We start from the raw sequence: 56971 nt of genomic DNA, 5'->3' as shown, positions 1-56971 counted from the left end.
CTGCTGCGCGCGGGCGTCTGGCGCTTTGCCGACATGCCAACTGCCGATGCCGCAGGAGTCTATCTCGACCTCATCGGCCAACCCTGCTCGCTCAAGAGCACGACGAAAAACACCTTCGGCGGTCGGTGAACGGCAAATATTGCCTAAACATACAAATAATACTTTCACGATAGCTCCTTAAAAACTGAGCTGCCCAAGCAAGCGCCCGCCCCTGCGCTAAACCGGCAACGCCCGAACCCGCGCTAGGCCAGCAGCGCCCGAATCCGCGCTAGATCCTCGGCCGTATCAACACCGGCAGGGTTTACTTCGCAGGCCAATGCCACTTGAATAGCGTGACCATTCTGCAGCGCACGCAACTGTTCAAGCTGTTCAAGCTGTTCGAGGCTTGAGGCTGGCCAGTCTCGGTAGGCAGCTAGAAAACCGGCACGATACGCATAGAGACCGATATGGCGCAGCCAGGCATCGGTTGCCAGCATGGTCGGTGGCGCTTTGAACTGCTCACGATCCCAGGGGATAGGGGCCCGTGAGAAATACAGCGCGCGGCCTTGTAGCGTTCGCACCACCTTGACCACGTTGGGATTAAACAGCGTGTCCACGTCATTGATAGGCTCCGCCAGCGTGGCTATCGACGCTCCGGGATCGTCGGCTAGGCGCAGAGCCACCTGGTCGATCAGCGCGGGAGGAATCAGCGGCTCATCGCCCTGCACATTCACCAGCAGCGCATCATCCGTCAATGCCAATATACCAGCCACCTCGGCTAATCGGTCGGTGCCCGAGGGGTGATCGTCGCGGGTCATGATCACTTCGGCGCCGTAGGGCAGCATGGCATCACGAATACGGCTATCGTCTGTTGCCACGACCACTCGGCTGGCGTGGCTTTGGCAAGCACGGCGCCATACGTGAGCGACCATCGGTTCCCCGGCAATATCAAGCAGTGGCTTGCCGGGCAGCCGGGTAGAGCCGTAGCGAGCAGGTACGACGACGGTAAAATCAGGCACCTTGAAATCAACCATGTCATCAAAGACAGCCATTAAGCGTCTCCTAAACGCTCTTGGGAACGTCCTGGAGAGCGTCCTGGAGAAGTAGGCAGCTTTTCATCAGCATCCATCACGCGAGCCTCTTCCGGCAACATCACCGGAATCCCCTCTTTGATCGGATAGGCAAGGCCATCGTAGTGGCAGCGCAGCTCTTGAGCATCGCGATCATACTTCAGCTTACCGTTACACAACGGGCAGACCAGCATTGCCAGCAGTTCCTTATCCATGCGCTTATCTCCTTTAGGAAAGTGCCGACAGCCGCGCTGCCAGCCAGTGCTCAAATTCGGGTGGAAGGGATGCCTCCACATCTAATACCCAACTGTTAGGCGGGGCCAGGGCGTAACACTTAACGGCGTCTTTAGCGGTCATAATCACTGGGCGGGTATCTGCAAAGCTTAGCGCGCCCGCACTAAAGTGCTGGTGGTCGGCCAACGGGTGCCACTCGCCCTCAACACCCAACGCGGAGAGTGTACGAAAAAAGCGCTCGGGATGCCCGATACCTGCCACCGCGTGCACCGGCAGCGTAAACGGCAGCGGCGCAAGCGGAAAACGTGCGCCGTCATCAAGGCGGCGCCAGCGCAGCGGCGCCAGCTGCATAGTAGTGGCTGCCTGCATAATAGACGGAGTAAGCGACAAAGAGGGCTGTGAGTCGCCGTTAATGATCACCGCGTCAACACGCTGCAACCGGCTGGGCGACTCGCGCAGCGGCCCGGCGGGCAGGCAGCGCCCGTTGCCCAATCCACGGTCACCATCCACAACCACCAACTCAATATCTCGATCCAGTGCCAAGTGCTGTAAACCGTCGTCGCTCAAGATAATATCGCAGCCCTTCTCGATCAGTGCCTGAACACCGCGCACGCGATTGGGGTCTGCGGCCACTGGCAGTCCCGTCTGCTGTGCCAGCATCAGCGGCTCATCACCGCTTTCGACAACGTTCGTGTCGGCGGTGACCAGCAGCGGGTAACTGGGCGCATTTCCGCCATAGCCGCGGCTAACGATACCTGGCGACCAGCCTTGGGCCACCAGCCAGCCAGCTAGCCACGCCACCAGCGGCGATTTACCCGTCCCCCCCAAGGTGATATTGCCTACCACGATAACCGGCACCGGCGCCTTCCAAGTAGCTTTTTGGCCGCTAGAGTATTCCCGCTCCCGCCGCGCCATGGCCCACTGATAAAGCGCCCCTAAAGGCCTCAACGGCGATAGCCAGCGGCTGCCCTGGTAAGCGCCTTGCAGCCAGCGCTCCGCCAGCGTTCTCTTGGCAAAGCTCATAACGATAGGCTCATATCAAAAGGCTCATATCGATAGCCTCATGGCGCTTCTTGAAACTGCAGTTGATGCAGCGCCGCGTAGGCGCCATCGGCATCAAGCAGCGACTGATGCGACCCCTCTTCGATAATGCGCCCCTGATCCATCACCACAATCCGGTCAGCCCGCTCTATGGTAGAGAGGCGGTGGGCGATGACCAGCGTGGTGCGCCCTTCACAGACTCGCTCAAGGGCTTTTTGAATATAGCGCTCGGATTCTGTATCCAACGCAGAAGTGGCCTCATCCAGCACCAGTAGCGGCGCGTCCTTGAAGATCGCCCGGGCAATCGCCAGCCGCTGGCGTTGGCCGCCCGAGAGCATCACGCCATTTTCACCCACGGTGGTGGCATAACCATTGGGAAGCTTATCGATAAACTCATGGGCATAGGCGGCTTCAGCCGCAGCCTGAACAGCCTGGGGATCAGGATTGGCCACCCCGTAAGCAATATTATCGGCAATCGAGGCGTTAAATAGCGTCACCTGCTGCGACACCAGAGCAATCTGCTGGCGCAGTGGGCCAAGCGCGTATTCATCAACATTAATGCCATCGATAGTAATACTGCCTTGAGTGGGGCAGTAAAAACGCGGCAGCAAGCTGACCAGAGTGGACTTGCCGCTCCCCGAACGCCCGACTATCGCCACCAGTTCGCCCGGTGCTATGCGTAGATTAATATCGTGCAGGACTTCGGGCTGGTCGTCGGCATAGCGGAAGCTAACATGATCGATCACGACATCGCCGTTTAAACGGCTGGCAATATGTTTGCCACTATCCTCTTCAGGGGTCATATCCAGCAATCCGAAAAGCTCTGACGCGGCCGCCAGGCCTTTCTGAATTTCACCGTTAATCTCGGTCAGTTGACGTACCGGCTTGATCATCAGGGCAGCCGCGGTAATAAAGGCCACAAACTCACCAGGCGTCATGTTCTCCATCAGCGAGGGTGCCATGGCCAGCCAGACCAGTAGCGCCATGGAGATGGCCACCAACATCAGAATCACAGGGGAACTGACCGCACGGGTCATGGCTTCTTTCATACTTTGGCGGCGATTCTCTTCACTGACCCGCTCAAAGCGCTGCTTTTCATACGGCTCTGCGCCGTGGGTGCGCACTACCCGATAGCCCGACAGCGCTTCCGAGGCAATATGGGTGACATCGCCCATGGAGTGCTGAATGCGTTTTGAAATGCGTCTAAAGCGCTTGCTGACGTAGCTTACCACCACGGCAATGATCGGCGTCACGCCCAAAAACAGCAGCGTTAGCATCCAGTTAGTCCAGAGTAGATAGAGCACCAAGCCGACGACGAACAGGCCTTCCCGAAGAATAATCGTCACCGCTTTGGTGGCCGCCCCCGCGACTTGCTCAACGTGGTAGGTCACCCGTGATACCAGTTGACCGCTGGAGTGATGGTCAAAAAACCAGCCCGGCAGATGGAGTAGATGGGCAAACACGTCGCAACGCAGGGTATGAATCACGTAGCGGCCCACATAGGCCATGAAGTAGGTGCTTAAAAAAGTACCTAACCCCCGGGCGGAAAACATAATAATTACAAACAGCGGTAGAAAGAACCGAAACGCCGCATCTGGGTTTTGAATGCCATCAATTAATCGCTTCATCATTTCCGCCAGCGCGGTACTCGACGCGGCGTAAACCACAAAGCCCACTATCGCTAGCGCAAAAGCTCGCCAATGCGGCTTCACATAGCCCAACAACCGCTTATAAATACCCCAACCTGAATCAGTCACACGCGCTCCTGGCCATAGTGTGCAATCGGAGAATTCTACCTGATGGCGACGCGCTTCAACACTGGTTGCGTCGCCCTGGCAATGGTCGCGTTGTTTCAACCTGGATGGGCTGGGCCGCTTTTAGCCAAAAACGCAGTGCGCCGTCATGCGCCGTGTTCCATAGACAGCTGCCCTGCTGGCGAAAACGGCGCACGACAGAATCTACCGGATGTTGAAACGCATTACTCCGCCCGGCGCTAAATATCACATGCTCAGGAGCGATGGAACGTACGAACTGGATACCCGAGCTGGTGCCGCTGCCATGGTGCCCTGCCACCAATACACTAACAGGCGGCTCCACCTCTCGCAGAAAGCGACGCTCTACCTCAGTGCTCACATCCCCCGTAATCAGCAGTCTCTGCTCACCAGCGCTCACCTCAAGTACGCAGGAGCGATCGTTGGCAGATAAATCGTTATCACCCGCGGGCGGCCAGAGAATACGGTAACTCACCCCATCACGCTGCCATGTTTGACCACGCTGACAATCAATACCGGAAATTGGCAGCGCCTCACCTGCAGGAGCCATCCACTGTTTGACCCGATGATCGGCTAACAATGCGCTGATACCGCCCGCATGGTCATTATCAGCGTGGCTGACTAACACTTGATCAAACAACTGCCCCGGTGACCAAAGCGCCTCCAGAGGCATAAAACCACTACGAAAGCGAGGGCCGGTGTCGTAGAGCAGGCGATAATGCGCGCTGCGCAGTTCTATCAACTGCCCCTGCCCCACATCATGGACGCTGACTCTGAGCGCATTGGGGGGAATCGATGACGGAAGCGACCACCAGGGCAGCGCAACGATCAGCGCTGAGGCTGCCAGCCGTAAGCTTGGCAGCACGGCAGGTAGCCCCCAGCATAACGACAGTAGCAACAGTGCGAGGGAGAGCGGATACGTTAACGACCGATCAGGTTCCCATAGTGGCCAGTGCTGCACCACCAGCGTCAGCAACAGGTGGAAAACGCTTAGCGCCTGCTCAAACAGCCACCATACCGTCTCTCCCACCATGGGCAGAGGTGACAGCAGCCACCCCAGCAGTGCGGTCGGCACCATCACCGAGCTTACCCAGGGTACGGCGACTAAATTGATCAATGGAGCAGCGGGTGCCACTCGCCCAAAGGCCACCAATACGGCGGCGGCCATTAGCGGGGCTAGCAGCAGTTGCGATCTCACCAGCGCCCAGCACCAGCCCTTTATCCCTTGAGGGCGCCGCCGCCCCTGCCAAATAATAATCAGCCACGCCACTGCCACAAACGATAGCCACATCCCTGGACGCCATAGCGCTAGCGGATCGACAATAAGTACCAGCGCGAGTGCCAGCCACCAGCCCTGCCAAGCTCCCGGCGCATGCCGACCACTCAGCACCCACAGCCCGATCAATGTCATCACCATCGCCCGCATAGCCGGTGGCGCCATTCCGGCAAGGGTGGCGTAACTGACACAAGCTAGCACTGCCAACCACCACGGCCAGGTGCGCATACGCCAGTTGGTGGGCGTTGCAAACCGAGCGACTGATTTGGCTAGCAGCAGTACAAATGAGGCCACCAGCCCGACATGCAAGCCTGAAATCACCACCAGATGCGTGGTTCCGGTAGCATTCAGCAGCGACCAGTCGTCTTGGGTAAGCTGTTCGCTATCGCCTAACGTCAACGCTGCCAGCCAACGTTTGGTTCGATCGTCGAGAGGCTGGCGGGCTAAAAAATCCAGCGCTAGCTGGCGCAACGAAGGGCCCGCAGAAGAAAGCCGAACCGGCGCTGGCTCCTGGCGCAAGTAGCCGGTGGCGTGGATTCCCTCACGCCACAGCCACTGCTCATAATTGAAGGCATCAGGATTGGCAAAGCCACTTGGGGGACGCAAACGAAGCGTCATTTGCCACTGCTCGCCGGGCCTAAAGCGAACATCGCTATAAGCGGTAATGCGCACCTTGGTGAGCGCGGAACAGCTGGGCCGTTGTGCCAGGCTAGTCGAAGAGCTTTGACACTGATCAACGCTTAACAGCAGGCGCGTGGCATTACCCACCGGTTGGGCGGTCAACACGGTTGCCTCAACAGCAAGATCTTCTCCGCTTAGCCCCGTCGGTAAGCGACTCCCCCACTCTTCTTGTACGCCAGTGAAGACCCAGGCGCCGATCAGCAGCCATATACCAAATCGCGGGCACCGCCCCACTACCAGCAACGCGGCTACCAACACCCAGCCAAACGCATTTGAAGTCACCTCTGCGGTGTGGAAATACCAGGCAAAAATACCTCCTGCAAGTGCTGCAAGCGCCGCGGGCATGGCAACACCTAACCGCATAGAGCCCTCCAGCGAATGTTCATTAATGGCCTAGCATAGCCGAAGAGTGGCTCTATATGGATAATGAGCCACATCGATAGGCAAGAGTATCCGCCATGCCGCGCAGATTCCTGCAGCGCTACATGCCCAAACCCGACACTATCAGGAAACAGCGCTCGCTACGCTTTATTGCACCGCTGATTGCAGACCCGGGGTTGTGGCTTCTAACTCGCCGAAGCGTTGCCAATGCGTTTAGCGTGGGCGTGTTTTGCGCGATGCTGCCCATCCCCTTTCAGATGGTCGTTGCCGCGCTAGGCGCGCGCCTAACACGCTGCAATTTAGCCCTCTCGGTAGGCTTGGTATGGATTACTAATCCATTAACGATGCCGCTGATTTTTTACGGCAACTACTGGATTGGCACCTTTATCCTCGGCGCGCCCGTGCGGGAGGCCCCTTCGCGTATTTCAACGCACTGGATCGCCGAACAGATGCACGACATTATGCCGCCACTGATCGTCGGCTCGTTGGTAACAGCGATCATATTAGCCATCGTGGTCAATATTGGCATTCGCTTGATCTGGCGCTGGCACGTCTCCCATAACTGGAAACGCCGCCGCCAGATACGTCGGCAGCGGCGTGCGCAGATAGAAGCAGAATTTGACGATAAGGTTTAATGATTGAACCCGACGGTTAAAGCGCCGGCGCCTGCTCGACCAACTTACCCGCATCCAGTTTAAGCACGCGGTCTTGATGGGCCGCCAGGCTAACGTCATGGGTCACAATCACGAATGCACAGGCGCTCTCTTTGGCCAGTTCATCCATTAGTGCCAAAATAGTCGCCGCCGTGGTTTGATCCAGATTGCCCGTGGGCTCATCCATCAGCACCAAACTAGGATCGGTGACCAACGCACGGGCAATCGCCACGCGTTGGCGCTCCCCGCCGGAAAGCTCACCCGGCTTATGATCCGCCCGCGGCTGCATGCCTACCCGCTCGAGTATCTGCATGGCACGCTTCTCGGCCGCCTTTTTCGACTGACCGCGAATAATCAGCGGTAACGCCGCATTTTCGAGTGCAGTGAATTCCGCCAATAGATGGTGGAATTGATACACAAACCCGATGTAGCGGTTACGAAAGCTGCCAAGCGCCGCTTCATTCAGCCCTGATAGAGGCTCACCGGCGATAACGACGCTGCCTTCACTAGGGCGGTCAAGACCGCCCAGCAGGTTTAACAGCGTTGTCTTACCTGACCCCGAGCTGCCGACGATGGCCACCCGTTCCCCGGCGCGCACCTGCAAATTGAGCTTATCCAGTACCGTCAGATCCTGGGGGCCTTCGCTGTAGGTTCGTGTCAGCGTCTGGCAATCGAGCATGACGGCAGCTTCTTGCCCTGTATTTATCGACATCGTGTCATCCTTATTCCTGAAGCCATTATTCATAGCGCAACACATCCGCCGGCTGAACTTTTGCCGCCCGCCAAGCGGGATAAAGTGTCGACAGGAACGTCAGACCAAAGGCGGCCAATACGATACGACTGACATCATTCCACTGCAGGCGTGAAGGCAGGTCGCTAATGAAATAGACCCCAGCATCCAGGAACTGAATCCCCAGCGTTCCTTCCACCCAGCCAATCAGATCCGCAATGGTCAGCGCCAGCAGCACACCCACGGCCACCCCAACAGCGATACCAATCAGCCCGATGGCCATGCCCTGAACAATAAAAATCCCCATAATCGAGCTCGGTTTAGCACCGATCGTCCGCAGAATGGCGATATCCGCGCGCTTATCGGTCACCACCATAACCAGCGTAGAGACGATGTTGAAAGCTGCCACGGCGATAATCACGGTTAACAGCAGCGCGATCATGCGCTTTTCCATCTGTATCGCCTGGAAAAGATTGCCTTGAGAGAACGTCCAGTCGCTGCCCCGATACTCCGGGCCAAGCTCATTGAGAATCGCTTGGGTCTCGCTACTGGCGGCAAACAGATCATCCAGCTGTAGACGCAGCCCGCCAACCGCATCACCCAGGCGCGCAAGGGTCTGCATATCTTCAATATTGGCGTAGGCCAAATTAGCGTCTAGTTCGGCACCGACGCTAAAAATACCGCTAACGGTAAAGCGTTTTAAGCGAGGAAAAACACCGGCGGGCGTGATTGATGCTTCGGGCACCAGCAGCGTTACTCGATCGCCCACGCCAACGCCCAGGTTGCGTGCCAGCATTGAGCCCAGCACCACGTGCCACTCACCGGGCACCAGATCGGTCAATTCACCTTGGCGCATATGCTCACCAATGATCGACACTCGGTCTTCCCATTCCGGGTTGATACCGTTGACCATGGCTCCCTGATTACGCCCGCCCACGGAGAACATACCTTGTTGCTCAACGTAGGGCGCCGCACCAATGACCCGCTCCCTTTGCATAAGCTCTTCAGCCAGAGCCTGCCATTCAACCATGCCCTCCCGGGACTCAATTTTAGCGTGGGGCACCATGCCTAAAATACGTGTGCGCAGCTCATGGTCGAAGCCGTTCATCACCGACAGCACCAAAATAAGTACGGCGACCCCCAGCATTAGCCCCAACATCGAGGTGAGCGAAATAAACGAAATAAAGTGGTTCCGGCGTTTAGCGCGCACGTAGCGCAGCCCCACCAGAAAAGGCAAACGATCAAGCATGGCGTCATTCCTTATCAATAAGCGCTCATGGTACGGTTTTTTTAGTCTCTCTGCATGTTCAAACGGCCATTAGAGCGGCCTTCGCCGTGAGCGTTCATAATAAAAACGTTACGCTTGCAACTTGCCCCGCCACACCCTACATTGCGCCGATTTACTGCTGACAGTGGGCTGCGCTTTTATGACGTATCGTTTGCTACCCGAATGGTATCCCCAAGATGGGATACAACTGACCTGGCCACGCCCAGACGGCGATTGGGCGCCTCTGCTTGCGCGCATCGAAGCCACCCTCGAACGTATCGTGATGGCCACCGCACGCTATCAGCGCGTGCTTATTTGCGTACCAGACGAACTAACCAAACAGCGCCTGGCCGATACTTTTCACGCCTACGCTGTGCCCGCTGAACGCCTGCAGCTTATTGTCGCACCCACCGACGATACCTGGGCGCGGGATCATGGCCCGATCAGCGTGGTCGATGAAGATGGCCAATGTGTCTTGCTCGACTACACGTTCACCGGCTGGGGTGGAAAATTTCCCGCCGAACGCGATAACTTGCTCACCCAGTGGCTTGCCGATGCGGGCGCCTGGGCCTGCCCGGTGGCCTCGCGGAATCTGGTACTGGAAGGCGGCGGTATAGAAACTGACGGCGAAGGCACCCTGCTCACCACCGAAGCATGCCTGCTTAACCCCAACCGTAACCCCACGCTATCCCGAGCAGAGGTAGAAGCGCAGCTTGGCGAAGACTTCGGCGTTGACCGTGTGCTGTGGCTGGCCAACGGCCATTTAGAAGGCGACGATACCGACAGCCATATTGATACCCTGGCACGCTTCTGCAACCCAACCACCATCGCCTATGTGCGTTGTGACGATCCCCACGACCCGCACTACGCGGCCTTGGCGGCGATGGAGCAAGAACTGCAGTCTTTCCGGCAACGCAATGGTGAACCCTACCGGCTTGTTCCACTGCCCTGGCCCCAAGCCTGCTTTGACCCGGAAGATGGCCACCGCCTGCCCGCCACCTACGCGAATTTCCTGATCATCAATCAGGCCGTACTGGTGCCTACCTACGGCGACCCGGCGGATGTCACTGCACTGAACGCGCTAGCGGTTGCTTTTCCTGAGCACACGCTAATTCCGATTGAGTGCGTAAGCGTTATTCGCCAACATGGCAGCCTGCACTGTTTAACCATGCAGCTTCCACAAGGCACGCTTGCCCGGGGCACGCCTGCCACGACCGCTATTTGCTAAAGGAGTCACCATGTCGACAACGCTAACCGTCGCTGTTGTGCAGCAACCCGCGTGGCCGGACAAAGCCCAAAGCCTGTCAGCAAGCGAAGAAGGTATCCGTAGCGCCGCTAAACAAGGCGCGCAGTTGGTACTGCTACAAGAACTGCACGCCACCCACTACTTCTGCCAATTTGAAGACCCTGCCCTGTTTGATCTAGCGGAACCGCTGGATGGCCCTACCGGCCAGCGCCTGGCGGCGCTCGCTAAAGAGTTGAATATTGTGCTGGTTGGGTCGCTATTTGAACGCCGCGCTCCAGGGCTATACCACAATACTGCGGTGGTCTATGACCGCGCCAAGGGCCGGGTAGGTCAGTATCGTAAAATGCACATTCCCGATGATCCCGGGTTTTATGAGAAGTTTTACTTCACGCCGGGTGATCATGACAGCACCCGCGGAGAAGGCTTTACTCCGATCGAAACATCCGTGGGCCGTCTCGGCGTCTTGGTCTGCTGGGATCAGTGGTACCCCGAAGCCGCCCGTCTTATGGCGCTAGCCGGTGCCGATTTACTGCTCTACCCCACGGCGATCGGCTGGGATCCCAATGACGACGGGGAAGAAAAGAGCCGCCAAAAAGATGCCTGGACACTGATTCAGCGCGCCCACGGTGTCGCCAACGGCTTGCCGGTTCTAGTCGCCAACCGGGTTGGCTTTGAGGCGGATCATTCTGGGGTGGGAGACGGCATTCAGTTCTGGGGCGGCAGCTTCGTCTGCGGACCACAAGGTGAACTATTGACCCATGCGGGGGAAGAGACTGAACAGTTAGTCGTTCAGCTGGATATGGCGCGCAGTGAAAATACCCGCCGCATCTGGCCCTATCTGCGCGATCGTCGTGTGGACGCTTATGGGGATCTGACTCGCCGCTACCGCGACTAGTAGGCTTGGCCTTAGTCTTAAAGATGAAAACGTAAAAACGCCTGCCTTGGCTAAATACCGAGGCAGGCGTTTTTCATTATATAACGCTCTTTTTATGCGTTCTGGCTTGGCGTGTTATTTCCAGAAATCGCGGATCGATGCGATTCCTTGAGCGCCCACGGCACGGGCATGATTGGCATCAAAGCGCGTCATACCACCCAGTGCGAATACCGGCATGCCTGCGCGCTCTACCAACTGCTGGAAATCATGCCAGCCGAGCGGGAATACTTCCGGGTGTGACGGTGTGGTGCGCAGCGGCGATAAGCTAACAAAGTCGCAGCCTAACACCGCCGCCTGGGTAAGCTGCGTTTGGTTGTGTGTTGATGCGGACAGCCACTTGCTTTCGGCAATCGGACGACGCTCGAGCTGCATCAAACGCTCGCTGGTCAAATGAATGCCATCGGCGTCAATGTGATCAAGCAGCGTCGGCTCACCATTGAGCAGCAGTCGCGCGCCGTGCTCACGACACAGGCTCAAGGCACGCTGGGCACGAGCCAGATAAGCCGCTTCATCCAACTGCTTGGCGCGCAGTTGTACCAGGCGAATTTTGTCTTCACGCAGCGCGCGTTCCAAAAACGCATCGAAACGCGCCTCATCCAACTCTTCCCCGGTAATTAAATACTCGGTAGGCAACCTTACCGCTCGCAGAATCGGCAAATTAGCCGCCGGGAAGGGGTAGTTGGAGAGCTCGCTCATGGGCACCCAGCGCACCGCCTGCCCTTCACGACCAAAGGGCTCGCCAGCAAACTCATGCACTTGCCATACATCGAGCAAGATATGCTTGTCGGGGTACTCATGGTGGACGCGAATCAACGGCTGGGCACAAACAATCTCAACGCCTAGCTCTTCGTGCAGTTCACGCTTTAACCCTTCAAGACCTGTTTCATAAGGGGCCAGTTTGCCGCCTGGAAACTCCCAAAGCCCGCCATGATCTACGTTTGATGGCCGACGAGCGATCAGTACTTGCTGTTGATCGGCGCTGATAATCGCTGCCGCCGCGACGTGAACCCGTCGTTTTACCTTTATGCTCATAGACTCATATACTCGTTACGTCTTTATCCACTGCGTGCACCAATGCTAAAGGCATCGGTGCTATATCGCTGCGTGTGCCCACTACCCCTGCCAACCAACGCCCCACACAGGGGGAGACTGACTAGCTGCGGTAATCCGCGTTAATAGACACATAGTCATGGGAGAGGTCGGAGGTCCATACCGTGGCACTTTCCTCGCCGCGCCCCAAGTTAATGCGAATGGTAATTTCTGACTCGGCCATGACGGCGCTTCCTGCCGCTTCGGTATAGCCTGCAGCACGCCCGCCATTTTCAACTAGACGTACATCGCCTAAATCAATCACCACACGGTTGACATCAAAGTCGCTTACAGGCGCTCGTCCTACCGCGGCCAAAATACGCCCCCAATTAGCATCTGAAGCGTAAAGCGCTGTTTTGACTAGCGGTGAGTGCGCAACAGTAAAGGCCACATCGAGCGCCTCTTGACGACTTTTCGCTTCGTCGACCTGAAGGGTAACGAATTTGGTTGCGCCCTCGGCGTCGCGAATAATCGCCTGCGCCAGCTCGGTCATTACCCGCTGCAAGGCGTTGCTGAAAACGGCAATCTGCTCATCATCGGCAATGCGGGGGCCTGTGCCGGTCGCTGCCAACATACAAGCGTCATTGGTAGAGGTATCGCTATCCACCGTGATGCAGTTAAACGAGCGATCGACGGTTTCACGCAGTAGCCGATCCAGCAGCGGTGCTTCGATAGTTGCATCGGTCACCACAAAGCCCAGCATGGTCGCCATATTGGGCTTGATCATGCCAGACCCTTTCGTGATGCCGTTAATCGTTACCTGCTGATTGCCTATTTCAACCGTGACACTGGCGCCTTTGGCACGAGTATCGGTGGTTAAAATACCTTGGCCTGCGTGTTCCCAGGCAACACTGTCGCTGGCCATGCTTTCAAGTGCCGGTGCCAATCCCGCTAGCAGACGCTCCATCGGCAGCGGCTCGCCAATTACGCCGGTTGAAAACGGCAGCACGTCCTGCGACGACACACCGGCTTGTTTAGCCAGTTCTGCACAGCTAGCCCTGGCATCCCGCAAACCTGCTTCACCCGTACCTGCGTTAGCATTGCCAGTGTTGATCAGCCAAAAGCGTGGCGAACGGTGTTCTGCCCGGCACTGCTCAAGGTGTTGCTTGGCCACCAAAACGGGCGCTGCGCAGAACGCATTACGGGTAAAGACCCCAGACACCGTCACGGTCTCGGGCAGTTCAATCACCACTACATCACGACGATCCGGCTTTTTGATACCCGCCATTGCAACCCCCAGGCGCACCCCTTTTAGGGGTGGCAACTCTGGAAAGGGAGTGTTTCCAACCGCCATGATTTTCTCCTTTAGACAAAGACCGTTTCACAGACCGTCTCAAAAAACGGTCTCAAAACGGGCGCCGTTAGCTTAGTTTTCCACAGCACTGCTTGTACTTTTTACCCGAGCCACAAAAACACGGGTCGTTGCGGCCCACTTTCGGGCCTTCGCGACGCACAGGGCGGCCATCAACACCAGGCGCTTCCTGCTCAGTTTCGGGCTGCTCCTGGGTCGGGGTGTCATGACGGCTTGCCGCCGTGGCGGTTTCCCGCGCCAGCGCTTCGCGGCGCTGTTGCTCAAGGGCGTCTACTTCCTCGGGCTGACGAACCTGTACGTGGCTCAGAATACGCGTCACATCGGCTTTAATGTGCTCTAACAGCTGCTGGAAGAGTTCAAAGGATTCACGCTTGTACTCTTGCTTGGGGTTTTTCTGAGCATAGCCACGTAGGTGGATACCGCGACGCAAATGATCCATCGACTGAAGGTGTTCTTTCCAACGCGTGTCCAGCACTTGCAGCATGACCTGCTTCTCAAAGCGACGAATCAGCTTCTCGCCAGCCGCCTCGATTTTGGCTGCATAGGCCTCGCGGTGCATAGTCTGCAGCCGTTCACGCAACTGCTCTTCACTAAAGCGATCATCTTCGGCGGCCCATTTAACCACCGGTGCGTCAAGGTTGAACTCCGTCTTCAAGTGCGCTTCCAAGCCGGGCAGATCCCACTGCTCGGGCAGGCTTTGGGGCGGCACGTAGTCGCTGATGGCCGTCTCCATCACCTCTTCGCGGATACCAATAACGGCATCAGCCACATCGTCCGCGGCCAGAATCTCATTGCGCTGGTCGTAGATCACCCGGCGCTGATCGTTGGCAACGTCGTCGTACTCAAGTAGCTGCTTACGAATATCGAAGTTACGCCCTTCGACTTTCTTCTGGGCACGCTCAACGGCGTTAGAGACCATCTTATGCTCAATGGCTTCGCCATGCTCAAGCCCCAATGCCTGCATCAAGCGTTTGACGCGGTCAGAGCCGAACAGGCGCATCAGACTATCTTCAAGCGACAAGAAGAAGCGCGTTGAGCCGGGGTCACCCTGGCGTCCGGCACGGCCACGCAGTTGGTTATCGATACGCCGGGACTCGTGGCGTTCAGAGCCCACCACATGCAGGCCGCCAGCGGCGAGCACACCATCGTGGCGCGCTTGCCACTCGACTTTTAACGCTTCAACCTGTTCTTGGCTAGGGTTTTGCAGCTTGGCGACTTCGGCCTCCCAGTTACCCCCTAGAACGATATCGGTGCCACGACCGGCCATGTTGGTGGCGATCGTAATCGCCCCTGGGCGGCCTGCCTGAGCAATGATCTCCGCTTCACTCTGGTGCTGCTTGGCGTTAAGCACATTGAACGTAAGACCCGCCTCGCGCATCAGCTTGGCAAGGTACTCGGATGTCTCAATAGAAGCCGTACCCACCAGCACTGGACGCCCGGCTTCGGTCTCGGTTTTGACATCTTTGATGATCGCTTCGTACTTCTCTTCAGCGCTCAAATAAACCAGATCGTTGAGGTCTTTACGGGCCAGTGGCCGATTGGTGGGAATCACCACCACGTCGAGGCCGTAAATTTGCCGAAACTCAAAGGCTTCAGTATCCGCCGTACCGGTCATCCCGGCGAGTTTTTCATACAGACGGAAGTAGTTCTGGAACGTCGTTGAGGCTAGCGTTTGGCTTTCGCGCTGCACCGTGACGCCCTCTTTGGCCTCGACGGCTTGGTGCAACCCTTCCGACCAGCGGCGCCCGGGCATAGAGCGGCCGGTGTGCTCGTCGACGATCACCACCTGACCTTCAGAGATGATGTAGTCGACATCACGATTATAGAGATGGCGGGCGCGCAGCGCCGAGTGCATATGCTGAAGCAAGTTAAGGTTTTGCGCGGCATACAGCGACTCGTCATCGCCCAATAAGCCTTCAGCGCGCATCAGCTCTTCAACTTTATTATGCCCCTGCTCGGTTAACTCTACCTGCTTCTGCTTCTCATCGACCAAGAAGTCACCAACAACCGTGGCTTCCTCATCTTCAATCTCTTCGCCTTTTTCAAGCTGCTGGGCAAGTTGATTGACGACTTTATAGAGGTCGGTATTCTCATCGACCGCGCCGGAAATAATCAGCGGCGTACGCGCTTCATCGATAAGAATCGAGTCAACCTCATCGACAATCGCATAGTGCAGGCCACGCTGAACTTTATCTTCTAACGAGAACGCCATGTTATCGCGTAGATAATCGAAGCCGAACTCGTTGTTGGTGCCATAGGTAATATCACACTGGTACGCATGACGCTTCTCTTCGCCTGTCTGGCCGGAGAAAATGACGCCAATGGTAAGGCCCAGAAATTCATACAGCGGACGCATCCACTCAGCATCACGGCGAGCCAGGTAGTCGTTCACCGTGACCACGTGCACCCCTTTACCCGGCAATGCATTCAGGTACACCGCCAGCGTCGCCACCAGCGTTTTACCCTCACCGGTTTTCATTTCAGCGATGCGGCCACGGTGCAGGGTCATGCCGCCTACCATCTGCACATCGAAGTGACGCATGCCCATAACGCGCTTACTGGCTTCTCGCACGATCGCAAAGGCGGGCGCTAACAGCGAATCAAGCGACTCACCGGCTTCTAAGCGCTGGCGCAGCTCGGCGGTTTTACCTTGCAGTTCAGCATCGCTAATCGCCTCAAGCTCTGCTTCTAATGCGTTAATCTGCGGCACCTTCTTGTGCATGCGTTTGACATCGCGGTCGTTTTTAGAGCCCACGACTTTTCGTAATAAATTATTAAGCATGAAATATCCAAGTATTCACGAGCGTCCCAGCGGACATTGCCCTTTCAATGCATGCTGTTTATCTCTAGAGCATGCACAAAGTAGATGTATTATCGACAGACTTAGCGGGAAGGCGGGCCGCGCTGGGTCAAGACATCCCGGGCGGCGACCAGCATAGCCATCGGGGCTAGCCAAAGACATAGACGCCGAACAGGCGCAAAGCGCTGGGGGCTTTGAGCAAAACGTTGCAGCGCGCGCCGACGCCTGGCCACCCAGTGGGACTGGGCGCGTAAAATCGCGGGCACCCAGAAACAGATCGTGACGCTACGCTCACCGCCGCGGAATGCATCTGCAGGGCCTAAACTGGCGGGTAAAAGACAACTCACCAACAGACCGGCCAGCCACCAACGCGCTAAACCGTAACGGCGATGGCGCCGCGGCAAAGCTGATTGAACATCAAGCGTAGGTGACATGCTGTAGACCGGCTCCTGAGCGTGGTAGAGTTTACTAATCAGCCATCGGCGAAGGTGGCCGACGTCATTAGTAGCGGTGCCTAAACAGCAGCACCCTAGGAATTAAGCGTATGAGTATAAAGGTTAAGCGTTCTCGCGCACAGCCCATCGCCCGTCTGCTCTCCAAGTCGGGTGATATTAATCAGTTAATGCGCCTATCTCGTCTCATCGATCAGGCCCAGCGACACTTGCGCGCCCACTTGCCCGAAGAGATGCGCGAACATATTTTTGTGGGTGGCTTTAGCGAAGGTCGTTTAACCCTGATTAGCGGTCAGGCGAGCTGGCTGACGTGGTTACGCTTCGAACAGCGGCGCTTATTGGAACTGCTCCATCAACTGCCTGGCTTTGAAGGAGTCAGCGGCTTTACCTTTAAGGTACGCCCTGTACGCCCTATTGTGGCACCAAAGCGTAACACGCGTAGTCTGTCGGCCGACGCGGGCAAAACCCTTTCCGAGTGCGCTGAAGATACTACCAATCCAGCGCTAAAACGTGCCTTGGAACGGCTTGCATCTCATGCTCGGCCAGCCAAGTAACGCTCACACCATTTTCTCTTCCCATCAGGCTTAGTGCCTTATCGCCACACTCTTAAAAGCATAAAGCACCGCCTAAGCGATGCTTTATGAATCAAAAAGTAAAAAAGCGCTAATATAAAAAGCGAAGCCTAGCTACATCACGCCATTGCAGGTGCGGCATAAGAGATCGGCGCAACCGCCTTTTCCTCTTCAAAGGTGACAATTTCATAGGCATCGGGCTGCGCCATCAATTCGCGGCAGAGCTGATTATTGAGTGCGTGGCCAGATTTCACCCCACGGAACTCGCCGATCAGGCTATAACCCAGCTGGTACAAGTCACCGATAGCATCCAATACTTTGTGCTTAACAAACTCATCTTCGTAGCGCAGGCCGCCTTCATTAACGATGCGGTAATCATCCACCACAATGGCGTTGTCTAGACTTCCGCCTAGCGCCAGATTGTTAGAGCGTAAGAACTCTAAGTCACGCATAAATCCAAAAGTACGTGCACGGGAAACTTCTTTAACGAAGGACGTGGTCGAGAAATCGATCAACGCGGTCTGTTTCTGCTGCTCAAAAACAGGATGATCAAAGTCGATTGCAAAGGAGACTTTGAACCCTTGATGGGGTAAGAACACCGCTTCTTTATCGCCATCGGTCACCGCTACACGGTGCTTGATGCGAATGAATTTCTTCGCAGCATCCTGTTCTAAAATTCCCGCTGATTGGATTAAAAACACAAATGGACTCGCACTGCCGTCCATAATAGGCACTTCAGGTTCACTAACATCCACATAGGCGTTATCGATACCCAACCCAGCAAAGGCCGACATCAGGTGCTCAACGGTAGCTACCTTGACCCCGTTAAACACAAGAGCAGTACATAGCTTGGTATCTTCAACCAATTCTGCCCGTGCGGGAACGTGCGCAACGGGATCCAGATCGGTTCTAACAAACACAATCCCAGTATTGGCCGGCGCCGGACGCAGAGCTAAGTGGACTTTTTTGCCAGAATGCAGGCCCACTCCGGTGGCGCGAATGACGTTTTGTAGGGTGCGTTGTCTGATCATGGATAGTAGCCGAGCTCTAATGACGGTAATAACCGCAGGGGAAAAGTTATCAAACAGTGTTCACTTTAACAGCAAACGAGCGTTTTAGCCAATAAAACGCTCGCTCGCTGTTGCAATGAGCCTGATAGCGAGAATCAATCCGCCTGGCGGCGTAGAAACGCGGGGATGTCCAGATAGTCATCGGCTTCGGAAGCGCGACGCTTTTCAGGACGCGGTTTTGCGGCCGCTTCGGGTGCTTCAGCGCGTGCTGTTGCCTGCTGACGCATTACCGTTGGCTGTTGCAACTTGCGGTAATCCGAGGACTCTGCAGCTGACCGACGGGCAGGCTCGCGCGCGGCCGCCTTAGGCTTTTGCCCGTCCAAGCCGGCGGCAACAACAGTGACACGCAGCTCGTCGGACATTTCCATATCAATGGAGGTGCCGACGACAATGGTGGCATCTGGAGACGCAAACTCCTGGACGGTAGCGCCTACATCGTTGAACTCGCCGATCGACAAATCGGGGCCTGCAGTAATGTTGACCAAGATACCGCGTGCACCGTGAAGGTCGATATCTTCCAGCAGCGGGCTGCGGATCGCTTTCTCGGCGGCTTCGCGAGCACGATTTTCACCCGTGGCACCACCGGTACCCATCATCGCCATGCCCATTTCAGACATAACGGTGCGCACATCAGCAAAATCGACGTTGATGATGCCCGGGCTAGTGATCAGTTCTGCGATACCTTGAACAGCCCCCAGCAGCACATCGTTCGCCGCACTAAAGGCCGTCAGTAGCGTGGCACTCTTGCCCAGCACAGAAAGCAATTTTTCGTTAGGAATAGTGATCAGCGAATCCACATGCTCAGAGAGCTCTTTCATGCCCTCTTCAGCAGCGCGCATACGCTTTGGCCCTTCAAAGGGGAAGGGGCGCGTCACTACCGCAACGGTGAGAATCCCCAGTTCCTTGGCGACCTGGGCAACCACCGGCGCACCCCCTGTGCCCGTACCACCGCCCATACCGGCAGTGATGAAGACCATATCGGCACCGACCAGCAATTCCGCAATGCGTTCGCGGTCTTCCATTGCGGCTTGGCGGCCCACGTCGGGATTGGCACCTGCGCCTAATCCTTTAGTGATTTCGCTACCCAATTGCAACACCGTCTTCGCTGCACAGCGTTTCAGCGCCTGGGCGTCCGTGTTGGCGCAGATAAACTCAACGCCTTCAATATTGCTTTCGACCATGTGGTTAACAGCATTGCCGCCACCGCCGCCAACGCCAACCACTTTGATGACCGCACTGCTCGAGGGTGCGTTATCTACCAATTCGAACATAAGCCCCGTCTCCTGAACCGCGCTTGCGGCCCTGTCAGAAATTTCCTTTGAACCAGCCTTTAATTCTTGCCAGCGCCGAATGGTCTTCCTTGATATCACGCCGGGCAAGCTCGTTACGGCCCTTATGGGCTGCAACCACTCCCCCGTGGCTTCTTAGACCTTGCCCATGACGCGTTTCCTGCAAGGCATAATGCAGCAGACCAACGCCCGTCGCATAAATGGGATTACAAACGACGTCCGCCAAACCTCTTACATTCTGCGGACATGCGATACGAACGGGCATATGGAAAATCTCTTCTGCCAATTCGCTAACCCCTTCCATGCGCGAGGTACCGCCGGTAAGCACTATCCCAGCAGCCACCATGTCTTCATAGCCACTACGGCGCAATTCGTCTCTCACTAGCGTAAATAGCTCTTCGTAGCGTGGTTCTACCACTTCAGCAAGCGCTTGGCGCGATAGATCACGCGCTGGACGATCACCTACGCTAGGTACTTTAATCATTTCATCGCTGGCGGCTAAATGGGTTAGCGCGCAAGCGTATTTAACTTTGATCTCTTCAGCGTGCTGCGTGGGTGTTCGCAACGCCATGGCGATATCGTTAGTGACTTGATCCCCGGCGATAGGAATCACCGCCGTATGGCGTATGGCGCCTTCGCTGAAAATAGCCATGTCGGTGGTTCCACCACCAATGTCGACCATACAGACGCCCAGTTCACGCTCATCTTCAGTCAGCACGGCCATACTAGAGGCGAGCTGCTCTAAGATAATAGCATCAACTTCAAGACCGCAGCGGCGCACACACTTCTCAATATTCTGCACCGCGTTTAATGCGGCTGTCACTAAGTGCACCTGTGCTTCCAAGCGCACACCGGACATGCCAAGCGGCTCACGAATGCCCCCCTGGGCATCAATCGAGAACTCTTGGGGCAGCACATGCAGCACTCGCTGGCCTTCAGAGATGGCACGCGCCCGCGCGGAGTCAATCACACGTTCAATATCGGAGGGCGTTACCTCACGCTCTTTAATAGCGACAACGCCATCCGAGTTCATTGAACTGATATGGCTGCCTGCCACGCCAACGTATACCGAGTGAATATCACAACCGGCCATTAATTCTGCTTCTTCAACGGCGCGCTGGATAGACTGCACAGTCGATTCAATATTGATCACTACGCCACGCTTCATGCCACGCGAAGGATGCGAACCAATACCTGCAATTTCAATTCCGCCGTCGTCGGTAGGTTGACCGACTATCGCGACGACCTTGGACGTTCCAATGTCCAGCCCGACCACCATATTGGATGCGTTGGGTGAGCCTGCCATGAGTCGGGAAATCTCCTTGCGTCATTGTTAAAAATAAATATAAATAGGGTGGCGCTTAATCTAACGCTTAACATTGAAAGCGTGCTACCCAAAATAATCAGTGCTGCTTTTCAGACAATCGCTAAGTACCAATAGTCGAAATTAAAAACTATTTAACCCGCTTCTGGCCCATAGTATAGAAACAATAGTCGCAATACGACTAGTACAAATCCACAATAATAGGCTTGGGTAGCAATTTAAAGCCGATTACTGGCTTTTTCAACGATGGCAACCACTCACTTTTACACCTTATTTGCATCAAGTAATAGAAGAGCTACTCATCTTGCACCGTAAATTCACTTTCTCCATGCCAAGCAACAGCAACACCGTTAGGGTAGCGCAGGTCAATATAACGAATCTGATCGCCAAGAGACGACAACTCACGCTGCCATGAAGCCGACAATCGTGCTAAGCGCACTTCATGCTGACGCCGACCTAACATCACCCAAGCGCCATCGTTTAATTGTAGCCGCCAGGCACCGCGCGGCTCTAAACGAAGTTGAGTAAGATTCAACGATAACTGTTCAAAGTGAAGTTTTAACCGGTGGTAATAATCCAGCACTTCTTCACTGCTTCCAGCAGGGCCAGCGAGATCGGGTAAACCTGCAGGTGGTGATAATGGCGCAAAAGCGAAAGGCTCACCTTCAGGGTTAAGCAAGAAGTCATCATTCCAGCGTGCGACAGGCTGCTGTTCAACCAGCTCAAACACCAGTGCATTCGGCCACTCACGGGAAATGCGCACTTCGTTTAACCAACCCACTTGCAGTGCACGGTCGCGTAATTCACCCAAATCAGCTGATAACCAGGTGGCATCAACCACCAGGGGCGCCAACTGAGTACGCAGGTAGTCAGCGCTGACGTACTCCCATTCACCGAGAATAGACACACGTTCAATCGGACGATCCAGCCACAGCCAAAGCGCCCGCCCGCCAGCTCCCATAAGTAGCGCCAGCAGGAGAATTCCCAACCAAGCGTTACGCTTTTTCATAAGGCACTTTTTAAAAAGGCGCTTTTAAACAGGTCATTACTCATGCTGTGAACTGCTCGCCTGCGGTATTGAGTATTCGTAACACTAGATCATCAAAGCTAATGCCCGCATGAGCCGCCGCTTGAGGTACCAAACTATGATCGGTCATACCTGGCACCGTATTGACTTCCAACAGCCAAAAACGCCCTTCACTATCACGCATGACATCAACCCGGCCCCAGCCGACTCCACCGATAGCGACAAACGCCTGCTGGCAAAGCAATGCAAGCTCAGCCTCATGTTGCGCCGACAAACCGCAGGGCAAGTGATACTGGGTGGTATTAGCGATATATTTGGCCTCGTAGTCGTAGAAACCACCCGGTACTTCAACACGAATCGCCGGCAGCACCTGATCACCTAGCAGCGCAACGGTATACTCTTCACCCACCACAAAACGCTCTGCCATCACGCGGGCGTCGAACTGGGCCGCCTCGTGATAAGCCGCTTCAAGCGCTGCCTGGCTTTTTACAATGCTAATACCCAGCGTCGACCCCTCATGCACAGGCTTCACAATCAACGGCAAGCCAAGTTGCTCGACCACGGCGGACCACTCCGCCGTTGCCTCCAACATAATACTTTCCGGAGTGGGTAGCCCAACTGCGCTCCATACCTGCTTGGTGCGCTGCTTATCCATCCCCAGGGCCGAAGCAAGCACCCCGCTGCCGGTATAAGGAATGTCGAGCAGTTCTAGCGCGCCCTGTAGGGTGCCGTCTTCCCCGCCGCGGCCATGCAGAGCCACAAAGACAAGCGAAGGAGCCAGTTGTTCCAAGCCCACTAGGCCGTTGTCGCGGGGATCATAGCCGCAGGCGTTGACACCTTTACGCTGCAGCGCCGCAAGCACCGCCGACCCGCTTTTCAGCGACACCTCGCGTTCAGCAGAGGTGCCACCGTAAACGACAACGACTTTTTCAAGAGACTGGGGGGTTGCTACGTCAACACTCACAGATCCACCTCGTTCATCGCTAGCTGTGCCTGGGCCAGGCGCAGGGAGATCCCACCCACATCACCGGCGCCCTGGGTTATTAAAATATCGCCTGGGCGCAATACGTTGGTTAACAGCGCAGGCAGTTCGTGTTTATGCTCGACAAATAGTGGGTCGACGTCGCCACGCTGACGAATGGAGCCCGCCAGGGTTTTTCCTTCAGCACCAGGAATAACCGCTTCACCGGCACTGTAAACATCAAGCAGCACAAGCGTATCGACTTGAGAAAGCACCCTGACAAAATCTTCGTATAAATCGCGGGTACGGCTATAGCGATGGGGCTGATAAAGCATGACTAGGCGACGATCTGGCCAGCCTGCACGAATAGCCTGAATGACCATATCAACTTCACGAGGATGGTGGCCATAGTCATCCACCAGCATGATATCGCCGCCCCCTTGGGGTGCAGGGAAATGACCATGCACCTGAAAACGGCGACCAACACCGGCAAAACCTGCCAAACCGCTCAAAATAGCGCTATCGCTCACACCAGCATCGGTGGCTACCACAATTGCCGCCATGGCGTTTAGAGCATTGTGGCGCCCCGGCATAGCCAAACGGACATTTAACTGCGCAGCGCCACCAGGGCGTAGCGCCGTGAACGTCACTTCACCGCCACGCTGGGCAAAATCAACAATCCGGTAATCGGCATCGCTATCAAACCCATAGGTCACGAACTGCCGCTTCACCTGTTCACACAGCACGCGCACATGGGGGTCATCGATACACAGCACAGCCAAGCCATAAAACGGCAAGTTGTGTAGGAATTCGATAAAGGTACTTTTGAGCCGTTCAAAGTCGCCGCCATAGGTCGCCATATGGTCAGCATCGATATTGGTGACAACCGACACCATCGGCTGTAGATGCAAAAAGGAGGCGTCGGACTCATCGGCTTCGGCAACTAAATAGTCGCCCTCACCTAAGCGGGCATTGGCACCGGCACTGGTCAGCTTGCCACCAATCACAAAGGTGGGATCGAGCCCCCCTTCAGCCAGCAGTGTTGCCGTCAAGCTGGTCGTGGTGGTTTTACCATGAGTACCCGCCACGGCAATACCGTGACGAAAACGCATTAGTTCAGCGAGCATTTCAGCCCGGCGCACCACCGGCACGCGGTGCTCATGGGCCCAGCGTATTTCTGGATTGGTTTCATCAATGGCGCTCGACACCACCACCACATCAGCGCCCTCGACATTGGCCTCGGCATGCCCGATCGCCACACCAACACCGCATTGCCGCAGCCGCTCCACGACCGAAGAGGTTTTCGCATCACTACCGCTCACGGTGTAACCTTGATTCGCTAACACCTCGGCAATACCGCACATCCCTGCGCCACCAATGCCGACAAAATGGAGTCGCCGAATTCGGCGCATGCCGGGGCCAGCGGCAGAACGTGAGGGTGTCATGGTTTTGTCTGAATCGATCACGCAGAGTCTCCTAACGGCACCATCGCCAAACACCCTTCAGCCAAGCGCTTTGTGGCGTCTAAATGGGCGGCCTGACGTGCATTCGCCGCCATCGCAGCCAGGGTATTTGGGACGAGCAATTGATTTAAAAATTCACTTAACCGCTCAACGGTGAGCTCAGACTGAACCACGCACTTGGCCGCCCCCGCCTTGACGAGTACCTGGGCGTTGATCCGCTGATGGTCATCAACGGCAAAAGGAAACGGCACTAGCAGCGCTGGCTTGGCCGCGGCAGCCAACTCCGCGACAGTCAAGGCGCCTGAGCGACACACCACTAAGTCGGCCCACTCATAGGCAGCGGCCATATCGTCAATAAAGGGGCTAACCTCGGCGCTCACGCCGTGCTGCTGATAATTTTCAGCAGTGGTCTTTTCACGGTTTTTACCCGCCTGATGGCGCACCTGGGGGCGACGCTCAATGGGCAGAGCTGCCAGCGCGGGGGCCAGGCGCTCGTTAAGGGCGACGGCACCGAGCGAGCCTCCCACCACCAGCAACCGCAGAGGCCTTGCAGAGAGGCTCTCCGCATCTCTTGGGGTATTCCCTAAGGCGGCGATATCGTCACGCACTGGATTGCCAATGACGTCGGCACGCGCCCCAAAGGCCTCGGGGAAAGCGGCATAGGTACGCTTGGCGAGTCGCGACAGCACGCGATTGGTCAGGCCTGCCACGGCATTCTGCTCATGGATCACTAAAGGAACGCGCGTCAGCCAAGCAGCTAACCCGCCAGGACCACTGGCAAAGCCACCCAAGCCGACCACCACATGAGGCTTGAAGTCGCGAATAACCGCACGCGCCTGCAGTACCGCACGGCTAAGGTTTAGCGGTGCTTTTAGCCAGCCCGTCAAGCCATTGCCGCGCAGCCCGCTAACCGCAATGGTATGTAATTTAATGCCCGCTTCGGGCACCAGGCGGTTTTCAATCCCTCTAGGACTGCCCAACCACTCAACGTCGACCTGCTGCGCCTGCAAAGCGTTGGCGAGTGACAAGGCTGGGAACACGTGGCCGCCGGTGCCCCCCGCCATAATCAGTACTCGTCGGCTAACGTTAGTCGTCACATCAAACTCCTGGTAGCACCAAGCGGCATAGCGTTACGATAAACGCGGTTCATGGCGCGATTTATAGGGGGTGGACGCGCGTCGGGGGCGATGACGTGTTTCAGCATCCGTGCGCAGCAGTAGCCCAACCATTACGCCTGTCACTAGCAGGCTAGAGCCGCCATAGCTCATCAGCGGCAGCGTTAGCCCTTTAGTCGGCAACAGCCCGGAACTTACCGCCATGTTAATAAACGCCTGGGCGGCTACGACAAAGCCGATGCCGTAGCTTACATAAGCGCCAAATAGATGCCCTGCCAGTTCAGCTTTGCGCCCTATCCACATAGCGCGGGCAATAAACAGCGTGAACAACAGCACGACGATAATCGCGCCGATCATGCCCAACTCTTCAGCGATTACGGCAAAGATAAAGTCGGTATGCGCTTCGGGCAGGTAATGCAGTTTTTGCACACTGTTACCCAAGCCAGTACCGGTGACGTGCCCCCGTCCGAAGGCTATTAACGCTTGAGTTAACTGGTAGCCGGTCGCAAACTGATCGGCCCAGGGGTCTAAAAAACTGGTCCACCGGGCCAGCCGGTAGGGTTCTATCAACACCATTACAACCGCCCCGGAGCCGAGCAGCAGCCCGCTGCCAACCAGCAGCACCAGCGAGGCACCGCACATCATCAGCATGCCAATCACGCAGACGGTAAAGACCACCATCCCGCCGAAATCAGGTGCTAAAAATAGCAGCCCAACCGGTACGGCCAGCACGGCCAGAGGGCGCCACATGCTGAACGCTCGACGACGCAAATCGTAGGTAAAACGCGACATAAACGCCGCCATATAGAAAATCAGCCCGACTTTGGCAAATTCAGAGACCTGCAAACTCGGCAAGGGCCCCGGCAACGCTATCCAGCGCTTACTACCATTGATCTCCTGACCAACAATCAGCACCAAAACCAATAGAAAAATAGTGGCGAGCAGAATTAGCGCTGCGTTTTGGCGCCACACTTCAAGCGGCACACAGAGCATAAATACGCAGGCGATGATGGCAAGCACCAGGAAAACGCCGTGCTGACGTGAGTAGTGATAGGTATCTTCCAGCAAGCCAATCGACGCCGAGCTGACCATGACCCAACCCAACCCCGCCAAGGCCACCGCCGCTACAATGAGCCACACGTCGCAGGGTAGATCCCGAGTGGTAAGCACCGTGCGCAGACGCTGAATTCGACTCATGGCGCTTCCTCGGCTGTAGTCGATGCTTTATCCAGCACCCAGCGACGAAATGCCTCGCCGCGCGCTGGGTAATTGGCAAATTGATCCAGGCTTGCACAGGCGGGTGAGAGCAGCACACAGTCACCCGGCTGGGCGAGTTCAAACGCTGCCTGCATGGCCTGGGTTAAATCGTCAACTTGCTGGGTCGTTACGTGCCCATGCAGCGCCTCGGCCAGTAGCGGAGCATCTCTGCCAAACAACAGCACGTGACGCGCGCAGGCTGTTAAGGGTTTGGCCAACGGGGTAAAGTCTGCGCCTTTGCCAATCCCGCCAGCGAGTAAAATCAAACGGCCTTCCAGCGTCGCGCCAATGCCGTTAATCGCCGCCAGCGTGGCCCCAACATTGGTGCCTTTAGTGTCGTTAACCCAGGTGACGCCGTTAATTTCTGCAATCACTTCGCTGCGGTGTACCAAGCCCTTAAATTCCCGCAGCGCGCTGCACATGGGCTCAGCCGCAAAGCCCAGCACTTGCCCCATGGCCAGTGCCGCCAAAGCATTGAGATAGTTGTGCTGGCCGGCCATTTTTAACTCATCAATAGCCAACCAAGGGGTGGAGCCCTGCATTAACGTCAATTTGCTCTGGTGAAGCGCCAGCCCCCACTCGCCCCCCTTTGGGGCTGCTTGCGTAAAGTAAGTCACTTGGTCAACGGGATACTCAGGCCACGTGTTAGAATCATCGGCATTCACCACGGCGTGCTCGGCACCCATAAAAATACGCTGTTTGGCGGTGCGATAGCCGTGCATATCTCCATGGCGATCCAGGTGGTCTTCGGATAAGTTCAGAAAGGCAGCACAACTGGCATTCAGATGGGGCGTCATTTCAAGCTGAAAGCTTGAAAGCTCTAAGATATAGAGCGCGGCATCGGGATGGCTGGCCAACAGATCCAGCGCAGGGGTGCCAAGATTCCCCCCCACCGCCGCATTAACACCGGCAGCAGCGGCCATTTCTCCCAGCAGCGAAGTGACTGTTGACTTGGCATTGGATCCGGTAATAGCGGCGATGGGGGCGTTAGCGGCGCGAACAAAGAGGGCTATCTCGCCCACCACCATCGGTTCACCTGTGTGCGGGTTTAGTTGATCCGCCAGCTCTATCAAACCCGGCATTCTCGGATCAAGACCAGGGCTAACCACCACCTCATCAACATCACGCAGATCCAGCGACGTTAACGGGCCACAGTGAACTTCAACATCCGGATGAGCGGCTTTAAAGTCATCCAACCCCGGAGGTTCGGCACGTGTATCCGCTACCATGTAGGGCACTTTCAAGCGGCTTAAATGGCGGCATATCGCTCGACCCGACAGCCCCAGCCCCACCACTAGCGTTAATCCTTTAGCAACTCGAACCATCACCGGCTTCCTCTCGCCTCATGCTCTCGACCCGTCGATCCACTCTTGGCCATTTGCATCAACGAACTTTCATTAACGAACCTTGAGCGTTGCGAGGCCGAGCAGCACCAGCACCACGGTAATGATCCAAAAACGCACGATTACCCGCGGCTCAGGCCAACCTTTCAATTCATAGTGGTGATGCAGTGGCGCCATGCGAAAGATGCGCCGCCCGGTAAGCTTATAGGACCCCACCTGAAGAATGACCGACACCGTCTCCATGACAAAAATACCGCCCATAATAAACAGCACGATCTCCTGACGCACGATCACTGCCACCACGCCCAACGCAGCCCCTAACGCCAAGGCACCTACGTCGCCCATAAAGACCTGGGCGGGGTAAGTGTTGAACCATAAAAAGCCAAGCCCAGCACCGGCAATGGTGGCACAAAAAACCGCCAGCTCACCGGTACCGGCAATAAACGGAATATGTAAATACTCGGCAAACACCGTATTGCCGCTGGCATAAGCAAACACTGACAAGCCCATGGCCACCAGTACCGTAGGCATAATTGCCAAGCCATCCAGACCATCGGTCAAATTAACCGCATTGGAACTGCCCACAATCACTAAGTAGGTGAGCACGATATAGAATAGGCCCAGCGGCAGTGCGACCTCTTTGAACATTGGCACTAACAAGCTGGTTTCGACCGGCGTTGAGGCAGTCAAATAAAGCAGCACTGCCGCCCCAATCCCCACCACCGACTGCCAGAAATACTTCCAGCGGGCGGGTAAGCCACGCGGATTTTTCTCCACTACTTTGCGGTAATCATCGACCCAGCCGATAGCACCAAAACCTAGTGTGACGCCTAACACCACCCAAATATAAAGATTGGTTAGGTCACCCCATAGCAAGGTACTCATGGCAATGGCCAACAGAATCATCGCTCCCCCCATGGTCGGGGTACCCGCCTTGGAAAGATGGGACTGAGGGCCATCGTCACGCACGGATTGACCGATTTGCCCCTCGACCAGTTTGCGGATCATCCATGGCCCCAGCCATAAGCAGAGCATTAATGAGGTGAGAGCGCCTAGAATCACGCGCAGGGTTAAATAATTGACTACCTGAAAATCAGATTGGTACTGCGACAGAAAATTCGCCAAGTGAAGTAACATGAACGGCGTTTACCTTATTTATCCGAACGCAGTGCATTAATGACATGTTCCATGCCCGCACTGCGCGACCCTTTCACCAGCAAGGTGGTGTCCGGCGGCAAAGTATTAGTGACATGACGCGTTAGCGCCTCGTGATCGTTAAAATGCAGCCCACGACCAAAGGCCTCGCTGGCAGCGCGTGCCGCGTCGCCCAGCGTCAACAGCTGATCAATGCCAAGCTCTGCAGCGTAACGGCCAATGTCCGCATGCAGCGCTGCCGACTCGTCTCCCAGCTCGCCCATTACGCCCAATGCACACCAGCGTGGAGCCGGGAAACTTGCCAGCGTATCCAGAGCGGCTTTGACCGCCCCGGGGTTGGCATTGTAAGTATCATCCAGTAGCTTGCCCCCCCGCATACCGGGCACTACGGTTAGTCTACCCGCTAGCGCTTGCAATGCACCCACGCGCGTAATGATCTGCTCTGGCGGCACGCCCAGCGCTAATGCCGCGGCAGCCGCAGCTAAGGCATTGCTGACATTATGCTTGCCAAGTAGCGGTAAACGCACTTGGCCCAGCGCCTGACCATGCTGCAGTAGCGTGAAAGCATACCGCCCTTGAGGATCACAGGAAAGCGCTGAGGCGCTGACATCTGCCTGGGGATGAAAGCCAAAGCTAACCACTCGCCTTGGGGCCGCACGCGAAGCCCAAAAGGAGTAGTAGCGATCATCGCGGTTCAATATGGCCGTACCCTGCTCGCTTAGCCCGGCGAGCAGTTCACTTTTCGCCTGGGCGATCTGCCCCATGCCGCCAAACTCACCCACATGGGCGCCGGTGACATTGGTGATAATCGCAATATCGGGCTGTGCCAGCGGCGCCGTCCAGGCGATTTCACCCAGATGATTAGCGCCTAACTCTATCACGGCGACTTTGTGCTGTTGGCGCAATCGCAATAAGGTCAGCGGCGCACCGAAATCATTGTTCAGATTCCCCTCGGTCGCTAACACCTCGCCCAAAGGCCTTAGCAGTGCCGCGCACATCTCCTTAACCGTGGTTTTACCACTATTGCCGGTGACCGCTACCAAGGGCCCGTGCCATGCGCGCCGATGTGCACCGGCTAGCAATCCCAGGGCTAAGCGCGTATCGGGACACACCAATTGGGGTAAGTCGCTAGCAACAGGTGCGTCGACCAACGCCGCTGCCGCGCCAAGCGCATGGGCACGCTCGACAAAATCGTGGCCATCAAAATTGACGCCTTTTAACGCGACAAACAGGCAGCCAGGCTCAATTTTACGGCTATCGGTAACAACCGAGTGAATGATTAACTGTGCACTGCCTGATGGCGCTTCGATGCCGAGCGCGGCGGCCACTTGACCAAGAGCCCAATGCATTACTGCGCTCTCCGCTGAGCAAAAGCGCGTTGAATCTCTTCGCTATCGGCGTAAGGATGGCGCACCCCCTGTATCTCCTGATACGCCTCATGCCCTTTCCCGGCGATCAGCACCACATCCTGGGCGCCAGCTTGTTGAATAGCCGCTACTACGGCCTCGCGACGCTCAGCAATTTCAATCGGCTGCACAGCGGTTGAGAACCCGGTCAGAATCTGCTCACGGATTTGCGCGGCGGATTCATTCCGCGGATTATCGTCAGTGACAACGATGCGATCTGCCAACTGCTCGGCGACCCGGGCCATCTCGGCTCGCTTACCCGTATCACGCTCCCCGCCGCAGCCAAACACACACCACAATTTACCCGCGTCCCCCAAGTGAGCACGTAGCGCCTGAAGGGCACTCTGTAGGGCATCCGGTGTGTGGGCATAGTCCACGACCACACTGGGGGCGTCCACATCGCCATAGCGCTCCATACGCCCCGGCACCGGAGAAAGTGTTGTCGCTGCATCAAACAGCGCATCGAGGGATTCACCTAACCCATACAGCACAGCCATCGCTAGCAGAACGTTATCTAAATTAAAGCGCCCCATTAACGTTAAGCGCAGCATTTTCTCGCCATCGGGGGTCGCAATCATCGCCTGCTGCCCCTGCTCGAACGCCTGCCAGTCCAGCACCCGCAGCGTAACGGCCTCGTCTTGCCCAGTGGCCAGCACACGTACGCGGCTACTAGAACCAGCCAGCATTAAGCGCGCCAAAGGGTCATCACCATTCACCACCGCCAAGCTAAGCTCAGAACGGCGAAACAGCTTGGCTTTCGAGGCCGCATAGGCCGCCATGCTGCCGTGATAATCTAAATGGTCGCGGGTCAGATTGGTAAACACCCCTACACTAACGTTGACCGCTTCCAACCGGTACTGATCCAGAGCGTGGGAAGAGGCTTCGAGGGCAACGCGCTTCACCCCCTGTTGGGCCAACTCACCCAGCGTCGCCTGTAGCGCCAAGGGGCCAGGCGTGGTTAAGCCACTATCGCTCAGTTCGCCAGGACGCCCCACGCCTAAGGTGCCGACAAGACCCGCAGGTATTCCCAACGCTTCGCTGAGGGCAGCAATATAGTGAGTAACAGAGCTTTTACCATTGGTACCGGTCACCGCAATGACTTCCAGATCACTAGGCACCTGGTACAGTGCCCTACCTAGCTCGCCTAAGCGCGACGACAAATGCGGTAGCTTCAACACCCGCCCCTCAAGCTGTACATCGCCGTGAGACCCCTGCGCTAAAACAAGCGAAGCCCCAGCCTCAAGGGCTTGCTCGATGAAATCGCGTCCGTCACGCTGGCTACCAGGCACGGCCACAAAAATGTCGCCCTTGGCAAGCTTGCGCGAATTCATTTCAATGCGCACCTGATCCGGCAGCTTGGGCAGGTCAGCGGGCAGTGGTGACTTGGGCCATACTTTCGCGAGCGCCGTTAATATTTCGCCTGGACTCAGCGTCATGCCATCTCCTTAAAAAACTACTCCGCCTCGTGATCCGGCGGGACGTCCAGCAAGCGTAAAGCATTCCCCGTCACGCTGGAAAAAACCGGTGCGGCAACAGCGCCGCCATAAAATTCGCCTGCTTTGGGGTGATCAATCATTACCACTGTGACAATACGCGGGTCGGAAATAGGCGCAATACCGGCAAAAACGCTGCGGTAGGCATCGGTGGTATAGCCCTGCTGGCCTATTTTGCGCACCGTGCCCGTTTTTCCGCCAACACGATAACCCTCGACACGAGCTCGCCGCCCGCCGGTATAGGCCGCAACGGAAGTTTCCAGTATTCGCAACAGGTCATTGGCAACCGTGGGCTCTATCGCGGGGATGCCTTGGGGTGGCTCAGAAAGGCGTAACAGCGAAGGCGGCAAACGCACGCCATCATTGGCTAGCGCCGTGTAAGCACTCGCCAACTGCACCGCTGACACGGATAGGCCGTAACCGTAGGAGAGCGTCGCCCGCTCGCTGCGCGACCAGCGAACCGGCGCCGGTAAGCTGCCAGTGGACTCGCCAGGAAAACCGGTTCCGGGTGCCTGCCCCAGCCCTAACTGGTTATACTTTTCCCAAATCGCCGTATCGCTCAACCGCAGCGCTAGTCGGGACATCCCCACATTCGAAGAGTGTTCCAGAATGCCAGCCAAATCCAGTTCGCCATAATTACGGAAATCGCGAATGGTGAACTGATCCAATCGCATCCAACCGGGCGAGGTATCGACCACAGCGTCGCGGTCCACCACGCCACTTTCTAACACCGCAGCCATGGCCAGCGGCTTCATCACCGAACCGGGCTCAAATACATCGACCAACGCCTGATTACGTAACCCACGCGGATCAAGCCCCGCTCGGTTGTTAGGGTTGTAGGAGGGCAAGTTAGCCATAGCCAACACCTCTCCCGTACGGGCATCCATCATCACCAGCACGCCGCCATCGGCCTCATTCTCAACCACCGCGGCGCGCAGCTCCCGGTAAGCCATATATTGAATGCGTTGATCAATAGAGAGGGTCAGTTCGCCCCCCGGCTGGGCTTCGTCAATAACGCCCAGCTCACGCACCAGGCGCCCGCGGCGATCTTTAATGACCCGCCGCTGACCAGGTCGCCCCGCCAAGTAAGGCTGATAAGCAAGCTCCAGGCCTTCCTGACCGACATCGTCAACGTTGGTTACCCCCAGCAGTTGGGCGGCGACCTCGCCAGCGGGATAGTAGCGTTTATATTCACGCTGCGGGTAAACGCCGGGCGTGCGCAGGTTTAGAATCTGCTGGGCCGCCGCGGGGGTCATCTGACGACGTAAATACATGAACTCATGCTCGCTGAAGCGCGCTACCCGCGCCTCAAAGTCACCCAGCGTCATACCCAGCGCCTGGGCCAGCATTACACGCTGTATAGCATCGTCGGGCAGTTCTTGCGGATTGGCCCAGAGGGTGACCACTGGAGTGGAAATCGCCAACGGTTCGCCATTGCGGTCTGTAATCATGCCGCGGTGGGCGGGGATAGTTTCGTGACGAAGAGTACGCGCGTCGCCCTGGCTTTGCAGAAAGGGACGGTCAATGACCTGCAGCAAGGTAATCCGACCAATCAAAATAGCCGATGCCAAGCCAATCGCAAGCAGAATAAACATGAACCGCCCGCTGCCGAGCGGAGGGGCAATCGGCGCCTGACGCGAGGTACCGCCTCGACGTTCGCTTCTCATGGTCGAATCACCTCAACATCATGGACATCGGGGATTCGCATACCCAGGCGATCAGTGGCAATTTGTTCAATACGGGCAGGTGTCGACCATGCGCCCTCCTCGAGCAGCAGTTGTCCCCACTCCGTTTGCAGCTGGTTCTCTTCTTGCTCCAGCTGTTGCAGCTGAGCAAATTGAACCCGCGTCATATGGGTAGTGACAACCACGCCCAGCCCGGAGGCCATGCAGAGTAGAAAGAGTAGCGTAATAGCTACCGGCCAGGCGCGTAAACGCAGCCTGAAAGGCCATTCGGTGCGTAGCGTGGTTGCCCACTGCTCAATCCGATCCATGCTCATGATGACATTTACATCCGTTTGCGTGCAGCCCGCATGACGGCACTACGTGCGCGGGGATTGGCATCCACTTCCTCCTCGCTTGGCCGCACACCTTTGCCTAGCGCTTCAAGACGCCGATTCATTTGATCATCGCGAATCGGCACCCCTCGCGGCAAGTCGGTATCGCCGCGGACATGGTGGCGAATAAAGCGCTTCACGCGACGATCTTCCAACGAGTGAAAGCTGATAACCACTAAGTGACCACCAGGTGCCAGCGCCTCTAGCGCGGCGTCTAAAGCACTGTCTAACTGCTCCAGCTCGCCGTTGACGAAAATACGCAGCCCTTGAAACGCTTTGGTGGCAGGATGGCGTCCCTTTTCCCAGGCGGGGTGGGCTACTTTTAATACCTCGGCCAAATCCACCGTGTGGGTAAACGGCTTCTCGACCCGGCGAGTGACCACAGCGCGGGCCAAACGTTTGGCATAGCGCTCTTCGCCGTAGGTTTTAAACACGTAGGCAATGTCTGCTTCACTGGCCCGGGCCAGGAAATCAGCCACACTTTGCCCTTGGGTAGGATCCATACGCATATCTAGCGGGCCATCGCGCATAAAGCTGAAGCCGCGCTCGGGGTCATCTAGTTGAGGCGACGACACGCCAACATCGAGTAACACACCGGAAAGCTTGCCAAATACGCCCTGTTCACGGGCAAACTCGGCGAGCTGAGCAAATTCTCGCTGGGCAATCTGAAAGCGTGGATCGTCTATGTCAGCGGCCGCGGCAATCGCTTGGGGATCGCGATCCATCGCAAGCAGCTGGCCCTGAGCATCCAGACGATCAAGGATCAAGCGTGAGTGACCGCCCCTCCCAAAGGTGCCATCTAAATAGACGCCTCGCGCATCGTGCACCAGAGTATCGACAGCACCTTCCAGTAGTACGCTGGTATGGCGAAAGCAGTTAGCAACCTGTTCAGCGTCAGGAGAAGGCATGTTTTTCTCACACAAAATGATAGTGACAGCGTAATAAAGAGCGTGCGGACACGCTCTGGTACGTAAGTGGGGGAGTCGGCCGATAAGCCGGGTTCTGTCGTGGACAGCCATTCCTCTAGGCGCTGCGTTACCACAGCGCTCAAGCAACCTACCCGGATCCAGCGCGGGCCACGCCATTGGATCCCTATTTGGTCTTGCTCCGAGTGGGGTTTACCATGCCACGCACTGTTACCAGGCGCGCGGTGCGCTCTTACCGCACCCTTTCACCCTTACCGGCCCCGAAAGGCTTAGGCGGTCTACTCTCTGCTGCACTTTCCGTCGGCTCACGCCGCCCAGGCGTTACCTGGCACTCTGCCCTATGGAGCCCGGACTTTCCTCCCCCAACACCTTTTAAGGGGTATTAGCGGCGACTGTCTGGCCAACTCCGGCGGCAAGCATACCAGCGCCCTCGACTTGCCTCAATGCTCACCTTTGATTGCTTGCAAACGCGCGTACCAGACTTGCTTACGACCACCAAGCATTCGCGCGGCAATTGCAGCGCCCTGTTTCACGCCAACCCCCTCTGCCAGCAGTGCCTCCAGCAAGGCGTCCGCTGATATATCCTGACGTTCACTCTGCTCAACCGGCGGAGCCCCGGCAACAATCACCACGAATTCGCCGCGGGCTTGATTAGGGTCGACAGTCAATTGCTCCAGTAACGATGCAGGCGTACCGTGCAAAAACGTTTCGAAGGTTTTAGTGAGCTCACGCGCCAATACCACATCGCGATCCGCCATTTGCGCCTGTAACGCTTCAAGGGTATGCACGATACGGTGGGGAGATTCATAAAACACCAGCGTCTCTTCGCGGGTTTTCCAACTCTCCAATGCTTGGCGTCGTGCGCCTGGCTTGGCAGGCAGAAAACCGGCAAACACAAAGCGGTCTGTTGGCAGGCCTGCCCCTGACAGCGCAGTAATCAGCGCACAGGGGCCGGGGATAGGCACAATATGGCGATTGCGCGCCCTCAGTTCACGTACCAGCACAAAGCCGGGATCGCTAATCAACGGTGTGCCGGCGTCACTGATCAGGGCGATGTCTTCACCTGCGGCGAGATAACTATCCAAAGCCTCTACCCGGCGCGCCTCGTTGTGCTCATGTAAAGAGAGCATGGGCTTGTTTAGCCCCAAGTGCGCCAACAGGCGGCCACTATGGCGAGTATCTTCAGCGGCAATTCGTGTCACTTGGCCCAGCACCCGAGCGGCACGCGCGGTTAAGTCATCCAAATTCCCAATTGGCGTGGCAACCACGTACAATGTGCCCGGATTATCGTCTGTCATTGTTGACTCTCAATTCGTTGATGGCTTGCCCTGCTGGTGCGCTATGCTTGTGCAGTGGCTTGGTCAATCGCTGACAAGCAGCGACAGCGCAAATGGAAACCTAAGGAAGGATACATGAAACAGTCATTACGTGGCTTACTCGCCGCTGCCCTTGTGGCATTTCTCGTTGCTGGCTGTGCGATGCAATCGCCTAGCGTGGTAGATCGAGTGCCCGATGAAAACCCTGGCCAGCTACTCAGCCAAGCGGAACAGCAAGCGCCAGAGCAAGCCGCAAAAACACGCCTGGAAGCGGCTAATATTCTGGCCCGTCAAGGTGAGCGCGACAGAGCCTTCGAAACCGCCGATGGGATTGATGAAAGCTTGCTCTCAGAACCCGACCGGGTACGCTGGGCACTGCTATTTTCCGAGCTTGCCCGCGCGTTGAATGAACCCCGTGCCGTGCTGCGCGCCACTCAGGTACTCGGCGACGAGCTGCCGATGCAGGCTAACCAGCAGGAGCGGCTTGAAGAACGCCAGCGCTGGGCCCGTGAGGCGCTTGATCAGCCCAGCGGCGCAGTGAGCGTTGCGCTGCCAGAGCTTGAGGGTCAGGAAATACGCCGCATCGTGGTAGCACTGCCCGAATCAGGCCCGCTTAGCAGCGTCGCCAATACTATCGCTTCGGCTATGCGGCAGCACCATGACGCCAAGGGCAGCAACGTCGAGCTAAGCTTCCTGGACACCTCGCGCTACTCGATGGATGAGCTCTATGACCGCGCCCAACAAATGAATGCGCAGTTAATTATTGGCCCGCTGGATAAGGATCGAGTTACCCAGCTAGAACAGCGCGATAGCGTGCCGCTCCCTACACTAGCACTCAACTATGGTAGCGGTGATAACAATCAAGCCCAGCGACTCTTCCAGTACGGCCTTTCAGCTGAAGACGAAGCACGCCAAGTTGCCCGCCGCGCCTGGCAGGACGGGCACCGCCAAATGTCCATGATGGTTCCGGATAACGGCTGGGGCCGACGCGTAGGCGAAGCCTTCTGGAATGAGTGGCATAGCCAGGGTGGCGAAATCACCAACGCCGTGCGCTATAACCCGGATAGCTCGGTCTCCAATGCCGTACAAACCGCGCTCAGTGTTAGCGGTGATCGCGCGCGCCTAGGCAATATTGACGCCCTATTCCTGCTCGCACTGCCCGAGTATGCGCGCCAGGTACCGCCGACTATGGATTACTACTACGCTCCCAATCTGCCAATCTATGCCACCTCACACTTGCATGAAGGACGCTTGCAGACTCGCCTCGATCAAGATCTAAACGATGTCATGTTCGTTGATATCCCCTGGCAAATCCCCGACGCCGCCGTTGGTGGCGAAGAGGCTCTGCCCTTTGCATCTACCTACCAAAGCCTGCGGGATGAATCAGACGCTTCCATGTTCCGCCTGATGGCAATGGGCGTTGATGCTTACGAGCTGGCTATCCGCTTTTCCAACCTTGGCGAGCTGAACGGCCTTCATGGCAGCACCGGCACTCTCTACTTAAGCGACGATGGCCGCATCTACCGCGAGCTGCCCTGGGCTAAATTCCAGAATGGCGTTCCATCACCTATTTTAATTCCTAACCTGATCGAAAGTGACGACTAACGCCCACACTGCCCGTGCCCGCGGCGCAGCCATTGAGCAGCTTGCCGCTCAATGGCTGCGCCAACAGGGGCTCACCCTTGTCACGCTGAATCATTACGTGAAAGGGGGTGAGCTTGACTTGGTAATGCGCGATGGCGATATTCTCGTCTTTGTTGAAGTCAAACACCGCACCACGACGCGCTACGGCCACCCGCTGGAAACCGTCACTTATCAGAAGCAACAGCGCCTGGTGCGTGCAGCACGGCTTTATATCGCCCGCGGCGGGCTTTCTTCACCCTGCCGCTTTGATATCCTGGCCATAACGGGTAAGCCGCCCAACCTTGAGTTTCACTGGGTAAAAGCTGCCTTTGATGCCTTTTGACTGTTTTTTAAAGCTGTTTTTATAAACTGGCTTTAAAAACGGTCTTTAAAAAACACTCTTTATCACTATTCAACCAGGAAGCCCTGATGGACTTTCAATCTCGGATACTCGGCCACTTCAACGCTAGCATCGACACCAAGACGTACGCCAGCGAAGTACTTCCGCCGTTCATTGAAGTGGCTAGCCAAATGATGGTGCAGTGCCTTGTCAGCGAAGGAAAAATTCTTGCCTGCGGCAATGGCGGCAGCGCTGGTGACAGCCAACACTTCTCCTCTGAACTGCTCAACCGCTTTGAGCGAGAACGACCTAGCCTACCCGCACTGGCACTCACCACTGATACGTCCACGCTCACTTCAATCGCAAACGACTATAGCTACAACGAGGTGTTTTCAAAGCAGATTCGCGCCCTCGGGCAGCCCGGTGATGTACTCTTGGCCATCTCCACCAGTGGCAATTCGGGCAATATTGTGCAGGCCATTCAAGCCGCCCATGATCGCGATATGACCGTAGTTGCCCTTACCGGCCGCGACGGTGGCGATATGGCGTCACTGTTAGGCCAGGATGACTGCGAGATTCGCGTCCCGGCGACATCGACGGCCCGCATCCAGGAAGTTCACCTGCTGGTGATTCACTGTTTATGCGATCTTATCGATGAACAGTTGTTTGGCAGCGCTTAGTCGCCATTTGTACTGTGTTAACAACCACGATGTCTTTAACTGCTAGCATCAAAGGAGTCATACGATGACCCAACGCCTCTCCCCCCGCGGCTTCATGGCCGTTGCGCTTTGCGCGGCACTCTTCATTACCGGCTGCGCTAACAACTCAGCCTCCAATCAGTCCAACTATGCTCAGCGTAGCGACGATGTTGAAGCCATCGACACCACCATTGAGCGTGAAGTTGATGACGCGTTAAAGCGTGCTGACGCCCGGCTAGGCGATGCCCGCATTCGTGCCCACAGTTATAACGGCGTTGTGCTCCTGGTGGGCCAAGTACCCAGTGAAGAGCTTCGCGATATGGCGGGTGAAGTTACCAGCAACCTACGCGGTGTTACTGACGTCCACAACGAACTCACCATCGCCGCTCGCCTACCGGCCAGCCAGCGCCTGACCGACACATGGCTCACCACGAATGTCGTCAGCCACCTGGCAACCAACGACCGCATCGACTCTTCAAAAATCAAAGTCACCACCGAAAATGCCAGCGTATATCTGATGGGCCGCGTGACCCGGGAAGAGGCTGACCGTATCGTCAATGCCGCTTCCTCGGTTGGTGGTGTACAACGAATCGTAAAAGTATTTGATTACCTAGACTAATCCACTGTTTTCCCATTGCGTTTTAGCAGCCACAAAAAAGCCTCGCTTAATAAGCGAGGCTTTTTGTGGGCGGCACACCCCAGGGTGTTATTTAACGACCCGCAGGGTGGGTTTTTTCTTCGTCTTGCTCTTAGCTTGAGACTCTTTTTCAGACGTATCCGCTGACGCCGTTGAGTCACTGTCACTCTTTTCGGAGACGGGCTCTGTGATCGACAGCTCAGGCTTACTAGAGGGCTTCTCTTCGTCCTCAATAGCGCCAAAAGAGTCGGCTCCATCACCTAGCTCAGGCTCATGACCAAAGACCATTCCTGCACCGTTCTCACGGGCGTAAATAGCGATTAAGGCCGGAGTCGGTATCATTACCTGCATAGGCTGCCCGCCAAAGCGCGCATTAAAGCCTATCGCCTGATTCTCCATAAAAAGATCACGTACTGCAGTCGGCGCCACGTTCAAAACGATCTGACCGTTTTGAACAAACTGACGGGGCACCTCAACGCCAGGCAAGGTAGCATCAACCACCAGGTAAGGCGTTAGCTCATTATCCAGCAACCACTCATAGAGTGCTCGGGCGAGATAGGGGCGACTCGATTTCATCTAGACTCCCTCCTCCTTACAAGAAAGGCTCCCTGCCCTTATCAAGCACAAAGGAGCCAAATGAATTCAAGCGCGCATCTCTTTTTCACGCTCACTTAAAGATGCCTTGAACGCTTCACGCTCGAATACTCGCGACATGTAGGACAGCAGCGGCTTAACCTGCTTCTCGGGCAATTCGATATTGAGTTCCGGCAAACGCCACAATACAGGCGCTAAACAACAATCCACCAGCGTAAACTCTTCGCTCATGAAGTAAGGCATATCCTCGAAAATTGGCGATATGCCGATCAGACTTTCACGCAACTCTTTACGCGCTTTATCTGCCTCTTTCTTTCCACCACTGCGAATCAGGTCGACCATTGGGCACCACTCGCGCTCAATGCGGTGCATCCATAGGCGGCTTTGCGCACGCGCTACTGGATAAACAGGCAATAGCGGAGGATGCGGGAAACGCTCATCCAGGTACTCCATCATAACTTTGGACTCATACAGCACCAAGTCACGATCTAACAGCGTCGGTACGCTGTTGTACGGATTGAGGTCTGCCAGCTCTTCCGGTGGTTTTTCGTCGAGTACATCGACGATGTCGACGGCAACCCCCTTCTCGGCCAGCACAATGCGCACACGATGACTGAAATGATCATCACTGCCTGAGTAAAAGATCATCGACGACCGTTTGGCCACAACACCCATGAAAGCATCCTCACATCAAAACAATCTTGGATAATAACACGCCAGCGCTACCTTAGGGGAAGCCAGCTTGCTTTGCTTTACTGCCATGCTGACAAGCAAAAGGCGCACGACTTACGCCGTGCGCCCCACTGACCATCAGCTACTGCTAATTAGTGGATATCTCGCCAGTACTCGCGCTTGAGCAGGTAAGCAATCACACCAAAAATGAAAATAAAGATCAGTACTTTAGGTGCCAGCGCCTGTGCTTGAAGCTTGGAGGGCTCACCTACATAAGCCAGGAAGTTAGTAAGATCATACATCGCCTCCTCAAATTCCGCAGGTTCGAGCTCCCCCGGCTCGGTCACTTGCAGCACGTTACAAGACTGATACTTGCCCGATAACGCATCCGGTTCTTGCCCTTCTACCGGGTGATCGGTTTCAGCACATACCAGCTCTTGCACGCCCTGCAGAGGCTCTAACACGTTCGGCATTGCCACTAGGTCAAACACCGTATTGTTAACGCCCGTGGGACGGCTAGGATCTTTGTAGAAACCGAGCAAATAAGAGTAAATCCAATCGGTCCCACGCACACGCGTCTTGAGCGACAGGTCGGGCGGCGGCGCACCAAACCAACCCTCCGCATCACCGCTGTTCATGGCGTTATGCATTTGATCGTTGTAAGCCAAATCTGACGAGAAAATCAAATTCTCTTCAACCAAATCCTGAGGCATCCCCAAGTCGTCTGCCGCACGCGAAAAGCGTTGATAGTTAAGCGAGTGACAGCCCATGCAGTAGTTAACATAGAGCTTCATGCCATTTTGCAACGAGGCCTGATCATGCAGATCAGGATCCATCGAGTGAGGCACACTTGCGCCCCCCGCAGCCATCGCGGTTACTGGCACTAAGGCGAAAAGGAGTCCAAATAGATACTTTTTCATTAGCCAGTCACCCTTTCCGGAACGGGTTTAGTCTTCTCCAGCTTGGTGTAGAACGGCATCAAGACAAAGAAGGCGAAATAGATCACGGTGCACGCCTGGGCTAGCAATGTCCTACCCTCTGTCGATGGCAACACACCTAAAACACCCAGGATGACAAAACTGATAGCAAACAGCAGCAGCATGACTTTCGACATCCAGCCTTTGTAACGCATAGAGCGCACGGGGCTACGATCCAGCCAGGGCAGAACAAACAGGATTGCAATCGCCGCGCCCATAAAGATAACCCCTAGGAACTTGGCGTCTAAACCAAAGACCGAGAAGGTGATGGCGCGGAGAATGGCGTAGAACGGTGTCATATACCAAACGGGGGCAATGTGATCTGGTGTCTGCAGCGGGTTCGCCTGATCAAAGTTAGGCCGCTCAATAAAGTAGCCACCACCTTCGGGGAAGTAGAACACCACTACGCAGAAAACGAACAGGAACACTGCCACACCGACAAGGTCTTTCACCGTGTAGTAAGGGTGGAAAGGAATTCCATCCAACGGCACACCAGCCTCATCCTTCTTCTGCTTGATATCAATGCCGTCCGGGTTATTCGAGCCCACCTCATGCAAAGCAATGATGTGCAGCACAACCAGTGCCAGAATAACGATTGGCAGCGCAACCACATGCAGTGCAAAGAAGCGGTTTAGGGTAATGCCTGAAATCAGGAAGTCACCACGCACCCACTGTGCCAGGTCAGGGCCGATCGCCGGAATCGCTGAGAACAGCGAGATAATCACCTGCGCACCCCAGTAGGACATTTGCCCCCACGGCAGCAGATAACCCATAAAGGCTTCCGCCATTAGCACCAGGTAAATAGTCATGCCGAAGACCCACACTAACTCGCGCGGGGCTTTATAAGAACCGTACAAAAGGCCACGGAACATATGCAGATAGACAACGAGGAAGAAGGCGGAGGCCCCCGTGGTGTGCATATAGCGAATCAACCACCCCCATTCCACATCACGCATGATGTATTCGACGGAATCGAAGGCACCTTCAGCTGAGGGGTTAAAGCTCATGGTCAACCAAACCCCGGTGAGGATTTGGTTGACCAGCGCCAGCAGCGCTAACGAGCCAAAGAAGTACCAGAAATTGAAGTTTTTCGGCGCGTAATATTTGGAGAGGTGCTCTTGCCACATCTGAGTAGCAGGGAAGCGATCATCCACCCAACGCATGAGGCCTTTTTCCGCCTTGGCTTTATTCGGATTACCCATTAGGCAGTCTCCTCATCTTCGCCGACGATAATGATATCGTCATTCTCAAAGCGGTAGGGTGGAACCTCAAGATTGGTCGGCGCAGGAACGTTGTTAAATACGCGACCAGCCAAATCAAAGCGGGAACCGTGGCATGGGCAGAAGAAACCACCCGGCCAGTTATCAACGCCTACGCCCTCTGCGTCGGGTTCAGGCCGGAATAACGGCGAACAGCCTAGGTGAGTACAAATACCGATCAACACCCCAATCTCGGGCTTGATAGAGCGCAATCCACCCTCGATATAAGCGGGCTGTTGTGGCTCTTCCGAATCCGGATCGGCCAGTTGCTCACCGCTCAGCGACTCAGTACGCTCGATCATTTCCGGCGTGCGATTAATGATCCATATTGGCCGACCACGCCACTCAACGGTCATACGCTGCCCAGGCTCAAGCTTGGAAATATCTGCTTGAACGGGAGCACCCGCCGCTCTTGCTTTGGCACTAGGCTGCCAAGAAGCCACAAAGGGTACCGCTACCCCGACAGCACCTACCGCACCCACAACGGAGGTGGCGCCTACGAGGAAACGGCGTCGGCCTTTGTTTACGCCGTTATCTGCCATTTCAGGTTTCTCCCATCAGCTTACCCGTTCCGCCACAAAGGCGTCTTGCGGCGACGAATATTAATTACGCTCTATGGTAAAAAAACAAAGCGCTGTGCACAAGAACAACCGCTCGTGACCATAGTGGTACGAGCAATATAATTTTTTGATATTCCAATAAAAAACGCCCAGGTCGATGACCTGGGCGTTTTTCCGCATAGCGTAAAAATTAACGCTTCGAGAACTGCGGACGACGACGTGCTTTGCGCAGACCGACTTTCTTACGTTCAACTTGACGTGCATCACGCGTTACGTAGCCAGCGGCACGTAGCGAAGGACGCAGGTCTTCATTGTAGTTCATCAGGGCACGTGTAATGCCGTGACGGATCGCACCAGCTTGAGAAGAACCACCACCACCAGCGACAGTCACGAAGATGTCAAACTGGTTCAGGGTTTCAGTCAATTCAAGCGGCTGGCGAACAACCATACGACCGGTAACACGACCAAAGTAGAGGTCAAGGTCTTGGTTGTTGACAGTAATTTTGCCAGAGCCCGGCTTCATAAACACGCGAGCGGTGGAAGTCTTGCGGCGCCCGGTACCGTAATACTGCTGTGTCATGGCGAAGATTTCCTCAGAGGTTCAGTTCAAGCGGCTGTTGGGCAGCATGCGGATGCTCGTCGCCAGCGTACACTTTCAACTTCGTGTACATGGCACGGCCCAAGGGACCTTTCGGCAACATACCTTTAACGGCAGACTCAATGATACGCTCGGGCGCATGATCAAGCATTTTGTCGAATGTCATAGAGCGCAGACCGCCCGGGTAACCAGTGTGGCGGTAATAGGTTTTAGCCTTCGCCTTATTACCAGTTACGTGGACTTTCTCTGCGTTGATCACGACGATGTAGTCGCCAGTATCAACGTGAGGGGTAAATTCGGGCTTATGCTTGCCACGTAGGCGGCGAGCAATCTCGGTTGCCAGACGACCGAGCGTTTTGTCCGTAGCGTCGACTACATACCAGTCGCGCTGGACGGACTGCGGCTTAGCACTGAACGTCTTCATGGATGAAATCACCAGATTAAATGTATTGGGTGACTTACACCGTTGTACGGCGAAGCACCATCCCTATTCTTTTTGGTTGCTGGTTTAACCCAGCAACATGCAGCGAGGCGGCATTCTACAGTAAGGCTACTGACAAGTTAAGCCGTATCGTGACTTTTTTACTGAGCCGACACCCCGTCAGGCTTTAAGGCTTATGCGCCAGCGCCAAGTACTCCTTGGACTGCATCTCTTGTAGACGCGACAAAGTCCGCTGGAACTCGAACGTGAGCTTGCCATCGCTATACAGCTCTTCAATCGGCGCTTCCGCGGACATCAGTAGTTTGACGCCACGATCATAAAACTCATCGACCATATTGATGAAGCGGCGCGCCTGATCATCCTGCTTGGCATTCATACGCCTCACATTGGAAACCAGCACCGTATGAAATTCCCTGGCCAGTTCAATATAGTCATTTTGACTGCGCGGCCCGTCACACAGCTCAAGAAACTCAAACCAAGCGACATCATCATGCAGCCGACGCGTTTTCAACACACGGTGATTTACCTCTAGCGACGCCTCTGACTCGCCTTTGTGCCCGGCTATTTCCCGAAAGCTACGCGATAGTTCGCGCTCAGCCGCTTCATCCAGCGGCGAGTAGAAGATGGCCGCACGCTCCAATGCGCGCAGTCGATAATCCACCCCTGAATCGACATTAACCACCTCACAATGACGATTCACAAGCTCAATGGCTGGCAAAAAGCGCGCCCGCTGCAGGCCATCTTTATATAAATCATCAGGTACGATATTAGAGGTCGCCACCAATACCACTCCGCGCTCAAATAACGCCTCTAGCAAGTTGGCAAGAATCATCGCATCGGTAATATCTTTGACGAAAAATTCATCAAAGCAAATAACCCGCGCCTCAGTGGCAAACTTACCCGCGATTAGGGTCAGTGGATTCTTTTCACCTTTATAGTGGGTCAGCTCGTTATGGACACGCTGCATAAAGCGGTGAAAATGGGTACGCATTTTGTCGGGAAAGGGCAAGGCTTCATAAAAGGTATCGACCAAGTAGGTTTTGCCCCGCCCTACCCCACCCCAAAAATAGAGGCCTTGGATATCGGGCAAGACAGGCTCATCAGCCAATGAGGATTTCTTGCCCATGAAACCCGCCATCTTGGCTTTTAACCCTTTATGGAGCCCCTTATTCGCAACCAGAGCTTTGGGAACGGTTGTTGGCGCAGCGACAAGCTCATCATAGAGCCGCTGTAGATGCTTTACGGCCAACTCCTGCGCTGCATCATATTGAAAATCATCGCGCTCTAAGTCCGCCCGATAGCGCTCTATAGGCGATGCAGGGCGCGTTTTTGACGATGCCCTACTCGCAGTTGTTGATGACATGCACTCGCCTCCCACAGCATGTAAGGCAGCCGCCAGTACATGACTGGCAACCTTGAAAAGGTTGTGATTATACCTGTAGAGACATCTAAGCGCATGAGCGGATTGACCCAACCGGCTGAGTGACGCCTATAATGGCAGCCTGTTTGATTCTTAAGCTGCTAGCATATGCAGCCTCTAAATCATTATATTCAAGGCGCCAGGGAGAACACTGTGGACGCGAGCTCACCATTAACGTTTGCCATAATCGGTTTTATCGTCGGCCTGATCATTGGAGCGGTTGCTTATCGCCTCTTCAGCAAAAGCCAGCGTGAAGCGGCTTCCATGCGCCAAAAGCTACTCGAACGCGAGCACCAGATTGCCGAGATGAAGAGCAGCGTGGGCAGCCATTTAACGGGTATTTATCAACGCCTAAGCAATATACGCGATGAAGCCAACCAGCTTGAGCTTCAACTGAAAGAGGACGCCGCGGAGTGGGATATTCGCGACGCTGCTATTCAGCCTAGCCTTGATCTCTCGGGTATTGATCCAGCGCGCGAGCAGCAGACGACGGCAGACGCCAGCTCCCCTTCGACGCCACGTGACTACGCGGATGGTAAGGGCGGCACGCTGTCAGAAGACTTTGGCTTGAAGAGCAACGAGGCGGCAACACCCCAACCGCCGCGCTACTAATAATGATTGATCAGCCCCGGCTTCTGTTATCGGTGATCCGGGGCATTTAATGCGTTAAGCGGGATTATCAATATCCACAAAGCGGTGCTCAACGTCATACTCATCGCTTAGCCACTCGCCCAGCGCCTGAACACCATAACGTTCAGTGGCATGGTGCCCGGCGGCGATATAATGAATACCCATCTCCCTCGCCAGGTGAGTGGTTCGCTCGGATATCTCACCTGATACAAATACCTGTGCGCCCGACTCATAGGCGTCGGTGATCATGTCCTGCGCACCACCGGCACACCAGGCGATGCGCTCAATATCTCCCACCTGCGGGGCTTCAATGACCAACGGCTTGCGCTGTAAGGTTTGCGCTATTTGCGCTGCCAGCTCACTGACTGAGTGTGGCTGCGGTAATCGTCCTGACCACAAAAGCCCCTCCCCCAGCGCGCCATCAATGCATCCCTCTACTTTCCACCCCAAGTGACGGGCTAACTCCGCGTTATTGCCCATCTCGGCATGCGCATCCAGAGGCAGATGATACGCTAACAGACTAATGTCATGATCAAGCAGGGTTTTAATCCGCCGCTGCTTCATACCAGTAATCGCCACGGGCTCGTTTTTCCAAAAGTAACCGTGATGCACCAGCACCATATCTGCCTGCCAGGCAACGGCTTCGTCCAGCAGCGCTTGGCAGGCAGTAACACCGGTCATGATGCGCTTGACGTGTTCACTGCCCGCCACCTGTAAGCCATTAATGGTAAAATCTTTAAACTCTGCCGCACGTAACTGATGGTCACAAGCCGCTACTAGTTGATCACGATGAATCATATTGAGTCCTTTATTGATTTAACCGCACCCGTGAGGTAGCTGCTAAGAAAGTGTTACCATAAAACCATTGTAAAACTCGCTGCTTTATATCGCGAACAGCGAGACTGACCCGTTAAGGAATTGATTGCATGCGACGCTACGTGCTGCCTTATCTCTGGCCTGTTATCACTGGCGTACTGCTCGCGGTGGTGATTCTCTTCGCACTCCCCGAGCAGTTGCCCAACCCGTTTCGTGACTCGTCGCCTCAAGCCCCCCAAGTCGCCGCGCCGGTCATCTCGACGACACCAGAAGTGGTAGAACCCAACCCTAGTCGCCCTGCGCCTGAAATTCATCAGGCAGCGCCGCTTTCCCGGAACAAAGGCCCCGTCAGCTATGCTCAGGCAGTGGAGCAAGCCGCGCCGGCGGTAGTAAATATCTACTCATCGCGCATCGTTGAGCGCGACCAGCACCCACTGATGTCAGATCCATTTTTTCAGCAATTTTTTGATAACCAGGGAGATGACGCGACGACCCATCAACGCATGCTCTCAAGCTTGGGCTCTGGCGTTATAGTCAGTGAGGACGGCTACGTACTAACCAATCACCACGTCATCAACGGCGCCGATGAAATCCAGGTCGCTCTGCGCGACGGACGCGAAACCCTGGCAGAGGTGATCGGCACAGATCCTGAAAGTGATTTAGCCGTGCTAAGAATTAACCTGGACGATTTGCCAGTCATTGAACTCACAGACTCAGCCGACGTAGCGGTAGGCGACGTAGCGCTCGCTATTGGCAACCCTTTTGGTGTCGGTCAGACGGTCACCATGGGTATTATTAGTGCCACGGGGCGCAATCATTTAGGGCTAAACGCCTATGAAGACTTTATTCAAACAGATGCGGCTATCAACCCGGGTAACTCAGGTGGCGCGCTGGTCAATCCTGAGGGCGCCATGGTCGGCATTAATACGGCTATTTTCTCGCGCTCAGGTGGCTCCCAAGGCATTGGCTTTGCCATTCCTGCCAACCTTGCCCACAGCATTCTGGATGAACTGGTCACTCAAGGACGGGTAATTCGTGGCTGGTTAGGCATTGAAGCGCAAGCACTATCACGGGAACTGGCAGCCTCTTTTGGACTGCAAACACCCCAAGGTGTGATCGTCGCGGGGGTTGTCAGCGGAGGGCCTGCCGCGGAAGCGGGGCTAGAGCCAGGCGATGTGCTTCTCTCTGTCAATGGCCAGCCTATTCTGGATGCCCGCACCACGATGAGTGAAATCGCCTCTATCGCACCCGGCACCTCGCTACCACTCACCATCGTCCGTAGCGGCGAGCGCCTGGAGATGACCCTCGAAGTGGGCGAACGCCCACTCCCTACCATCCCAATTAATGAAGAGACTCCTGGCCCACGCGACTCGTAGCCTGTTTACAAAACGCGCTGGCGTAGCGCAAAGCGCATTGGCAGTATCAATCGCGAATCCGGTACTCCGCGGAGCGGGCGTGGGCGGTGAGTGATTCACCTCGCGCCAATACCGAGGCGATTTTGCCCAGCTCAGAAGCACCGTCTGCGGAGCAGTGAATAATCGAAGAGCGCTTCTGGAAATCGTAAACCCCCAACGGTGAAGAGAAGCGCGCCGTGCCAGAGGTAGGCAGCACGTGATTTGGCCCGGCACAGTAATCACCCAGCGCCTCGGCGGTGTAACGCCCCATAAAGATTGCCCCGGCATGACGAATATCGTCTAACCACGTCTCGGGGGCAGCCACCGAAAGCTCCAGGTGCTCAGGAGCAATCCGGTTAATCAACGTAATCGCTTCTTGGGCGTCCTGGCAGAGCACTAACGCTCCTCGCTTACGCAGCGACTCACGCACGATCTCTTTGCGCTCTAAGGTCGGCAGTAGCCGCTCAATTGCCGACTCCACAGCATCTAAGTGTCCGGCATCCCAGCTCACCAAGATCGCCTGGGCATCTTCGTCGTGTTCGGCTTGAGAAAATAGATCCATTGCCAGCCAATCGGGATCAGTCTGACCATCGGAAACCACCATAATCTCCGAGGGCCCGGCAATCATATCGATACCCACCTGACCAAATACTGCACGCTTCGCCGTGGCCACATAAATATTGCCCGGCCCAACTATTTTATCGACTCGAGGAACACTTTCAGTGCCGTAGGCAAGGGCGGCTACGGCCTGAGCGCCGCCGATGGTAAACACATAGTCGACTCCCGCCAAGTGAGCCGCTGCCAGCACCAACTCATTGAGCACGCCATCCGGCGTAGGCACGACCATAACGATTTCGCGCACGCCGGCCACATGGGCAGGAATCGCATTCATCAGCACTGACGAGGGATAGGCAGCTTTGCCGCCAGGAACATAAATACCGGCGCGATCCAGGGGGGCAACTTTCTGCCCCAGTACCGTGCCGTCTGCTTCTTCGTATTGCCAGGAGCTGGGCTTCTGACGCTCGTGGTAGCACTTAATCCGCTCGGCGGCGCTGGAAAGCGCCTCGCGCTGCTCAGCAGGCAAGTTATCAAACGCTCTTTTCAACTGCTCGGGCGTTAACTGCAATTCGTCCATCGAGGTAGCCGCAAGTCGGTCAAAACGATTCGTGGCTTCCACTACCGCAGCATCGCCGCGCTGCTTTACACTGGCAAGAATTTCTTCGACCCGCGCCTGCACCGCTTTGTCAGACACCCCTTCCCAATCTAACAGCGCATCAAGTCGATGGTTAAAGGCATCATCGCTTGTCGATAGGCGTGAAATCGTTGCAGTCGTCTGTTTGCTCATGGGTTCACTCATGGGTCACCTCACATCATTCGGCAAGCTGGGTCTGACGCTTTTTGACCGCACTGTCCAAGCGCTCTAGTAACGGCTTAATACGCTCATGCTTCATGGTCATGGCGGCCTTATTCACCACCAGCCGGGTGCTGATATGGGCAATAAGCTCACGCGGCTCCATACCATTCGCCCGCAGGGTATTGCCAGTATCGACGATATCGACAATTTCATCGGCGAGATTCATTAACGGCGCCAGTTCCATAGCGCCATAAAGTTTGATCACCTCAGCCTGAATTCCCTGCTCGGCGTAGTAGCGTCGCGCCACGTTAACAAATTTCGTTGCCACCCGACGCCGGGCACGGGCTGGCAACTGGCCGGTCACACCCGCGGTCATCAACTTACAGCGGGCAATTTCCAAATCCAACGGCTCATAAAGCCCTTCGGCACCGTGCTCAAGCAGCACATCTTTACCTGCGATACCGACATCGGCTGCCCCTAGCTGAACGTAGGTGGGCACGTCGGTGGCACGGATAATCACCAGTTTTACGTCGGGCAAGTTGGTATCAAATAGCAGCTTACGACTTTTGCTTAAATCCTCTGCAGGTGTAATACCCGCATCGGCCAGTAGTGGCAGCGTCTCTTCCAGAATACGGCCCTTCGAGAGGGCTAAAATCAGTTGCTTACTCATCGTGTTGCCCAGTGGTTATTAGCATGCAGGGGCTTAGCAGCAGAGACTCAGTAGAAATGGTCTAGCCAGGAATACGGCGAATGCGCGCACCCAGCAGCTGCAATTTCTCTTCGATACACTCGTAGCCACGGTCAATGTGATAGATGCGGTCTACTAGAGTTTCCCCCTCGGCCATCATGGCCGCAATCACCAGCGAAGCCGACGCGCGCAGATCGGTTGCCATTACCGGTGCACCGGAAAGCTTCTCGACCCCCTCAATCAAGGCGGTGTTGCCCTCCAGCACGATATTGGCGCCCATTCGGTTAAGCTCTTGAACATGCATAAAGCGGTTTTCGAAGATCGTCTCGACCACCCGAGAGTGCCCCACGGCCACAGCGTTCATGGCCACGAACTGCGCCTGCATATCGGTTGGGAACGCTGGATAAGGCGCAGTACGAATATTCACCGCCTTAGGACGCTTGCCGTGCATATCCAGGGCGATCCAGTCGTCTCCACTGGTGACTTCCGCACCCGCCTCTTCCAGCTTGGCAATGACCGCGTCCAGGATATCGGCCCGGGTGCGCTTGACCTTCACCCGTCCGCCAGTCATGGCGGCGGCAACTAGAAAGGTGCCTGTCTCGATACGGTCGGGCATGACATCGTGCTCGCAACCGTGCAGTTTTTCGACGCCTTCGATAGTAATGGTGTCAGTGCCTTGACCGCAGATTTTAGCGCCCATTTTGATCAAGCACTCAGCCAAGTCGACAATTTCAGGCTCGCGGGCAGCGTTTTCCAGAACGGTTTTGCCATCGGCTAGGGTCGCCGCCATCAGCAGGTTTTCGGTACCGGTCACTGTCACGGTATCAAAGTAGATAGTTGCCCCTTTTAGACGACCGTCCACCCGCGCGCGGATATAGCCAGCCTCAACGCGAATCTCCGCCCCCATGGCTTCTAAACCGCGAATATGCAAATCCACCGGGCGCGAGCCAATGGCGCAACCACCGGGTAGCGATACATCGGCTTTACCGAAGTGGGCAAGCAGAGGGCCCAACACCAGTATCGAGGCACGCATTTTCTTAACCAGCTCATACGGTGCGTGACACTGAGTGACTTGGGAGCCATCCAACTGAATACTCAGCTTTTCGCCCATCACCGGCTCAACGCCCATGCGGCCGAGCAGTTCTAAGGTGGTGGTAATATCCTGTAAGTGCGGCAAGTTACCAATCACCACGGGGCCATCGGCCAACAGGCTGGCACACAGAATAGGCAGCGCCGCATTCTTAGCGCCACTCACCCACACTTCACCGTCTACCGATCCATTGCCGGTAATGATTAATTTATCCATGGGGCGACCGTTATTGAACGTTTTCCGGTGCAGTTTGCCACTGCACCGGGGTAAACGTTTTGATGCTAATAGCGTGGAGCGCACCCGAGGCGATCTCATCACTCAGCGCAGCGTAGACAAGCTGCTGACGTTTGACCGGAGAGAGACCTTCAAAGGCATCGCCAACCGCAATCACCTGAAAATTACAGCCTTCACCCTGGATATGGAACTGACATCCGTCGATACGGGATTCAAGCAGTGCTTTTACCTCGTTGGGTTGCATGGCGCAGAAAACTCCTTTGGGGTCATCGTTATTAATGAACGTAATTGGGTCGACATAATAAAGAAAAGCAGTGCGCTTGGCGATGCCGGAGCGTTAAACGGCCAGAGTAGCCGCAGGCTGATCGATCAAAGCATCCAACTCAGCCAGGGAGGCAAGTCGGCGTAGCGGCGCTGAAAAAAGAATGGCTTGGATATGGATACCGCGCTGCCGACAAATTCGGAGCCATTCAAACAGCACGCTAATGGCAGCGCTGCTAGCCTTCTCAATGCGACTAAAGTCTAAGCTAAGCGAAGTTAGCTCGGTGTGCTTGAGCCATTTAACACCACAGGCGGCCAAATCGGCCGCCAAGGATACCTCCACATCACCTTCCACCAGCAAGGTAGTGTTTTCTACACTAACCGTTACACTGGGGCGTGAAAACAGCACTGTCACGCATCGCCTCCCTGCTCAAGCTCTTCAACGCCCACTTCAGGTGACCATCCGTCAATAACCGCGTCATAATCACGATTGTTATCGCGCATGGCTTGGTCAAACTGATTGCGGAACGTCAGACCTAGATTAATACCGTTAACGATCACGTTAACCACCCGCCACTCGCCGTCGGAGAGTCTCAGGCTATAGCTTACGGGGTACACCTTGCCGTTATTGGCCACCACTTCCATGGCAACGCTGGCCTGGTCGTCATAGCGCTGAGCCTGCTGGGCATTCAGCACCCGCAGCTCATCATAATCAAACGTCACTAGCCCACGAGTATAAGTATCAATCAGCGTTTGGCGAAACACATCGACAAAACGACGGCGCTGCTCCGGGGAAGCGTTGCGGAAGTAGTTCCCCATCACGCTGGCCCCGATATAGCGGAAATCCGCCACTTGTTCGAGGTTGCTATCCACTAACGCCTCAAGCTCGCTAAGATTATTGGCGTAATAATCCTTGCGACCTTCGAGTTCCGACATCAGTGACTCAACGTTATCGCGAATCATTGCTTCTGGTGTCTGAGACTGCGCCTGTGACTGCAGTGGCACCATTAACGCCGCCATCATCATTACCACCAATAACCAACGACCCATCATCAAGTTCACTCCATTCATAACCATCATCTCCCCACCCGGTATTGCACTGGGCCCGTTATTACACTGGATTAGTGCCTGCCGTTTGAAACACTAGTTAGTTGCCATATTGGACACAAACTGCTGGATAAGTTCTTCCAACACCAGTGCCGACTGGGTGTCACGAATCGTATCGCCATCCTCAAGCATTTCAGGGTCGCCGCCCACGCTAAGGCCAATGTACTGCTCACCTAATAAGCCTGCAGTCAGGATCGAGGCAATCGAGTCTTTGGAGAGCTGACCCTCAAGCTCGCTATCCAGGCTAAGAACGACCCGCGCATCGAACCACTGCGTATCCAGCTCAATGGCTTCTACCCGCCCCACTGTCACACCCGCCATGGTGACCCTGGCACGGGGTTTTAAACTACCAATATTGGCGAAGTTGGCCTCTAACTGAAACGACTGCGTGGGCGCTGAGAGCGTCAGTCCACTCACACGTAGGCCGAGGAACACCAGCCCCAGAATGCCCGCCACCATAAACAGGCCCACACCGAACTCCATGGTTTTACTGCGTTTCATGAAACTGCTCCAGCCATTAAAGGCCGCCAAACATAATGGCGGTCAACACAAAATCAAGCCCCAATACTGCAAGCGACGAATACACCACCGTGCGCGTAGTAGCGCGGGAAATGCCTTCAGAAGTGGGCACCAAATCATAACCTTGAAATACCGCGATCCAGGTCACCACCAAAGCAAATACGGCGCTTTTGATCATGCCGTTACCGATATCACTGATAAAGGCTACATTGGCCTGCATGTTGCTCCAGTAAGAGCCCTCGAAGACGCCTAGCCACTCCACGCCCACCAAGTAGCCGCCCCAGATGCCCACGACACTAAACCCAACCGTTAAAATAGGCAGTGACACAAAGCCTGCCCATAGGCGTGGCGCCACCACGCGGCGCAGTGGGTCAACACCGATCATCTCCATGCTGGTGAGCTGCTCTGTCGCTTTCATTAAACCGATCTCGGCGGTGAGCGCAGATCCCGCCCGGCCAGCAAACAGTAGTGCTGCCACCACTGGGGCTAACTCCCTCAATAGCGACAGTGCCACCATTTGTCCCAGCGCCTGCTCAGCCCCGAAATCGACCAAAATGGTATAGCCCTGCAGTGCCAGCACCATGCCGATAAACAGCCCCGACACCAATACAATGGCTAACGAAAGCACGCCCACAAAGTGCATCTGGTGCAACCATAATCGCCAGCCTTCCCGGGAAGGCACGCCGACCACCGACTGGAATAGAAACACGCCCGCTCGACCCAATGCTTCCATTAAGTCGCACCCTCGGCGCCCCAGCCGTGTAACACGTGCGGCGCTATTAGAGAACTTTGACTGCATTAACTCTGCCCTTTATTTACCCTGCATTGGTGCATTTAAGCGCCTTATGTCACCCACTCTAGCGGTTCTATTTAACCGGAGCCCCGCCCAGAATATCGCGATAAAACGCCTCAGCGGGGTAGTGAAATGGTACCGGCCCATCAGGTTCGCCATGAATAAACTGGCTAACCCGGGGATCTTGATTTGTGTCCAGGGTTTGCGGTGTGCCATGGGCTACCACCTGGCCATCGGCGATCAGATAGAGATAGTCCGCAATGCTCAAGGTCTCCTTGATATCATGGGAGACCACCACCGAGGTTAGCTGCAGCGCTTGATTAAGGCGCTTGATTAGCTGCACCAACACGCCCATAGAGATGGGATCCTGACCAACAAACGGCTCATCATACAAAATCAGTTCTGGATCCAGCGCCACCGCACGAGCCAATGCGACCCGGCGCGCCATCCCTCCGGACAGCTCCGCAGGCGTTAAGTGTCGCGCTCCACGCAGGCCGACCGCCTGTAGCTTGAGCAACACCAGGTCACGCACCATAGTATCGGGTAAATCCGTATGCACCCGCAGCGGAAAGGCAACGTTTTCAAACACATCCAAATCAGAAAACAGCGCACCACTCTGAAACAGCATTCCCATCCGCTTGCGTAGCGTGAATAGCGCCTTCCGGGACAGTTTATGAACATCCTGCCCATCAATGAGTATTCGACCACTCTCCGGGGTTAGCTGGCCGCCGATCAGCTTCAGTAGCGTGGTTTTACCGGTACCACTTGGCCCCATGATCGCGGTTACTTTACCCCGCGGTATGGTCATATTCACACCACGGAAAATTTCGTGATCACCACGCGAAAAGTAAAGCTCTTCAATTTCTATAAAGGGTGCATCTGTCATGGATCAGTTGACTCTTAACGAGGCGCGACTAAAGCTGTATAGCATACCCTACTTGCGGCTATCGCAATTAGAAAACAGCGTTTCTAAAACATTATCGAACATTGTACTATAACGCTACAAGGCATTACTGCACGAATGGGCTTTCCTATTGTTCAGGGTTATCAAAGTTGCAAAGGCTTGCTTACCCTCGCCTAAACCTGCTCTCGGCCCTGGTGATGCGGGTATGCCCCCCCAGGGAGTCGCCTCAATTACTGCCTATTAGAGGTGTCGAGATGTTATTCTTACCGGTTACTACTTTTATATTTTCATTTGTTAAGAGAAAACGCTATGCGCCAGCCTATCGCCCCCTCCAGCCTACTACGTGAAAGCGCACTGCGTACGCTACAAATCGAGCAGGCAGCGATTGGAGGCCTTCAGGCTAAGCTAGACGAAAGCTTTGATCGCGCCTGTGAGCTAATTCTCGCCTGCCAAGGTCGTGTAGTGGTGACCGGCATGGGCAAGTCGGGGCATATTGCTGGCAAGCTAGCGGCGACACTTGCCAGTACCGGCACGCCGGCTTTTTTCGTTCACCCCGGCGAAGCCAGCCATGGCGATCTAGGCATGATTACCCGCGCAGATGTAGTGTTGGCGCTCTCTAACTCGGGCGAAACTGCCGAAGTCACTGCTCTGCTACCACTGCTTAAACGCCT

General features: G+C 55.7%; 57 protein-coding genes and 1 other RNA gene (2 of these 58 cut by a window edge). 11 read left to right on the top strand and 47 right to left on the bottom strand.

The genetic code is table 11. The features are described 5' to 3' along the window. The 6 genes from ACW17M_RS03635 to ACW17M_RS03610 all read right to left on the bottom strand — a co-directional run. Positions 1-168: the 5' end (the start) of a low molecular weight protein-tyrosine-phosphatase gene (locus ACW17M_RS03635; RefSeq protein WP_041158064.1), read on the bottom strand. 297 nt of this gene lie to the left of the window's left edge; the window shows 168 of its 465 coding nt (coding positions 1-168); it begins with the start codon at positions 166-168; its stop codon lies off the left edge, out of view. Between the two features lie 74 nt (positions 169-242). Further along, the gene (kdsB, locus tag ACW17M_RS03630) at positions 243-1031 is read right to left on the bottom strand and encodes a 3-deoxy-manno-octulosonate cytidylyltransferase (protein ID WP_009286405.1); all 789 of its coding nucleotides are present in this window, start codon (positions 1029-1031) and stop codon (positions 243-245) included. Next, positions 1031-1264: a Trm112 family protein gene (locus ACW17M_RS03625; RefSeq protein ID WP_022523886.1), complete on the bottom strand. Its 234-nt coding sequence runs from the start codon at positions 1262-1264 to the stop codon at positions 1031-1033. Before ACW17M_RS03625 ends, kdsB begins: the two co-directional genes overlap by 1 nt. Before the next feature lie 13 nt (positions 1265-1277). Next, positions 1278-2306 (bottom strand): tetraacyldisaccharide 4'-kinase, encoded by a 1029-nt coding sequence (gene lpxK / locus ACW17M_RS03620; RefSeq protein ID WP_009286404.1) that lies wholly within the window; start codon positions 2304-2306, stop codon positions 1278-1280. Positions 2307-2344: 38 nt separating this feature from the next. Then, a complete protein-coding gene (msbA, locus tag ACW17M_RS03615; RefSeq protein WP_041158063.1) occupies positions 2345-4081 on the bottom strand; it encodes a lipid A export permease/ATP-binding protein MsbA in 1737 nt (578 codons plus the stop codon). A gap of 55 nt (positions 4082-4136) precedes the next feature. Continuing rightward, complete coding sequence (locus ACW17M_RS03610) at positions 4137-6416, bottom strand: DNA internalization-related competence protein ComEC/Rec2 (protein ID WP_457546919.1); 2280 nt, start codon at positions 6414-6416, stop codon at positions 4137-4139. Between the two features lie 95 nt (positions 6417-6511). Here ACW17M_RS03610 and ACW17M_RS03605 point away from each other — a divergent pair, with 95 nt between their 5' ends. Continuing rightward, complete coding sequence (locus ACW17M_RS03605) at positions 6512-7069, top strand: DUF2062 domain-containing protein (RefSeq protein WP_009286403.1); 558 nt, start codon at positions 6512-6514, stop codon at positions 7067-7069. Between the two features lie 16 nt (positions 7070-7085). Here ACW17M_RS03605 and ACW17M_RS03600 read toward each other — a convergent pair whose 3' ends face one another. Beyond that, positions 7086-7799 (bottom strand): ABC transporter ATP-binding protein, encoded by a 714-nt coding sequence (locus tag ACW17M_RS03600; protein WP_022523890.1) that lies wholly within the window; start codon positions 7797-7799, stop codon positions 7086-7088. A gap of 25 nt (positions 7800-7824) precedes the next feature. Next, positions 7825-9066, bottom strand: coding sequence for a lipoprotein-releasing ABC transporter permease subunit (locus ACW17M_RS03595; RefSeq protein WP_022523891.1), 1242 nt, complete (start codon positions 9064-9066; stop codon positions 7825-7827). 178 nt (positions 9067-9244) lie between these two features. Between ACW17M_RS03595 and ACW17M_RS03590 the strand changes: the two genes are divergently transcribed. Continuing rightward, entirely contained in the window at positions 9245-10312 is a 1068-nt protein-coding gene (locus tag ACW17M_RS03590) for an agmatine deiminase family protein (protein WP_022523892.1), read from the top strand. A 10-nt stretch (positions 10313-10322) separates the two neighbouring features. After that, positions 10323-11225: a carbon-nitrogen hydrolase gene (locus tag ACW17M_RS03585; protein ID WP_457546918.1), complete on the top strand. Its 903-nt coding sequence runs from the start codon at positions 10323-10325 to the stop codon at positions 11223-11225. A gap of 114 nt (positions 11226-11339) precedes the next feature. Here the strand turns inward: ACW17M_RS03585 and ACW17M_RS03580 are convergent, their stop codons facing one another. From ACW17M_RS03580 to ACW17M_RS03565, 4 genes are all read right to left on the bottom strand, one after another. Then, positions 11340-12296 (bottom strand): Nudix family hydrolase, encoded by a 957-nt coding sequence (locus ACW17M_RS03580; protein ID WP_138800082.1) that lies wholly within the window; start codon positions 12294-12296, stop codon positions 11340-11342. Positions 12297-12417: 121 nt separating this feature from the next. After that, positions 12418-13647 (bottom strand): bifunctional glutamate N-acetyltransferase/amino-acid acetyltransferase ArgJ, encoded by a 1230-nt coding sequence (argJ, locus tag ACW17M_RS03575; RefSeq protein ID WP_027959100.1) that lies wholly within the window; start codon positions 13645-13647, stop codon positions 12418-12420. Positions 13648-13714: 67 nt separating this feature from the next. Beyond that, positions 13715-16447, bottom strand: coding sequence for a preprotein translocase subunit SecA (gene secA / locus ACW17M_RS03570; protein WP_027959099.1), 2733 nt, complete (start codon positions 16445-16447; stop codon positions 13715-13717). 101 nt (positions 16448-16548) lie between these two features. After that, complete coding sequence (locus tag ACW17M_RS03565; RefSeq protein WP_022523897.1) at positions 16549-16899, bottom strand: hypothetical protein; 351 nt, start codon at positions 16897-16899, stop codon at positions 16549-16551. A gap of 110 nt (positions 16900-17009) precedes the next feature. Between ACW17M_RS03565 and ACW17M_RS03560 the strand changes: the two genes are divergently transcribed. Beyond that, positions 17010-17471: a DUF721 domain-containing protein gene (locus ACW17M_RS03560; protein ID WP_009286397.1), complete on the top strand. Its 462-nt coding sequence runs from the start codon at positions 17010-17012 to the stop codon at positions 17469-17471. 137 nt (positions 17472-17608) lie between these two features. Here ACW17M_RS03560 and lpxC read toward each other — a convergent pair whose 3' ends face one another. The 17 genes from lpxC to rsmI all read right to left on the bottom strand — a co-directional run bounded on the left by lpxC (position 17609) and on the right by rsmI (position 36672). Further along, a complete protein-coding gene (gene lpxC / locus ACW17M_RS03555) occupies positions 17609-18520 on the bottom strand; it encodes a UDP-3-O-acyl-N-acetylglucosamine deacetylase (RefSeq protein WP_009286396.1) in 912 nt (303 codons plus the stop codon). Between the two features lie 134 nt (positions 18521-18654). Further along, complete coding sequence (ftsZ, locus tag ACW17M_RS03550; protein ID WP_022523898.1) at positions 18655-19830, bottom strand: cell division protein FtsZ; 1176 nt, start codon at positions 19828-19830, stop codon at positions 18655-18657. A 34-nt stretch (positions 19831-19864) separates the two neighbouring features. After that, positions 19865-21154 (bottom strand): cell division protein FtsA, encoded by a 1290-nt coding sequence (gene ftsA / locus ACW17M_RS03545; protein ID WP_022523899.1) that lies wholly within the window; start codon positions 21152-21154, stop codon positions 19865-19867. A 313-nt stretch (positions 21155-21467) separates the two neighbouring features. Further along, positions 21468-22181: a cell division protein FtsQ/DivIB gene (locus tag ACW17M_RS03540; RefSeq protein WP_457546917.1), complete on the bottom strand. Its 714-nt coding sequence runs from the start codon at positions 22179-22181 to the stop codon at positions 21468-21470. A gap of 40 nt (positions 22182-22221) precedes the next feature. Continuing rightward, positions 22222-23163, bottom strand: coding sequence for a D-alanine--D-alanine ligase (locus ACW17M_RS03535; RefSeq protein WP_457546916.1), 942 nt, complete (start codon positions 23161-23163; stop codon positions 22222-22224). Continuing rightward, on the bottom strand, positions 23160-24605 hold the full coding sequence (gene murC, locus ACW17M_RS03530) for a UDP-N-acetylmuramate--L-alanine ligase (RefSeq protein WP_041158156.1): 1446 nt from the start codon (positions 24603-24605) through the stop codon (positions 23160-23162). The genes ACW17M_RS03535 and murC overlap by 4 nt, the downstream gene beginning before the upstream one ends. A gap of 17 nt (positions 24606-24622) precedes the next feature. Further along, a complete protein-coding gene (gene murG / locus ACW17M_RS03525) occupies positions 24623-25720 on the bottom strand; it encodes an undecaprenyldiphospho-muramoylpentapeptide beta-N-acetylglucosaminyltransferase (protein WP_161463445.1) in 1098 nt (365 codons plus the stop codon). A 33-nt stretch (positions 25721-25753) separates the two neighbouring features. After that, positions 25754-26935 (bottom strand): putative lipid II flippase FtsW, encoded by a 1182-nt coding sequence (gene ftsW, locus ACW17M_RS03520; protein ID WP_457546915.1) that lies wholly within the window; start codon positions 26933-26935, stop codon positions 25754-25756. Beyond that, entirely contained in the window at positions 26932-28320 is a 1389-nt protein-coding gene (murD, locus tag ACW17M_RS03515) for a UDP-N-acetylmuramoyl-L-alanine--D-glutamate ligase (protein ID WP_457546914.1), read from the bottom strand. The genes ftsW and murD overlap by 4 nt, the downstream gene beginning before the upstream one ends. A gap of 72 nt (positions 28321-28392) precedes the next feature. Then, on the bottom strand, positions 28393-29475 hold the full coding sequence (gene mraY, locus ACW17M_RS03510) for a phospho-N-acetylmuramoyl-pentapeptide-transferase (protein WP_022523905.1): 1083 nt from the start codon (positions 29473-29475) through the stop codon (positions 28393-28395). A 14-nt stretch (positions 29476-29489) separates the two neighbouring features. Next, positions 29490-30842, bottom strand: coding sequence for a UDP-N-acetylmuramoyl-tripeptide--D-alanyl-D-alanine ligase (locus ACW17M_RS03505; protein WP_457546913.1), 1353 nt, complete (start codon positions 30840-30842; stop codon positions 29490-29492). Then, complete coding sequence (locus ACW17M_RS03500) at positions 30842-32335, bottom strand: UDP-N-acetylmuramoyl-L-alanyl-D-glutamate--2,6-diaminopimelate ligase (RefSeq protein ID WP_233974834.1); 1494 nt, start codon at positions 32333-32335, stop codon at positions 30842-30844. The genes ACW17M_RS03505 and ACW17M_RS03500 overlap by 1 nt, the downstream gene beginning before the upstream one ends. A 17-nt stretch (positions 32336-32352) precedes the next feature. After that, positions 32353-34059 (bottom strand): peptidoglycan D,D-transpeptidase FtsI family protein, encoded by a 1707-nt coding sequence (locus ACW17M_RS03495; protein ID WP_027959095.1) that lies wholly within the window; start codon positions 34057-34059, stop codon positions 32353-32355. Next, positions 34056-34391, bottom strand: coding sequence for a cell division protein FtsL (gene ftsL, locus ACW17M_RS03490; protein WP_022523909.1), 336 nt, complete (start codon positions 34389-34391; stop codon positions 34056-34058). Before ftsL ends, ACW17M_RS03495 begins: the two co-directional genes overlap by 4 nt. A gap of 8 nt (positions 34392-34399) precedes the next feature. Further along, positions 34400-35356, bottom strand: coding sequence for a 16S rRNA (cytosine(1402)-N(4))-methyltransferase RsmH (gene rsmH / locus ACW17M_RS03485; RefSeq protein ID WP_041158055.1), 957 nt, complete (start codon positions 35354-35356; stop codon positions 34400-34402). Between the two features lie 67 nt (positions 35357-35423). Next, an RNA gene (gene rnpB / locus ACW17M_RS03480) (RNase P RNA component class A) lies at positions 35424-35782 on the bottom strand. Between the two features lie 32 nt (positions 35783-35814). Further along, positions 35815-36672, bottom strand: coding sequence for a 16S rRNA (cytidine(1402)-2'-O)-methyltransferase (gene rsmI, locus ACW17M_RS03475; protein WP_457546912.1), 858 nt, complete (start codon positions 36670-36672; stop codon positions 35815-35817). A 114-nt stretch (positions 36673-36786) separates the two neighbouring features. On the opposite strand from rsmI, the gene ACW17M_RS03470 reads away from it, so the two are divergent. The 4 genes from ACW17M_RS03470 to ACW17M_RS03455 all read left to right on the top strand — a co-directional run bounded on the left by ACW17M_RS03470 (position 36787) and on the right by ACW17M_RS03455 (position 39970). Continuing rightward, the gene (locus ACW17M_RS03470; protein ID WP_138800075.1) at positions 36787-38295 is read left to right on the top strand and encodes a penicillin-binding protein activator; all 1509 of its coding nucleotides are present in this window, start codon (positions 36787-36789) and stop codon (positions 38293-38295) included. Then, complete coding sequence (locus tag ACW17M_RS03465; protein ID WP_138800074.1) at positions 38285-38656, top strand: YraN family protein; 372 nt, start codon at positions 38285-38287, stop codon at positions 38654-38656. Before ACW17M_RS03470 ends, ACW17M_RS03465 begins: the two co-directional genes overlap by 11 nt. An 86-nt stretch (positions 38657-38742) precedes the next feature. Beyond that, entirely contained in the window at positions 38743-39333 is a 591-nt protein-coding gene (locus ACW17M_RS03460; RefSeq protein ID WP_007114714.1) for a phosphoheptose isomerase, read from the top strand. A gap of 64 nt (positions 39334-39397) precedes the next feature. Further along, positions 39398-39970, top strand: coding sequence for a BON domain-containing protein (locus ACW17M_RS03455; protein WP_009286384.1), 573 nt, complete (start codon positions 39398-39400; stop codon positions 39968-39970). A gap of 87 nt (positions 39971-40057) precedes the next feature. Here the strand turns inward: ACW17M_RS03455 and ACW17M_RS03450 are convergent, their stop codons facing one another. From ACW17M_RS03450 to zapE, 8 genes are all read right to left on the bottom strand, one after another. After that, positions 40058-40564, bottom strand: coding sequence for a ClpXP protease specificity-enhancing factor (locus ACW17M_RS03450; protein ID WP_009287785.1), 507 nt, complete (start codon positions 40562-40564; stop codon positions 40058-40060). Between the two features lie 66 nt (positions 40565-40630). Beyond that, the gene (gene sspA, locus ACW17M_RS03445; protein ID WP_007114711.1) at positions 40631-41257 is read right to left on the bottom strand and encodes a stringent starvation protein SspA; all 627 of its coding nucleotides are present in this window, start codon (positions 41255-41257) and stop codon (positions 40631-40633) included. 149 nt (positions 41258-41406) lie between these two features. After that, positions 41407-42174 carry a cytochrome c1 gene (locus ACW17M_RS03440; RefSeq protein WP_009287784.1) on the bottom strand — a complete coding sequence of 256 codons (768 nt, stop codon included), beginning with the start codon at positions 42172-42174 and terminating at the stop codon, positions 41407-41409. Next, a complete protein-coding gene (locus ACW17M_RS03435) occupies positions 42174-43433 on the bottom strand; it encodes a cytochrome b (protein ID WP_009287783.1) in 1260 nt (419 codons plus the stop codon). The genes ACW17M_RS03440 and ACW17M_RS03435 overlap by 1 nt, the downstream gene beginning before the upstream one ends. After that, positions 43433-44032 carry a ubiquinol-cytochrome c reductase iron-sulfur subunit gene (gene petA / locus ACW17M_RS03430; RefSeq protein ID WP_022523917.1) on the bottom strand — a complete coding sequence of 200 codons (600 nt, stop codon included), beginning with the start codon at positions 44030-44032 and terminating at the stop codon, positions 43433-43435. Before petA ends, ACW17M_RS03435 begins: the two co-directional genes overlap by 1 nt. A gap of 208 nt (positions 44033-44240) precedes the next feature. Then, a complete protein-coding gene (gene rpsI / locus ACW17M_RS03425) occupies positions 44241-44630 on the bottom strand; it encodes a 30S ribosomal protein S9 (protein WP_022523918.1) in 390 nt (129 codons plus the stop codon). Positions 44631-44643: 13 nt separating this feature from the next. Beyond that, on the bottom strand, positions 44644-45072 hold the full coding sequence (gene rplM / locus ACW17M_RS03420) for a 50S ribosomal protein L13 (RefSeq protein WP_022523919.1): 429 nt from the start codon (positions 45070-45072) through the stop codon (positions 44644-44646). Positions 45073-45256: 184 nt separating this feature from the next. Beyond that, positions 45257-46453 carry a cell division protein ZapE gene (zapE, locus tag ACW17M_RS03415; protein WP_233974833.1) on the bottom strand — a complete coding sequence of 399 codons (1197 nt, stop codon included), beginning with the start codon at positions 46451-46453 and terminating at the stop codon, positions 45257-45259. 210 nt (positions 46454-46663) lie between these two features. Between zapE and ACW17M_RS03410 the strand changes: the two genes are divergently transcribed. Then, positions 46664-47122 carry a YhcB family protein gene (locus ACW17M_RS03410; protein WP_022523921.1) on the top strand — a complete coding sequence of 153 codons (459 nt, stop codon included), beginning with the start codon at positions 46664-46666 and terminating at the stop codon, positions 47120-47122. 54 nt (positions 47123-47176) lie between these two features. Here the strand turns inward: ACW17M_RS03410 and ACW17M_RS03405 are convergent, their stop codons facing one another. Further along, positions 47177-47938, bottom strand: coding sequence for a Nif3-like dinuclear metal center hexameric protein (locus tag ACW17M_RS03405; RefSeq protein ID WP_457546911.1), 762 nt, complete (start codon positions 47936-47938; stop codon positions 47177-47179). A 128-nt stretch (positions 47939-48066) separates the two neighbouring features. On the opposite strand from ACW17M_RS03405, the gene ACW17M_RS03400 reads away from it, so the two are divergent. After that, on the top strand, positions 48067-49332 hold the full coding sequence (locus ACW17M_RS03400; RefSeq protein ID WP_022523923.1) for a Do family serine endopeptidase: 1266 nt from the start codon (positions 48067-48069) through the stop codon (positions 49330-49332). A 46-nt stretch (positions 49333-49378) separates the two neighbouring features. Here the strand turns inward: ACW17M_RS03400 and hisD are convergent, their stop codons facing one another. The 9 genes from hisD to ACW17M_RS03355 form a co-directional block, all read right to left on the bottom strand. Then, positions 49379-50695 (bottom strand): histidinol dehydrogenase, encoded by a 1317-nt coding sequence (gene hisD, locus ACW17M_RS03395; RefSeq protein ID WP_022523924.1) that lies wholly within the window; start codon positions 50693-50695, stop codon positions 49379-49381. A 25-nt stretch (positions 50696-50720) separates the two neighbouring features. Beyond that, a complete protein-coding gene (gene hisG / locus ACW17M_RS03390) occupies positions 50721-51374 on the bottom strand; it encodes an ATP phosphoribosyltransferase (protein WP_022523925.1) in 654 nt (217 codons plus the stop codon). A 61-nt stretch (positions 51375-51435) separates the two neighbouring features. After that, on the bottom strand, positions 51436-52698 hold the full coding sequence (gene murA, locus ACW17M_RS03385) for a UDP-N-acetylglucosamine 1-carboxyvinyltransferase (protein WP_022523926.1): 1263 nt from the start codon (positions 52696-52698) through the stop codon (positions 51436-51438). Positions 52699-52708: 10 nt separating this feature from the next. After that, the gene (locus ACW17M_RS03380) at positions 52709-52960 is read right to left on the bottom strand and encodes a BolA family protein (protein ID WP_022523927.1); all 252 of its coding nucleotides are present in this window, start codon (positions 52958-52960) and stop codon (positions 52709-52711) included. 93 nt (positions 52961-53053) lie between these two features. Then, a complete protein-coding gene (locus tag ACW17M_RS03375; RefSeq protein ID WP_027959089.1) occupies positions 53054-53392 on the bottom strand; it encodes an STAS domain-containing protein in 339 nt (112 codons plus the stop codon). Further along, the gene (locus ACW17M_RS03370) at positions 53389-54030 is read right to left on the bottom strand and encodes an MlaC/ttg2D family ABC transporter substrate-binding protein (RefSeq protein WP_081742670.1); all 642 of its coding nucleotides are present in this window, start codon (positions 54028-54030) and stop codon (positions 53389-53391) included. Before ACW17M_RS03370 ends, ACW17M_RS03375 begins: the two co-directional genes overlap by 4 nt. Before the next feature lie 90 nt (positions 54031-54120). Continuing rightward, positions 54121-54585, bottom strand: coding sequence for an outer membrane lipid asymmetry maintenance protein MlaD (gene mlaD / locus ACW17M_RS03365; protein WP_022523930.1), 465 nt, complete (start codon positions 54583-54585; stop codon positions 54121-54123). Positions 54586-54601: 16 nt separating this feature from the next. After that, positions 54602-55402, bottom strand: a complete 801-nt coding sequence (gene mlaE / locus ACW17M_RS03360) for a lipid asymmetry maintenance ABC transporter permease subunit MlaE (protein WP_035539165.1) — start codon at positions 55400-55402, stop codon at positions 54602-54604. A gap of 67 nt (positions 55403-55469) precedes the next feature. Then, complete coding sequence (locus ACW17M_RS03355) at positions 55470-56282, bottom strand: ATP-binding cassette domain-containing protein (RefSeq protein ID WP_027959086.1); 813 nt, start codon at positions 56280-56282, stop codon at positions 55470-55472. 327 nt (positions 56283-56609) lie between these two features. On the opposite strand from ACW17M_RS03355, the gene ACW17M_RS03350 reads away from it, so the two are divergent. Continuing rightward, on the top strand, positions 56610-56971 hold the 5' end (the start) of the coding sequence (locus ACW17M_RS03350; RefSeq protein ID WP_022523933.1) for a KpsF/GutQ family sugar-phosphate isomerase. Its footprint extends 625 nt past the window's final position; only the first 362 of its 987 coding nucleotides appear in the window; its start codon is at positions 56610-56612; its stop codon lies off the right edge, out of view.

Source organism: Vreelandella sp. 2A-K22 (assembly GCF_054065485.1).
The sequence above is the reverse complement of the archived record's forward strand: the minus strand, read 5'-3'. Positions and strand labels throughout refer to the sequence as shown.

What these genes read in the sequence shown, in the direction of transcription:
- mlaE (WP_035539165.1), bottom strand. Translation starts at nt 55,402, where the DNA reads ATGCAGTCAAAGTTCTCTAATAGCGCCGCACGTGTTACACGGCTGGGG.
- murD (WP_457546914.1), bottom strand. Translation starts at nt 28,320, where the DNA reads ATGGTTCGAGTTGCTAAAGGATTAACGCTAGTGGTGGGGCTGGGGCTG.
- ACW17M_RS03455 (WP_009286384.1), top strand. Translation starts at nt 39,398, where the DNA reads ATGACCCAACGCCTCTCCCCCCGCGGCTTCATGGCCGTTGCGCTTTGC.
- ACW17M_RS03380 (WP_022523927.1), bottom strand. Translation starts at nt 52,960, where the DNA reads ATGCAACCCAACGAGGTAAAAGCACTGCTTGAATCCCGTATCGACGGA.
- secA (WP_027959099.1), bottom strand. Translation starts at nt 16,447, where the DNA reads ATGCTTAATAATTTATTACGAAAAGTCGTGGGCTCTAAAAACGACCGC.
- ACW17M_RS03610 (WP_457546919.1), bottom strand. Translation starts at nt 6,416, where the DNA reads ATGCGGTTAGGTGTTGCCATGCCCGCGGCGCTTGCAGCACTTGCAGGA.
- ftsL (WP_022523909.1), bottom strand. Translation starts at nt 34,391, where the DNA reads ATGAGCATGGATCGGATTGAGCAGTGGGCAACCACGCTACGCACCGAA.
- lpxC (WP_009286396.1), bottom strand. Translation starts at nt 18,520, where the DNA reads ATGATCAGACAACGCACCCTACAAAACGTCATTCGCGCCACCGGAGTG.
- kdsB (WP_009286405.1), bottom strand. Translation starts at nt 1,031, where the DNA reads ATGGCTGTCTTTGATGACATGGTTGATTTCAAGGTGCCTGATTTTACC.
- ACW17M_RS03590 (WP_022523892.1), top strand. Translation starts at nt 9,245, where the DNA reads ATGACGTATCGTTTGCTACCCGAATGGTATCCCCAAGATGGGATACAA.
- ACW17M_RS03405 (WP_457546911.1), bottom strand. Translation starts at nt 47,938, where the DNA reads ATGATTCATCGTGATCAACTAGTAGCGGCTTGTGACCATCAGTTACGT.
- ACW17M_RS03495 (WP_027959095.1), bottom strand. Translation starts at nt 34,059, where the DNA reads ATGAGAAGCGAACGTCGAGGCGGTACCTCGCGTCAGGCGCCGATTGCC.
- rsmH (WP_041158055.1), bottom strand. Translation starts at nt 35,356, where the DNA reads ATGCCTTCTCCTGACGCTGAACAGGTTGCTAACTGCTTTCGCCATACC.
- mlaD (WP_022523930.1), bottom strand. Translation starts at nt 54,585, where the DNA reads ATGAAACGCAGTAAAACCATGGAGTTCGGTGTGGGCCTGTTTATGGTG.
- hisD (WP_022523924.1), bottom strand. Translation starts at nt 50,695, where the DNA reads ATGAGCAAACAGACGACTGCAACGATTTCACGCCTATCGACAAGCGAT.
- murC (WP_041158156.1), bottom strand. Translation starts at nt 24,605, where the DNA reads ATGACACCCTCACGTTCTGCCGCTGGCCCCGGCATGCGCCGAATTCGG.
- ACW17M_RS03370 (WP_081742670.1), bottom strand. Translation starts at nt 54,030, where the DNA reads ATGATGGGTCGTTGGTTATTGGTGGTAATGATGATGGCGGCGTTAATG.
- sspA (WP_007114711.1), bottom strand. Translation starts at nt 41,257, where the DNA reads ATGGGTGTTGTGGCCAAACGGTCGTCGATGATCTTTTACTCAGGCAGT.
- ACW17M_RS03595 (WP_022523891.1), bottom strand. Translation starts at nt 9,066, where the DNA reads ATGCTTGATCGTTTGCCTTTTCTGGTGGGGCTGCGCTACGTGCGCGCT.
- ACW17M_RS03605 (WP_009286403.1), top strand. Translation starts at nt 6,512, where the DNA reads ATGCCGCGCAGATTCCTGCAGCGCTACATGCCCAAACCCGACACTATC.
- rplM (WP_022523919.1), bottom strand. Translation starts at nt 45,072, where the DNA reads ATGAAGACGTTCAGTGCTAAGCCGCAGTCCGTCCAGCGCGACTGGTAT.
- zapE (WP_233974833.1), bottom strand. Translation starts at nt 46,453, where the DNA reads ATGTCATCAACAACTGCGAGTAGGGCATCGTCAAAAACGCGCCCTGCA.
- ACW17M_RS03600 (WP_022523890.1), bottom strand. Translation starts at nt 7,799, where the DNA reads ATGTCGATAAATACAGGGCAAGAAGCTGCCGTCATGCTCGATTGCCAG.
- ACW17M_RS03565 (WP_022523897.1), bottom strand. Translation starts at nt 16,899, where the DNA reads ATGTCACCTACGCTTGATGTTCAATCAGCTTTGCCGCGGCGCCATCGC.
- rpsI (WP_022523918.1), bottom strand. Translation starts at nt 44,630, where the DNA reads ATGACACAGCAGTATTACGGTACCGGGCGCCGCAAGACTTCCACCGCT.
- ACW17M_RS03435 (WP_009287783.1), bottom strand. Translation starts at nt 43,433, where the DNA reads ATGGGTAATCCGAATAAAGCCAAGGCGGAAAAAGGCCTCATGCGTTGG.
- ftsZ (WP_022523898.1), bottom strand. Translation starts at nt 19,830, where the DNA reads ATGTTCGAATTGGTAGATAACGCACCCTCGAGCAGTGCGGTCATCAAA.
- ACW17M_RS03580 (WP_138800082.1), bottom strand. Translation starts at nt 12,296, where the DNA reads ATGAGCATAAAGGTAAAACGACGGGTTCACGTCGCGGCGGCAGCGATT.
- ACW17M_RS03500 (WP_233974834.1), bottom strand. Translation starts at nt 32,335, where the DNA reads ATGACGCTGAGTCCAGGCGAAATATTAACGGCGCTCGCGAAAGTATGG.
- hisG (WP_022523925.1), bottom strand. Translation starts at nt 51,374, where the DNA reads ATGAGTAAGCAACTGATTTTAGCCCTCTCGAAGGGCCGTATTCTGGAA.
- ACW17M_RS03585 (WP_457546918.1), top strand. Translation starts at nt 10,323, where the DNA reads ATGTCGACAACGCTAACCGTCGCTGTTGTGCAGCAACCCGCGTGGCCG.
- ACW17M_RS03470 (WP_138800075.1), top strand. Translation starts at nt 36,787, where the DNA reads ATGAAACAGTCATTACGTGGCTTACTCGCCGCTGCCCTTGTGGCATTT.
- murA (WP_022523926.1), bottom strand. Translation starts at nt 52,698, where the DNA reads ATGGATAAATTAATCATTACCGGCAATGGATCGGTAGACGGTGAAGTG.
- ACW17M_RS03450 (WP_009287785.1), bottom strand. Translation starts at nt 40,564, where the DNA reads ATGAAATCGAGTCGCCCCTATCTCGCCCGAGCACTCTATGAGTGGTTG.
- argJ (WP_027959100.1), bottom strand. Translation starts at nt 13,647, where the DNA reads ATGGCGGTTGGAAACACTCCCTTTCCAGAGTTGCCACCCCTAAAAGGG.
- mraY (WP_022523905.1), bottom strand. Translation starts at nt 29,475, where the DNA reads ATGTTACTTCACTTGGCGAATTTTCTGTCGCAGTACCAATCTGATTTT.
- rsmI (WP_457546912.1), bottom strand. Translation starts at nt 36,672, where the DNA reads ATGACAGACGATAATCCGGGCACATTGTACGTGGTTGCCACGCCAATT.
- ACW17M_RS03355 (WP_027959086.1), bottom strand. Translation starts at nt 56,282, where the DNA reads ATGACAGATGCACCCTTTATAGAAATTGAAGAGCTTTACTTTTCGCGT.
- ftsA (WP_022523899.1), bottom strand. Translation starts at nt 21,154, where the DNA reads ATGGCAGGCTCACCCAACGCATCCAATATGGTGGTCGGGCTGGACATT.
- ACW17M_RS03440 (WP_009287784.1), bottom strand. Translation starts at nt 42,174, where the DNA reads ATGAAAAAGTATCTATTTGGACTCCTTTTCGCCTTAGTGCCAGTAACC.
- petA (WP_022523917.1), bottom strand. Translation starts at nt 44,032, where the DNA reads ATGGCAGATAACGGCGTAAACAAAGGCCGACGCCGTTTCCTCGTAGGC.
- ftsW (WP_457546915.1), bottom strand. Translation starts at nt 26,935, where the DNA reads ATGAGTCGAATTCAGCGTCTGCGCACGGTGCTTACCACTCGGGATCTA.
- ACW17M_RS03400 (WP_022523923.1), top strand. Translation starts at nt 48,067, where the DNA reads ATGCGACGCTACGTGCTGCCTTATCTCTGGCCTGTTATCACTGGCGTA.
- lpxK (WP_009286404.1), bottom strand. Translation starts at nt 2,306, where the DNA reads ATGAGCTTTGCCAAGAGAACGCTGGCGGAGCGCTGGCTGCAAGGCGCT.
- ACW17M_RS03540 (WP_457546917.1), bottom strand. Translation starts at nt 22,181, where the DNA reads ATGAAAAAGCGTAACGCTTGGTTGGGAATTCTCCTGCTGGCGCTACTT.
- ACW17M_RS03460 (WP_007114714.1), top strand. Translation starts at nt 38,743, where the DNA reads ATGGACTTTCAATCTCGGATACTCGGCCACTTCAACGCTAGCATCGAC.
- ACW17M_RS03625 (WP_022523886.1), bottom strand. Translation starts at nt 1,264, where the DNA reads ATGGATAAGGAACTGCTGGCAATGCTGGTCTGCCCGTTGTGTAACGGT.
- ACW17M_RS03560 (WP_009286397.1), top strand. Translation starts at nt 17,010, where the DNA reads ATGAGTATAAAGGTTAAGCGTTCTCGCGCACAGCCCATCGCCCGTCTG.
- ACW17M_RS03505 (WP_457546913.1), bottom strand. Translation starts at nt 30,842, where the DNA reads ATGCATTGGGCTCTTGGTCAAGTGGCCGCCGCGCTCGGCATCGAAGCG.